Origin of the sequence: Streptacidiphilus neutrinimicus, from assembly GCF_000787815.1 — a bacterium.
In the GTDB taxonomy this organism is placed as follows: Bacteria; Actinomycetota; Actinomycetes; order Streptomycetales; family Streptomycetaceae; genus Streptacidiphilus; species Streptacidiphilus neutrinimicus.
Map to the genome: position 1 here is coordinate 1 of NZ_BBPO01000035.1, position 56,843 is coordinate 56,843.

51 protein-coding genes (1 of these 51 running past the window's edge) are annotated in these 56,843 nt (G+C 72.7%); 21 read left to right on the forward strand and 30 right to left on the reverse strand.

Features of this window, described 5'->3' with window-relative positions; translation table 11 throughout:
* Positions 1-313: 313 nt before the first annotated feature.
* Both TR48_RS21835 and TR48_RS21840 read left to right on the forward strand, forming a co-directional pair.
* Positions 314-2,800, forward strand: coding sequence for a carbohydrate-binding module family 20 domain-containing protein (locus tag TR48_RS21835; protein ID WP_042369995.1), 2,487 nt, complete (start codon positions 314-316; stop codon positions 2,798-2,800).
* 130 nt (positions 2,801-2,930) lie between these two features.
* Positions 2,931-3,803 carry a phosphatase PAP2 family protein gene (locus TR48_RS21840; RefSeq protein WP_084729642.1) on the forward strand — a complete coding sequence of 291 codons (873 nt, stop codon included), beginning with the start codon at positions 2,931-2,933 and terminating at the stop codon, positions 3,801-3,803.
* Between the two features lie 224 nt (positions 3,804-4,027).
* Here the strand turns inward: TR48_RS21840 and TR48_RS21845 are convergent, their stop codons facing one another.
* The 4 genes from TR48_RS21845 to TR48_RS39105 form a co-directional block, all read right to left on the reverse strand.
* Entirely contained in the window at positions 4,028-7,087 is a 3,060-nt protein-coding gene (locus TR48_RS21845; protein WP_042369999.1) for a bifunctional [glutamine synthetase] adenylyltransferase/[glutamine synthetase]-adenylyl-L-tyrosine phosphorylase, read from the reverse strand.
* 554 nt (positions 7,088-7,641) lie between these two features.
* On the reverse strand, positions 7,642-9,003 hold the full coding sequence (gene glnA2, locus TR48_RS21850) for a gamma-glutamylpolyamine synthetase GlnA2 (protein WP_042370001.1): 1,362 nt from the start codon (positions 9,001-9,003) through the stop codon (positions 7,642-7,644).
* A gap of 162 nt (positions 9,004-9,165) precedes the next feature.
* Entirely contained in the window at positions 9,166-10,098 is a 933-nt protein-coding gene (locus TR48_RS39100; protein ID WP_052442872.1) for a C40 family peptidase, read from the reverse strand.
* A gap of 69 nt (positions 10,099-10,167) precedes the next feature.
* A complete protein-coding gene (locus tag TR48_RS39105; RefSeq protein WP_161789882.1) occupies positions 10,168-11,637 on the reverse strand; it encodes an SPFH domain-containing protein in 1,470 nt (489 codons plus the stop codon).
* A gap of 188 nt (positions 11,638-11,825) precedes the next feature.
* Here TR48_RS39105 and TR48_RS21865 point away from each other — a divergent pair, with 188 nt between their 5' ends.
* A complete protein-coding gene (locus TR48_RS21865) occupies positions 11,826-13,583 on the forward strand; it encodes an NAD+ synthase (RefSeq protein WP_042370003.1) in 1,758 nt (585 codons plus the stop codon).
* Positions 13,584-13,616: 33 nt separating this feature from the next.
* On the opposite strand, the gene TR48_RS21870 is transcribed toward TR48_RS21865, so the two are convergent.
* From TR48_RS21870 to TR48_RS21880, 3 genes are all read right to left on the reverse strand, one after another.
* On the reverse strand, positions 13,617-14,591 hold the full coding sequence (locus tag TR48_RS21870) for an endonuclease/exonuclease/phosphatase family protein (protein WP_042370005.1): 975 nt from the start codon (positions 14,589-14,591) through the stop codon (positions 13,617-13,619).
* An 81-nt stretch (positions 14,592-14,672) separates the two neighbouring features.
* On the reverse strand, positions 14,673-15,473 hold the full coding sequence (locus TR48_RS21875) for a TetR/AcrR family transcriptional regulator (RefSeq protein ID WP_052442874.1): 801 nt from the start codon (positions 15,471-15,473) through the stop codon (positions 14,673-14,675).
* Between the two features lie 14 nt (positions 15,474-15,487).
* Positions 15,488-17,146 carry an MFS transporter gene (locus TR48_RS21880; protein ID WP_042370007.1) on the reverse strand — a complete coding sequence of 553 codons (1,659 nt, stop codon included), beginning with the start codon at positions 17,144-17,146 and terminating at the stop codon, positions 15,488-15,490.
* Between the two features lie 200 nt (positions 17,147-17,346).
* On the opposite strand from TR48_RS21880, the gene panB reads away from it, so the two are divergent.
* Positions 17,347-18,234, forward strand: a complete 888-nt coding sequence (panB, locus tag TR48_RS21885; RefSeq protein ID WP_042370009.1) for a 3-methyl-2-oxobutanoate hydroxymethyltransferase — start codon at positions 17,347-17,349, stop codon at positions 18,232-18,234.
* A 374-nt stretch (positions 18,235-18,608) separates the two neighbouring features.
* Entirely contained in the window at positions 18,609-19,424 is an 816-nt protein-coding gene (locus tag TR48_RS21890) for a site-2 protease family protein (RefSeq protein ID WP_052442875.1), read from the forward strand.
* A gap of 51 nt (positions 19,425-19,475) precedes the next feature.
* Here the strand turns inward: TR48_RS21890 and TR48_RS44445 are convergent, their stop codons facing one another.
* Both TR48_RS44445 and npdG read right to left on the reverse strand, forming a co-directional pair.
* Entirely contained in the window at positions 19,476-19,652 is a 177-nt protein-coding gene (locus tag TR48_RS44445; RefSeq protein ID WP_170183550.1) for a hypothetical protein, read from the reverse strand.
* 116 nt (positions 19,653-19,768) lie between these two features.
* Entirely contained in the window at positions 19,769-20,485 is a 717-nt protein-coding gene (gene npdG / locus TR48_RS21895; RefSeq protein ID WP_042370011.1) for an NADPH-dependent F420 reductase, read from the reverse strand.
* Between the two features lie 47 nt (positions 20,486-20,532).
* Between npdG and TR48_RS21900 the strand changes: the two genes are divergently transcribed.
* Together TR48_RS21900 and TR48_RS21905 are read left to right on the forward strand one after the other, a co-directional pair.
* Positions 20,533-21,132, forward strand: a complete 600-nt coding sequence (locus TR48_RS21900; RefSeq protein WP_042370092.1) for a hypothetical protein — start codon at positions 20,533-20,535, stop codon at positions 21,130-21,132.
* Between the two features lie 211 nt (positions 21,133-21,343).
* Complete coding sequence (locus TR48_RS21905; protein WP_042370013.1) at positions 21,344-22,426, forward strand: terpene synthase family protein; 1,083 nt, start codon at positions 21,344-21,346, stop codon at positions 22,424-22,426.
* A 19-nt stretch (positions 22,427-22,445) separates the two neighbouring features.
* Here the strand turns inward: TR48_RS21905 and TR48_RS21910 are convergent, their stop codons facing one another.
* From TR48_RS21910 to TR48_RS21935, 6 genes are all read right to left on the reverse strand, one after another.
* A complete protein-coding gene (locus TR48_RS21910) occupies positions 22,446-23,075 on the reverse strand; it encodes a hypothetical protein (RefSeq protein ID WP_052442876.1) in 630 nt (209 codons plus the stop codon).
* Positions 23,072-24,406 carry a DUF58 domain-containing protein gene (locus TR48_RS21915; RefSeq protein ID WP_042370015.1) on the reverse strand — a complete coding sequence of 445 codons (1,335 nt, stop codon included), beginning with the start codon at positions 24,404-24,406 and terminating at the stop codon, positions 23,072-23,074. Before TR48_RS21915 ends, TR48_RS21910 begins: the two co-directional genes overlap by 4 nt.
* Positions 24,403-25,464, reverse strand: coding sequence for an AAA family ATPase (locus TR48_RS21920; RefSeq protein WP_042370016.1), 1,062 nt, complete (start codon positions 25,462-25,464; stop codon positions 24,403-24,405). The genes TR48_RS21915 and TR48_RS21920 overlap by 4 nt, the downstream gene beginning before the upstream one ends.
* A gap of 56 nt (positions 25,465-25,520) precedes the next feature.
* On the reverse strand, positions 25,521-26,420 hold the full coding sequence (locus TR48_RS39110) for a hypothetical protein (RefSeq protein WP_052442877.1): 900 nt from the start codon (positions 26,418-26,420) through the stop codon (positions 25,521-25,523).
* On the reverse strand, positions 26,420-27,412 hold the full coding sequence (locus TR48_RS39115; RefSeq protein ID WP_052442878.1) for a DUF4129 domain-containing protein: 993 nt from the start codon (positions 27,410-27,412) through the stop codon (positions 26,420-26,422). The genes TR48_RS39110 and TR48_RS39115 overlap by 1 nt, the downstream gene beginning before the upstream one ends.
* A 181-nt stretch (positions 27,413-27,593) precedes the next feature.
* Positions 27,594-27,785, reverse strand: coding sequence for a hypothetical protein (locus TR48_RS21935; RefSeq protein WP_042370017.1), 192 nt, complete (start codon positions 27,783-27,785; stop codon positions 27,594-27,596).
* A gap of 53 nt (positions 27,786-27,838) precedes the next feature.
* On the opposite strand from TR48_RS21935, the gene map reads away from it, so the two are divergent.
* Complete coding sequence (gene map / locus TR48_RS21940) at positions 27,839-28,687, forward strand: type I methionyl aminopeptidase (protein WP_439654488.1); 849 nt, start codon at positions 27,839-27,841, stop codon at positions 28,685-28,687.
* Between the two features lie 103 nt (positions 28,688-28,790).
* Here map and TR48_RS21945 read toward each other — a convergent pair whose 3' ends face one another.
* The 5 genes from TR48_RS21945 to lysA all read right to left on the reverse strand — a co-directional run bounded on the left by TR48_RS21945 (position 28,791) and on the right by lysA (position 33,991).
* A complete protein-coding gene (locus tag TR48_RS21945; protein WP_042370019.1) occupies positions 28,791-29,507 on the reverse strand; it encodes a bifunctional DNA primase/polymerase in 717 nt (238 codons plus the stop codon).
* Between the two features lie 199 nt (positions 29,508-29,706).
* Entirely contained in the window at positions 29,707-30,315 is a 609-nt protein-coding gene (locus tag TR48_RS21950) for a hypothetical protein (RefSeq protein ID WP_369405600.1), read from the reverse strand.
* A gap of 182 nt (positions 30,316-30,497) precedes the next feature.
* Entirely contained in the window at positions 30,498-31,010 is a 513-nt protein-coding gene (locus TR48_RS21955) for a response regulator transcription factor (protein ID WP_236652263.1), read from the reverse strand.
* Between the two features lie 120 nt (positions 31,011-31,130).
* Positions 31,131-32,606: an amino acid permease gene (locus TR48_RS21960; protein ID WP_042370020.1), complete on the reverse strand. Its 1,476-nt coding sequence runs from the start codon at positions 32,604-32,606 to the stop codon at positions 31,131-31,133.
* 80 nt (positions 32,607-32,686) lie between these two features.
* Positions 32,687-33,991 (reverse strand): diaminopimelate decarboxylase, encoded by a 1,305-nt coding sequence (gene lysA, locus TR48_RS21965; protein WP_042370021.1) that lies wholly within the window; start codon positions 33,989-33,991, stop codon positions 32,687-32,689.
* A gap of 125 nt (positions 33,992-34,116) precedes the next feature.
* On the opposite strand from lysA, the gene TR48_RS21970 reads away from it, so the two are divergent.
* Together TR48_RS21970 and TR48_RS21975 are read left to right on the forward strand one after the other, a co-directional pair.
* Complete coding sequence (locus tag TR48_RS21970; protein WP_152628100.1) at positions 34,117-35,340, forward strand: PucR family transcriptional regulator; 1,224 nt, start codon at positions 34,117-34,119, stop codon at positions 35,338-35,340.
* A 96-nt stretch (positions 35,341-35,436) separates the two neighbouring features.
* Positions 35,437-36,996 carry a phytoene desaturase family protein gene (locus TR48_RS21975; protein ID WP_042370024.1) on the forward strand — a complete coding sequence of 520 codons (1,560 nt, stop codon included), beginning with the start codon at positions 35,437-35,439 and terminating at the stop codon, positions 36,994-36,996.
* 178 nt (positions 36,997-37,174) lie between these two features.
* Here the strand turns inward: TR48_RS21975 and TR48_RS21980 are convergent, their stop codons facing one another.
* On the reverse strand, positions 37,175-37,858 hold the full coding sequence (locus TR48_RS21980; RefSeq protein ID WP_236652264.1) for a TetR/AcrR family transcriptional regulator: 684 nt from the start codon (positions 37,856-37,858) through the stop codon (positions 37,175-37,177).
* A 169-nt stretch (positions 37,859-38,027) separates the two neighbouring features.
* Here TR48_RS21980 and TR48_RS21985 point away from each other — a divergent pair, with 169 nt between their 5' ends.
* From TR48_RS21985 to TR48_RS21995, 3 genes are all read left to right on the forward strand, one after another.
* The gene (locus TR48_RS21985; protein WP_042370025.1) at positions 38,028-39,446 is read left to right on the forward strand and encodes an aldehyde dehydrogenase family protein; all 1,419 of its coding nucleotides are present in this window, start codon (positions 38,028-38,030) and stop codon (positions 39,444-39,446) included.
* Between the two features lie 181 nt (positions 39,447-39,627).
* The gene (locus TR48_RS21990; RefSeq protein WP_042370026.1) at positions 39,628-40,716 is read left to right on the forward strand and encodes a Zn-dependent alcohol dehydrogenase; all 1,089 of its coding nucleotides are present in this window, start codon (positions 39,628-39,630) and stop codon (positions 40,714-40,716) included.
* A 90-nt stretch (positions 40,717-40,806) separates the two neighbouring features.
* Positions 40,807-42,420, forward strand: a complete 1,614-nt coding sequence (locus TR48_RS21995) for a peptide chain release factor 3 (RefSeq protein ID WP_042370027.1) — start codon at positions 40,807-40,809, stop codon at positions 42,418-42,420.
* 7 nt (positions 42,421-42,427) lie between these two features.
* Here the strand turns inward: TR48_RS21995 and TR48_RS22000 are convergent, their stop codons facing one another.
* From TR48_RS22000 to TR48_RS22015, 4 genes are all read right to left on the reverse strand, one after another.
* The gene (locus TR48_RS22000; RefSeq protein ID WP_042370028.1) at positions 42,428-43,351 is read right to left on the reverse strand and encodes an RNA polymerase sigma-70 factor; all 924 of its coding nucleotides are present in this window, start codon (positions 43,349-43,351) and stop codon (positions 42,428-42,430) included.
* Between the two features lie 46 nt (positions 43,352-43,397).
* Positions 43,398-43,874 (reverse strand): carboxymuconolactone decarboxylase family protein, encoded by a 477-nt coding sequence (locus TR48_RS22005; protein WP_042370030.1) that lies wholly within the window; start codon positions 43,872-43,874, stop codon positions 43,398-43,400.
* Between the two features lie 152 nt (positions 43,875-44,026).
* Positions 44,027-45,283, reverse strand: a complete 1,257-nt coding sequence (locus tag TR48_RS22010) for a flavin-containing monooxygenase (protein WP_042370031.1) — start codon at positions 45,281-45,283, stop codon at positions 44,027-44,029.
* A 102-nt stretch (positions 45,284-45,385) separates the two neighbouring features.
* Positions 45,386-46,306: a LysR family transcriptional regulator gene (locus TR48_RS22015; RefSeq protein ID WP_042370032.1), complete on the reverse strand. Its 921-nt coding sequence runs from the start codon at positions 46,304-46,306 to the stop codon at positions 45,386-45,388.
* A 161-nt stretch (positions 46,307-46,467) separates the two neighbouring features.
* On the opposite strand from TR48_RS22015, the gene TR48_RS22020 reads away from it, so the two are divergent.
* From TR48_RS22020 to TR48_RS22030, 3 genes are read left to right on the forward strand one after another with little or no spacing between them, the layout of a single operon-like run.
* A complete protein-coding gene (locus TR48_RS22020) occupies positions 46,468-46,941 on the forward strand; it encodes a RidA family protein (protein ID WP_042370034.1) in 474 nt (157 codons plus the stop codon).
* Entirely contained in the window at positions 46,938-47,615 is a 678-nt protein-coding gene (locus tag TR48_RS22025; RefSeq protein WP_042370036.1) for a DUF1028 domain-containing protein, read from the forward strand. Before TR48_RS22020 ends, TR48_RS22025 begins: the two co-directional genes overlap by 4 nt.
* The gene (locus TR48_RS22030; protein WP_084729645.1) at positions 47,612-48,919 is read left to right on the forward strand and encodes an amidohydrolase; all 1,308 of its coding nucleotides are present in this window, start codon (positions 47,612-47,614) and stop codon (positions 48,917-48,919) included. Before TR48_RS22025 ends, TR48_RS22030 begins: the two co-directional genes overlap by 4 nt.
* Here TR48_RS22030 and TR48_RS22035 read toward each other — a convergent pair.
* The gene (locus tag TR48_RS22035) at positions 48,897-49,502 is read right to left on the reverse strand and encodes a TetR/AcrR family transcriptional regulator (RefSeq protein WP_042370037.1); all 606 of its coding nucleotides are present in this window, start codon (positions 49,500-49,502) and stop codon (positions 48,897-48,899) included. The two genes, TR48_RS22030 and TR48_RS22035, sit on opposite strands and share 23 nt — an antisense overlap.
* Before the next feature lie 127 nt (positions 49,503-49,629).
* Here TR48_RS22035 and TR48_RS22040 point away from each other — a divergent pair, with 127 nt between their 5' ends.
* The 4 genes from TR48_RS22040 to TR48_RS22055 all read left to right on the forward strand — a co-directional run bounded on the left by TR48_RS22040 (position 49,630) and on the right by TR48_RS22055 (position 55,105).
* A complete protein-coding gene (locus tag TR48_RS22040; RefSeq protein ID WP_042370038.1) occupies positions 49,630-51,141 on the forward strand; it encodes an aldehyde dehydrogenase in 1,512 nt (503 codons plus the stop codon).
* A gap of 29 nt (positions 51,142-51,170) precedes the next feature.
* Positions 51,171-52,541: an aminotransferase family protein gene (locus tag TR48_RS22045; protein ID WP_052442879.1), complete on the forward strand. Its 1,371-nt coding sequence runs from the start codon at positions 51,171-51,173 to the stop codon at positions 52,539-52,541.
* 38 nt (positions 52,542-52,579) lie between these two features.
* On the forward strand, positions 52,580-54,076 hold the full coding sequence (locus tag TR48_RS22050) for an APC family permease (protein WP_236652265.1): 1,497 nt from the start codon (positions 52,580-52,582) through the stop codon (positions 54,074-54,076).
* Between the two features lie 144 nt (positions 54,077-54,220).
* Positions 54,221-55,105 (forward strand): hypothetical protein, encoded by an 885-nt coding sequence (locus tag TR48_RS22055; RefSeq protein ID WP_152628101.1) that lies wholly within the window; start codon positions 54,221-54,223, stop codon positions 55,103-55,105.
* Positions 55,106-55,117: 12 nt separating this feature from the next.
* Here the strand turns inward: TR48_RS22055 and TR48_RS22060 are convergent, their stop codons facing one another.
* Complete coding sequence (locus TR48_RS22060; protein WP_042370040.1) at positions 55,118-55,489, reverse strand: ArsC/Spx/MgsR family protein; 372 nt, start codon at positions 55,487-55,489, stop codon at positions 55,118-55,120.
* Positions 55,490-55,623: 134 nt separating this feature from the next.
* Here TR48_RS22060 and TR48_RS22065 point away from each other — a divergent pair, with 134 nt between their 5' ends.
* Complete coding sequence (locus TR48_RS22065; RefSeq protein ID WP_042370042.1) at positions 55,624-55,938, forward strand: putative quinol monooxygenase; 315 nt, start codon at positions 55,624-55,626, stop codon at positions 55,936-55,938.
* 122 nt (positions 55,939-56,060) lie between these two features.
* On the opposite strand, the gene TR48_RS22070 is transcribed toward TR48_RS22065, so the two are convergent.
* The 3 genes in view from TR48_RS22070 to TR48_RS22075 are tightly spaced (at most 40 nt apart) and all read right to left on the reverse strand, a layout consistent with a single transcriptional unit that may run on beyond the window.
* Positions 56,061-56,579, reverse strand: coding sequence for a SixA phosphatase family protein (locus TR48_RS22070; protein WP_042370043.1), 519 nt, complete (start codon positions 56,577-56,579; stop codon positions 56,061-56,063).
* Positions 56,580-56,619: 40 nt separating this feature from the next.
* Complete coding sequence (locus tag TR48_RS46380; protein WP_268873591.1) at positions 56,620-56,742, reverse strand: SGM_5486 family transporter-associated protein; 123 nt, start codon at positions 56,740-56,742, stop codon at positions 56,620-56,622.
* Positions 56,743-56,759: 17 nt separating this feature from the next.
* Positions 56,760-56,843, reverse strand: the 3' end of a protein-coding gene (locus TR48_RS22075; protein ID WP_042370045.1) for an MFS transporter. It continues 1,182 nt past the right edge of the window; 84 of the gene's 1,266 nt are visible here — the last part of the coding sequence; its start codon lies beyond the right edge, outside the window — the gene reads right to left on this strand; the stop codon is at positions 56,760-56,762.

Sequence of the window (56,843 nt, forward strand, 5' to 3'; positions counted from 1 at the left end):
CGCCTGCGCGGGCGCGGCCGCGGCCGCCGGACCGGCCGCGACGGCGGCCGGGGTGAGCAACGCGGCGGTGACGAGCAGGCTCTTCCATCGTGATCGCTCGGGTCTGATGGCCACGCGTGTCCCTCCTGGGGGCGGCTCGTCGGTGAGGCGAGCCAGAACTTACTGGCGACCGCAAACTGCCGCAAGATGTTTCAGCAAGATGCTGAAAATGTTTCCACAGATGCCTTGACGCTCAGGATTTGAAAGGCGCACAGTCTCTCGTCGGCACCATCTCCGCACCACCACCCCACCCAACTCCTTTACGGAGACGCAGATGCCGAGAGAAACCGGCCGATGGCGCGCCCTGCTCGCGTCCGGCGCCCTGCTCGCCGCCGGCACCCTCGTACCCCTCACGCTGACCGCCGGCACGGCTCATGCCAGCGCTCCCGACGGCGGTGACGTGATCGCCAACCTGTTCATGTGGAACTGGCCCTCGGTGGCCTCGGAGTGCACGAACGTCCTCGGGCCCAAGGGCTACGGCGCGGTCCAGGTGGCCCCGCCCCAGGACTCGATCCGCCTCTCCGGCTCCCACCCGTGGTGGGAGATCTACCAGCCGGTCGGCTACGACCTGAACAGCCGCATGGGCACCGAGGCGCAGTTCCAGGCGATGGTGACGGCCTGCCACAACGCGGGAGTCAAGGTCTACGTGGACGCAGTGATCAACCACATGTCCGGCACCGACCAGACCAGCACCGACTCCTACGGCGGCGACAGCTTCAACGTCTCCTCCCGCAGCTACGGCGAGGTCCCGTACACCTCGGCCGACTTCCACACCTCACCCGCCGACTGCCCGAACGCGGACCTGTCGATCCAGGACTGGAACAGCCAGACCCAGGTCCAGGAGTGCGACCTGGAGAACCTGGCCGACCTGCACACCGAGACCGACGACGTCCGGTCGAAGATCGCGGGCTACCTCGACAAGCTGATCGGCTACGGCGTCGACGGCTTCCGCGTCGACTCGGCCAAGCACATCAACCAGTCCGACATGGCCAACATCGAGTCGCGGCTGAACAACACGCAGTGGGGGCAGCGCCCCTACGTGCTCCAGGAGGTCTACCCCGGCGGCAGCGGCAACCTCGCGCCCTCGGCCTTCGAGAGCAACGGCAGCGTCATCGGCTTCGACTACGCCGACAACCTGAAGAACCAGTTCACCGGCAGCATCGCCAACCTCAGGACCTTCGGCCAGTCCTGGGGCCTGGAGCCGGGCGCCGCCGACGGCGCGATGGTGGCCAACCACGACACCGAGCGCAACGGCAGTACCCTCAGCTACAAGAACGGCGCCACCTTCACCCTGGCCAACGAGTTCATGCTCGCCTGGGGCTACGGCGTCCAGCCCTCGGTCTACTCCGGCTTCACCTGGAACAGCACCGACGACTCGCCGCCCGCCGACGGCAGCGGCTACGTCACCGCCACCGACTGCTCGAACGGGTGGTATTGCACCGACCGGATCCAGGGCGTCGCGAACATGGTCGGCTGGCACAACGCGGCCCAGGGCGCCGCGGTGGCCAACTGGTACGACGACGGCTCCAACCTGATCGCCTTCTCACGCGGCGACAAGGCGTGGATCACCCTCAACAACGAGAACGCCACGCAGACCCGGACCTTCCAGACCGGCCTGCCGGCGGGCGCCTACTGCGACGTCATCCACGGGAACTACACCGCCGCAACGGGCGCCTGCTCCGGTCCGACCGTCGCCGTGGACGCCAGTGGCGACGCGACTGTCTCGGTCGCGGCCAAGGACGCGGTCGCGCTCTACGCGATCTCGTCCTCGACGTCCACCGGCACGCCGACCCCGACGGCCTCCGCCTCGGCTTCGGCGTCCGCGTCTCCCACGGCCTCCCCCTCGGCCACCGCCACCGCCACCGCGCCGGCCGGGACCGTCGCGGAGACCTTCACCGTCAGCGGCGCTCCGAGCAGCGCCCCGATGTACCTGGTGGGCTCCATCGCCGGCCTGGGCGGCTGGGCGCCCGCCTCGGCGCTGCCGATGACGCAGTCCGGCTCGACCTGGACCGTCACGGCGGTCCTGCCGCAGTCCACGGCGATCCAGTACAAGTACGTCGAGAGGGACTCCTCGGGGAACGTCACGTGGGAGCCTGGCGCCAACCACGCCGCCACCACCGGCGCGGGCGCCACCGCGGCGCTGACGGACAGCTACAACGGCTCCGTCGCGGCCGTCGGCGAGACCTTCGACGCAAACGCGAGCACCTGGTACGGCCAGAACGTCTACGTGGTGGGCTCGCTCCCCGCCCTCGGCGACTGGAACACCGCGAACGCCGTGCCGCTCTCCTCGGCCGCATACCCGGTCTGGTCCGCCACGGTCTCCCTGCCGGCCGACACCGCGTTCCAGTACAAGTACATCAAGAAGGACCCCGACGGAACGGTGGAGTGGGAGTCGAGCGGCAACCGCAACGCCACCACGGGCACGAGCGGCGCCACACTCACCGACACCTGGAACACCCCGGCGACCAGCCCCGTGGGAGTGAGTTTCGACGAGACCAGGACGACCGTCACGGGTCAGCACGTCTATGTCGTCGGCAGCGTCGGCGCGCTCGGCTTCTGGGACCCGACCAAGGCGGTCCCGCTCTCCTCCGCGAATTACCCCGTTTGGTCTACGACCCTGAGCATCTCCCCGAACACGAACTTCCAGTACAAGTACATCGTGATCGACTCCGCCGGGAACGTCACCTGGGAGTCCGGTGCCAACCGGACCTACACGACCGGTTCCTCCGGCGCGGTCACCCTCGACGACAGCTGGAAATAACGCAACGTGACCGGCGCGGGAGCCGTCGCCCCGAGGGGCGACGGCTCCCGGTATTTGGTCCACTAAGACCTGAGGGGTATTTCGGTCGACGAATCCCCGACCAGAGGGTGATCAGGAGACCCCAGGCCGCATGGCAGACTACTCACCCATGGGGAAGGCAACAGGAGCACGCACCAGCAACAGGAGGCCCGTGGGCAACCTGCTCTGGTCGGTGCGCGGCCACTTCCATTCACCGGGCCGCCCCCGCCTCTGGATCGAGCTGCTGCTGATCGCCGTGAGCTACTGGATCTACTCCATGGTCCGCAACGCGGTCCCGGAGATGGAGGCCCGCGCGCAGCGGAATGCCCACGACATCTGGTCACTCGAACAGATGCTTCACATCGATGTGGAGCGTTCCATCAACCACGGCCTCGACTCCGTCACATGGTTGATCACGGGCCTGGACTACGACTACGCGACCCTCCACTTCATCGTCACAATCGCGGTTCTGGTGTGGTTGTTCCGGGCCCATTCCGGGCGCTATGCGGCCGCCCGTCTCTCACTTTTCGTGACCACCGGCTTCGCGCTGTTCGGCTACTACTTCTATCCGCTCGCGCCACCCCGCCTGATGACCGACGGCGGATTCGTCGACACCGTCGAGAAGCACCACACCTGGGGCTCGATGGCCTCCGGCGACATGGCCCACGTCTCGAACCAGTTCGCGGCGATGCCGTCCATGCACATCGGCTGGTCCCTCTGGTGCGGCGTCACCATCTTCTTCCTGGCGAAGCGCACGTGGGTGCGGGCGCTCGGCGTCATCTACCCGCTGACGACGCTGATCGTCATCGTGGGGACGGCGAACCACTTCTTCATGGACGCGATCGCGGGCGCGTGCTGCACGTTCATCGGCCTCGGCACCTCCCGCCTGGTCTACCGCCGCTGGCCCTACAGCTTCCCGAAGGCCGCCCCCGCGCCCGTCCCCCAACCCGAATCCGAGCCCCAGCCGGTCGGCGCGACGCGCTGAGCTGGGCAACCACGCCCGGTTGCACTATCCAGGGGCGCGGGGCTCTGGATGTACGGCGCCGCCGCGTGGGCGCGACAGGGTCCGATTCGCTCTCCCACACGATTGCACCCGTCCAGGGGCGCGAGGAACTGCGCGAGGAACCACTCGCGTGGGGATGTCCCCGCGCGTTCGGGGCTCTACCTGGGTGGGTGGCTTGTCACGCAGTTTCTCGCGGCCCTGACGGGCTACTCGCCGTAGACGACGAGCTCCATCACCTCGCGGGCGCGCCGGGCCGTCCTGCGGTAGTCGTCGACCATCTCGCCCGCGTGGCCCTCGGCGTAGCCGAGGTAGCGGGCGACGCCCGCCAGCTCCCGCGGCTCCGCGGGGAAGCTGTCGCCCGCGCGACCCCGCACCAGCATGACCGCGTTGCGCACCCGCGTCGCCTGCACCCACGCGGCGGCGAGCGCATCCGCCGCGTCCGCGTCCAGCAGCTCCGCCCCGACCGCCGCGCGCAGCGCCCGCAGCGTGCGCGTCGTACGCAGCTCCGGGACCGTGTGACCGTGCTGCAGTTGCAGCAGCTGCACCGTCCACTCCACGTCGGCGAGCCCGCCGCGCCCCAGCTTCGTGTGGGTGGTCGGATCCGCGCCGCGCGGCATCCGCTCGGCCTCCACCCGCGCCTTGATCCTGCGGATCTCCCGCCGCTCGTCGGCGTCCAGCCCCTTCGCCGGGTACCGCAGCGGGTCGATCAGGGCGACGAACTCCTGTCCCAGCCCGGTGTCGCCGGCGACCGGCTTGGCCCGCAGCAGGGCCTGGCTCTCCCAGGTGTGCGACCACCGTCGGTAGTAGGCCGCATAGGAGGCGATGGTGCGCACCAGCGGCCCCTGGCGGCCCTCCGGCCGCAGATCCGCGTCGATCTGCAGCGGCGGCTCCGTCGAAGGCAGCTGCAGCAACCGGCGGAGCTCCTCGAAGACCTGACGGGCGGCGTTGCTCGCCTTCGACTCGTCGGCGTCCGGCAGCGGGTCGTGGACGAACATGACGTCGGCGTCCGAGCCGTAGCCGAGCTCGTCGCCGCCGAAGCGGCCCATGGCGATGACGGCGAGGCGCGTCGGCAGGGGCTCGCCCGCGGCCGCCTCCGCCGCGGCGACGCACGCCGCCAGCGCGCCCGCGAGGGTGGCGCGGTTGAGGCCGGTCAGGGCCAGCCCGGCCGCCTCGACGGACTCGGCCGGGGCGTCCCCCAGACGGCCCAGCACGTCGGCCGCCGCGGTGCGGAAGAGCTCCCGGCGGCGTACCGAGCGGGCCGCCGCGACCGCGGCGGGCGCGTCGTCGGCGCGGCCCACCGCGGAGGCGACCTCGCGGTCCAGCATCTGCGGGGAGCGCGGGTCCAGGCCGTCGGAGTCGCCGAGCAGCGCGACCGCCTCCGGCGCGCGCAGCAGCAGGTCCTGGGCGAGGCGGCCGGACGAGAGGATCCGGGCCAGGTTCTCGGCCGCGGCGCCCTCGTCGCGCAGCAGCCGCAGGTACCAGGGGGTGGAGCCGAGGCTGTCGGAGACCTTGCGGAAGCCGAGCAGGCCCGCGTCGGGGTCGGCGGACTCCGCGAACCAGCCGAGCATCACCGGCAGCAGCGTCCGCTGCAGCGCGGCGCGGCGGCTGACGCCGGTGGCGAGCGCCTGCAGGTGCCGGAACGCGTCGACGGGCGCCCGGTAGCCGAGCGCGGCCAGGCGCGCCTGCGCGGCCTCCGCGCTGAGCGCGTTGCCGTCCAGGCGGGAGGTGAGGCCGACCTCGTCCAGGTCCAGATGGGCGACGGCGTCCAACAGCGGACGGTAGAAGAGCTTCTCGTGCAGGCGCCGCACCTCGCGCCCGTGGCGCTTCCACTCGGCGAGCAGCTCGGCGACCGGGTCGGCGCGCAGCCCGAGGGAACGGCCGAGGCGGCGCAGGTCCTGCTCGCCGGTCGGCACCAGGTGGGTGCGGCGCAGTTGGAACAGCTGGATGCGGTGTTCGAGGGTGCGCAGGAACCGGTAGGCGCTGTCGAGGGCGGCGGCGTCGGCGCGGCCGACGTACCCGCCGGCGGAGAGGTCGGCGAGAGCGGTGAGCGTGGTCGCGCTGCGCAGCGTTCCGTCGGTGCGTCCGTGGACGAGCTGTAGCAGCTGCACCGAGAACTCGACGTCGCGCAGCCCGCCGGGGCCGAGCTTGAGCTCGCGCTCGACCTCGCCGACCGGGATCGCCTCGACGACGCGGCGGCGCATCTGCTGCACGTCCTGCACGAAGTTCTCACGCTGGGAGGCCTGCCAGACCATCGGCGTGACAGCGTCGAGGTACTCCCGCCCGAGCTCGGCGTCGCCCGCGACAGGGCGGGCCTTGAGCAGGGCCTGGAACTCCCACGTCTTGGCCCAGCGCTGGTAGTAGGCGAGGTGGCTGGCGAGGGTGCGGACCAGCGGCCCGTTCTTGCCCTCCGGGCGCAGGTTCGCGTCGACCTGCCAGATCGTGCCCTCCCGGGTGCTGTCCGAGCAGAGCCGCATCATGCGCGAGGCCAGCCGGGTGGCGGCCTTCAGGGCCGCGTCGGAGTCGCCCGGCTCGTGGTCCGCGGTGTCGCGGGGCTCGGCGACGAAGACGACGTCCACGTCGGAGACGTAGTTGAGCTCCCGCCCGCCGCACTTGCCCATCGCGATCACGGCGAGCCGGCAGGCACGGGCGGCGTCCGGGTCCTCCTCGGCCGCGATGTCGAGGGCCGCCTGCAGCGTCGCCCCGGCGAGGTCGGCCAGCTCGGCGGCGGTCTGCCCGAGGTCGGCGGTGCCGGTGAGGTCCCGGGCGGCGATGCTGAGCAGCAGGCGACGGTAGCCGGTGCGCAGCGCGTCCGCGCGCGGGATGCCGGGCTGCTCCTCCCAGATGTGCTGGTAGAGCCGCCGAATGAACTCCTCCGGCCCAGGGTGGATGTCGTGCAGCTCGAAGGTGACCAGCTCGTGCCAGTCGTGAGGGTGCCGGGCGAGGTGCTCCCCCAGCGCGGCGCTGGCGCCGAGGACGCCGAGGAGGCGGTCGCGCAGCGGCTTGGCGGTGGTGAGCGTGTCGAGCAGGGCGTGCCGCTCGGCCTCGTCGCCGCAGGCCTCGACGAGCCCGGCGAGGCCCTTCAGCGCCTGGTCGGGATCGGCGGTGGCCGCGAGGGCGTCCAGCAGCACGCTGTCGGCGGCGTGCGCCGCCAGCGCCGGCTCGGCGAGCCGCGCCGCGGCGGTCTCGGGGTCGGTGAAGCCGCGCCGCACCAGCCTTCCGACCGGGCTGCTCCGCCGCGACCCGCCGCGCTCCGTCTCCAACGCCACTCGCCTCCGCGCCGCCGCAGTCCGCACCCTCGAGGATCTCCCGCACACGATCCTCCCCGACCCTACGTCCTTCGAACACCCGAACCGCGCCGGAGAAGGACGTGAACTGCACCGCGGGCGTCTCCCGTCGTGGCCGCAGGACTACGAGGAGCGTCGCCAGCGGCCCGAGCACCAGTTCTTCGACCGCCCGGCGGCTGACGTCGCGTCCGCACTCGCGCCGTTCCCTGCCCTCCGCGACGGCATCACGTTCCTGCTCCCCACGCCCTCGACCGCAGCGGCGCCGACCTCGCCATCGCCTCCCGCGCGCGAGGTCACCCTCGTCTACGCCGGGTACAGCGGGCTGCTGCGTCCTCGCCCCGTCCCTCCGCGGCCTCGAACTCTGCGCCGCTCCCGACCTGGTGTCGCTGCTGGCCGGGCCGTTCATCTGAGTTCCGGGTTCACGGCCCGCGGACGGCCCGGAGGTCGCGTGCAGGCCGAAACGGGCGGGTGCCCGGCGGACAACATCCGCCGGGCACCCGCCCGTTGTACGGTCGTTCGAGGTTCTTGACGTGCCGTTACAGCACCGGGAGGCCGCGCCGCAGTTCGAACGGGGTGACCTCGGAGCGGTACTCCTCCCACTCCTGGCGCTTGTTGCGCAGGAAGAAGTCGAAGACGTGCTCGCCCAGGGTCTCGCGGACGAGTTCGCTGCGTTCCATCAGGTCGATGGCCTCGCCGAGGTTCTGCGGGAGGGGCTCGATGCCGAGGGCGCGGCGCTCCAGGGAGGTGAGGGCCCAGACGTCGTCGTCCGCGCCCGGAGGGAGTTCGTAGCCCTCGGCGATGCCCTTGAGGCCTGCGGCGAGGATGACGGAGTAGGCCAGGTAGGGGTTGCAGCCGGTGTCGAGGCTGCGGACCTCCACGCGGGTGGAGCCCTGCTTGCCCGGCTTGTACATGGGGACCCGGATGAGGGCCGAGCGGTTGTTGTGGCCCCAGCAGATGTAGGAGGGGGCCTCGCCGCCCGCGCCCGCGGCGCGCTGGCTGCCGCCCCAGATGCGCTTGTAGGAGTTGACCCACTGGTTGGTGATCGCGGAGGTCTCCGCCGCGTGGCGGAGGATGCCGGCGATGAAGGAGCGGCCGATCTTGGAGAGCTGGTACTCCGCGCCCGCCTCGTGGAAGACGTTGCGGTCGCCCTCGAAGAGGGACAGGTGGGTGTGCATGCCCGAGCCCGGGTGCTGGGAGAAGGGCTTCGGCATGAACGTCGCGTGGACGCCCTGCTCGAGCGCGACCTCCTTCATGACCAGGCGGAAGGTCATGATGTTGTCGGCCGTGGAGAGCGCGTCGGCGTAGCGCAGGTCGATCTCCTGCTGGCCCGGGGCGCCCTCGTGGTGGCTGAACTCCACCGAGATGCCCATGGACTCCAGCATGGTGATGGCCTGGCGGCGGAAGTCGTGACCGACGCCGCGCGGGGTGTGGTCGAAGTAGCCCGACTGGTCCGCCGGCAGCGGCGGGGTGCCGTCGCCCGGGAGATTGTTGAGAAGGAAGAACTCGATCTCGGGGTGGGTGTAGAAGGTGAACCCGAGGCTGGAGGCCTTCTCCAGGGTGCGCTTGAGCACGTAGCGCGGGTCGGCGAAGGACGGGGAGCCGTCCGGCATGAGGATGTCGCAGAACATGCGGGCCGTGCCCGGGGCCTCCGAGCGCCACGGCAGTATCTGGAACGTGCCCGGGTCCGGCTTGGCCAGCATGTCGGACTCGTAGACGCGGGCGAAGCCCTCGATCGCGGAGCCGTCGAACCCGATGCCCTCCTCGAAGGCCTGGTCGAGCTCGGCCGGTGCAACCGCGACGGACTTGAGGAATCCGAGGACGTCGGTGAACCAGAGCCGGACGAAACGGATGTCTCGCTCTTCGAGAGTGCGGAGCACGAACTCCTGCTGCTTGCCCATGGCTACAGTCTCACCTCTGCGGTTTACGGATGCGTTAAGCGCGGAAGCCCGAAGCGCACGCGTCGCCCGCCAGGCCCACTGTTCGCATCATCGCAGATAAGTGCAGATTGTGGGCCTGCCGGGATGATCAGCTGACGAACGCCGCTCGCCCGGCGGAATCGCTCAGGAGACGCGGCCGAAGAAGTCCGGGTAGTAGCCGCTGGAAAGGACGGAGATCCGCACGTCCGCGCCTCGGTGCGGGGCCTCGATGTAGCGGCCGCCGCCCAGGTAGATCGCCACGTGGTGGATGCCGCTGGAGCGGCTGCTGGAGGACCAGAAGATGAGGTCGCCGCGGCGCAGCCGGCCGGGCGCGACGGGGGTGGTCGCCCGGTACTGGTCGGCGGCGACGCGCGGAAGCTTGATCCCGGCGCGGAAGAAGGCCTGCTGGACCAGGCCCGAGCAGTCGTAGCCGTAGGGGCCGTCGCCGCCCCAGACGTACGGCTTGCCGAGCTGCGCCTCGGCGAAGCCGATCGCCGCCTCGATGCCTGCCGTGACCGGTCCCGGCGTGGGTCCCGGCGTCGGCACCGGGCTCGGGTTCGGGGACGGGGACGGGTCGGGGTTCGGATCGCCCGGGCCGGGCCCCGGAACCGGGTGCCCGTGGCCCGCGTACTTCAGGTAGATCGCATAGTGCGTCGTCCAGCGCCACTCGCCGTTCTTGCGGAACCAGTACCGCTCGCCGTCCCAGCCCTGGCGTATGCCGCCGGTCGCGCTCGCTCCGCCGCTGTCGCCCCCGCTCCCGACGTGGCGCAGGTAGACGGCGTAGTGGGTGGTCCACCGCCACTCGCCCTCGGCGCGGAACCAGTAACGGTGTCCGTCCCAGCCCGCGTGCGCGAGCGCCGGTTCGGCGCTCGCTGCGGGCGCGGCTATCAGGGCCGCGCTTCCCCCGACCGCGAGCATCGCGGTGGTCGCGGCGGCGCGGAACAGCGGGCGGCCGGGGGCGCGCCGCTCACGGGCGGCGCCGCCCGGTGACGCGGCCTCAGTCGTACGGCGGCGGTCGCCGCAGTAGGCACAGGCGCAGACGGCTGTGTCCAGGTCGAGCTCGGCGAAGGCGGTCATGGCGCACGGACTCCGTTTCTCGTTCCTCGGCGGCGGTTCGCGGTGGTTCGGAGGATGCGGCGGCAGGCGTCACGGAAGGTCTGCGACGGGCTCCGGACGCGGCGCGGGGGGCGCGGACCCCGCGGATGCCGCGGACGGCGCGGACGGCGCGGAAGGCGCGGACGGCGTCGCCGGGGAGCCGCCGGGCGCGGCCGGGGACGGTTCCGCGACGCGCGAGCGGCCGTCCGGCAGCAGGCGGCTACGGGAGGAGAGGGCGGTCGCCGAGCGGAGCAGGACGGGGTGCCGACCCGCCTCGTCCGCGCGTCCGGCGCCCGGGACCGCGGTCGCGGAGCCGGGAGCCGGACGGTCGGCGACCACGTGAGCGGGCGCGGGCCCGGAGCCGGGAGCCGGACGGTCGGCGACCACGGGAGCGGGCGCGGGGGCCGGACGGTCGGCGACCACGGGAGCGGGCGCGGGCGCAGAGCCGGGAGCGGGGGTGCGGGCCGGATCGGAGACCGGGGAAGAACCGGCGCCCGCGTCGACCCTGCCGGTCCCGTCCCCTGCCGTTCCGGCGGTCTCCGCCGCCCGGGCGCCCGCCCCGTGGCCCGGCACCGGCACGGACAGGAAGGCCGTCACGAGGTCCCGCGTCAGCGCGGCGCGGAAGGTGTCGTCGAGCGCGATCCCCTGGGAGCACTCGAGTCGGCGCAGCGTCAGCGTCGCGGTCTCGACGGCGTCGCCGACGACGACCTCGCGGGTGCCCGCGTCCAGTTCGGCGAGCCTGCGGCGGCGCATGCTGTCGGCGAAGTCGGCGCGGTAGCCGAGGCCGACGGCCTGGACGGAGTAGACGGCGACGCCGACCGGGGCCATCTCCGCACCGAGCAGGCGGGTCAGCTCGCCGCCCAGCCACTGCCCGTCGCGCAGGGAGGGGCCGGGGCTGGCGAAGCTGTCGCAGGGCAGCGTCGAGGCCGTCCGGGCGAAGACCGACTCCGCACTCAGGGCCAGATGACGGCCATGGTCGTCGACGGAGAAGCGGGCCCGGGCGGTGTCCCTGACCTGCCAGACGATGATCAGCTCGGCGGTGATCGGGGAGCCCTCGCGGTCGGTCGCGAAGATCGGCTCGCTGCGCCAGTGGCGGATCCGCACGTCGATCGGACGGCGCTTCAGCAGCGGGTTCACCCAGAGCAGCCCGGTGCGGCGCACCGTGCCGCGGTAGCCACCCCACCGGCTCAGCACCCGGGCCGTGCCCAGCGGGTTCGCCATCAGGCCGGAGACGGCGACCACCACGACCGCGCCGCAGAGCGCCAGCAGCGCCACGGCCGGGTGCTCCGGGACGACCGGGCCGGTGCCGTGCAGGGTCCGGCCGCCGGGGACCCAGGGCGGCAGCCCGGCGACACGCCGGGCCTGCACCAGCAGGGCGAGGACGACGGCGGCGAGGGCCACGAGCAGAGCCGCCCAGCCGGGCAGCGCGGCGCGGGCCGGACGTTCCCTCAGATCCGCGTCGGAGCGGGGCGGTCGGCGCACCGCCCAAGGAGCGGTGTCCTGTCGCTCGGTCTGGTCCACGAGGTCCATCCCCTCTTGCGGGCTCTTTCGGGAGTTCGTACGTACTCGCACCCTCGCCCAGGAGCTCGAAAGTACCTTTATTTCGGACATACCGTCAATACATCTATATTCAGGTCATATCAGAGCATCTATCTCATCAGCCAACGGGTCACCGCACATCTCGTCGGAGAGACGATTACTCTGTGGGTATGCCAAGCCTGCGCCTCGCGTTGAACCAGATCGACAGCGTCGTCGGCGACATCGACGGCAACGCCGAGCTGATCGTCAGCTGGACCCGTCACGCCGTGGAGCAAGGCGCCCATCTGGTCGCTTTCCCCGAGCTCGCGCTCAACGGCTATCCCATCGAGGACCTGGCGCTGCGCCCGTCCTTCATCGAGGCGTCGCGCTCGGCGCTGGTCGCCCTGGCGACGCGGCTTAAGGCGGAGGGCCTGGGCGCGGTCCCGGTCGTCGTCGGCTATCTCGGCAAGTCCCTCCAGGACACCCCGCGGCTCGGCCTGCCCGCCGGCTCCCCGCAGAACTGCGCCGCCGTGCTCCACCAGGGTGAGGTCGTCACCCGGATGGCCAAGCACCACCTGCCCAACTACGGCACCTTCGACGAGTTCCGCTACTTCGTCCCCGGCGACACCCTCCCCGTCGTCCGCCTGCACGGCGTCGACGTCGCGCTGGCCATCTGCGAGGACATCTGGCAGGACGGCGGCCGGGTCCAGGCCGCGCGCCAGGCCGACGCCGGGCTGCTGCTGGTGATCAACGCCTCCCCCTACGAGGCGCGACGCGGCGAGGAGCGCCTGGCCCTGGTCCGCAGGCGCGCCGCCGAGGCCGGCTGCACGCTCGCCTACGTCAACCTGATCGGCGGCCAGGACGAGCTCGTCTTCGACGGCCAGTCCGTCGTCGTCGAGACCGACGGCACGGTGCTGGCGCGCGCCCCGCAGTTCGAGGAGGGGTGCCTGCTGATCGACCTCGACCTGCCCGCCGCCACCGCGGCGGTGGACGGCGCGACGCGGATCGTCGCCGACGGCCTGGAGATCAGGCGCTCCGTGCTGTCCGAGGAGCCGCTTCCCGCTCCCGAGGCGCCGGTCGTGCCCGGCGAGGCCGCGCCCCTGGCCGAGCTGGAGGAGGTCTACGCCGCACTGATCTGCGGCGTCCGCGCCTACGTGCGCAAGAACGGCTTCAAGTCGGTGCTGATCGGCCTCTCCGGCGGCATCGACTCCGCGCTCGTCGCCGCGATCGCCGTGGACGCGATCGGCGCCGAGAACGTCTACGGCGTCTCCATGCCGAGCGCGTACTCCTCCGAGCACTCCCGGGACGACGCCGCGGAGCTGGCCCGCCGGACGGGCCTGAACTTCCGCACGGTCTCCATCGCGCCGATGTTCGACGCCTACATGGCTTCGCTGGGCCTCACCGGCCTCGCGGAGGAGAACCTCCAGTCGCGCCTGCGCGGCACGCTGCTGATGGCCCTCTCCAACCAGGAGGGCCACATCGTCCTCGCCCCCGGCAACAAGAGCGAGCTGGCGGTCGGCTACTCCACCCTCTACGGCGACTCGGTCGGCGCGTTCGGCCCGATCAAGGACGTCTACAAGACGCTGATCTTCCGGCTCGCCCGGTGGCGCAACGAGATCGCCCGTGAGCGCGGCGAGACGCCGCCGATCCCGGAGAACACCATCTCCAAGCCCCCGTCCGCGGAGCTGCGCCCCGGCCAGGTCGACACGGACTCCCTGCCGGACTACGACACCCTGGACGCGATCCTGACGGCGTACGTGGAACGGGATCTGGGCCGCGCGCAGATCGTCGCCGAGGGCTACGACCCGCCGCTGGTCGAGCGGGTGATCCGGCTCGTGGACACGGCGGAGTACAAGCGCCGGCAGTACCCGCCGGGCACGAAGATCAGCGTCAGGAACTTCGGCAGGGACCGCCGCCAGCCCATCACCAACCGCTGGCGCGAGCACTAGGCAGTCGAGGCAGCTGCAGCTACCTCAGGGTTCTCACAGCTCGAAGTGCGCGCCGATCGGCCGGTGGTCGCTGCCCGTCTGCGGGAGGGTCCACGCTGCCGTCGGGGTGATGCCGCGGGACATGATCTGGTCGATCCGGGCCGAGGGGAACGACGAGGGCCAGGAGAAGCCGAAGCCCGCGCCCGCGCTGCCCTGCGCGGAGCGCAGCTGCATGGTGATGGGGGCCAGCGCGCGGTCGTTCATCGTGCCGTTCATGTCGCCCAGCAGCAACACCCGCGTGAGCGACTCGTGGCTTATCGCCTCGCCCAGCGCCTCCGCACTGCGGTTGCGCTGGTTGGCGGTGAAGCCGCCGTCGAAGTGGACGCGGACGGACGGCATGTGGGCGACGTAGACCGCCAGCTCCCCCTGCGGGGCGTGGACGGTCGCCCGCAGCGCCCGGGTCCAGCCGATCTTGATGTCGACGGGACCGGTGTCGGTCAGCGGGTACTTGGACCAGAGGCCGACCGTGCCCTCGACGACGTGGTAGCGGTAGGTGCCGTCCAGCACCTGGCTGATCGTCGGAAGCGCGGGCCCGGTGATCTCCTCCAGGGAGATGACGTCCGGATCGGCCTGCATCAGCGTCCGCGTCGTGCTCGCGACGGACGTGTTGTTCGCGTCGATGTTGTGCTGGACGGCGGTGAAGTCGTAGGAGCCGCCGCTCTTGTCGGGCAGCAGCGGGGCGAAGAGGACCGACCAGATCACCACGGGCACCAGCAGAGCGACCAGCGCTGTCGCGGAGCGGCGCAGCAGCGCGAGGACCAGCAGGACCGGGACGGCCAGGCCGAACCACGGCAGGAAGGTCTCGATCAGGCTGCCGAAGTTCCCGAAGTCGTCCGGGATCTGCCGGTGGAAGGCGAGGACGCAGGCGAGCAGCAGTGCGAGCACGGCCAGGACCCAGCCGCGACGCCATGTGGAACGGCCCTTGCCGTCCCGGCCGCGCCAGTGGTTCCCCCGAAAACCGCGAAGCATGTGCCGTTCCTCACCTTTGCCCGGATCGGTCCCGTTTGCCGGGACTCAGCCTATGGGTGAGGAGACGCGCCCCAGCAGACCTCAGGTTCCGTCGGCGTTGTCGTGAACCGGGTGAGTGTTCGATGAGACCTCGGGCTTGGTCGCGGGCTTGATCGCGACGCCCTCCAGCACCGCGTCGACGATCGTGGCCGCCAGCGTCGGGTCGTCGATGGAGGCGTCCGGGTGCAGCACGGCGCGGGACAGCATCGGGCCGACGACCAGCTCACCGAGCAGGTCCGGGTCGATGTCGTCGCGCAGCTCGCCCCGCAGCTGGGCCGCGTGGACCAGCTCGCGCAGCGCCCTGCGGCGGGGCTCGATGACCGTCTCGTGGTACCGGCCGTAGAGGTCGGGGATGGCCCGGATCTCCGCGCCGATCATGGCGAGATCGCTGCCGGAGCGGCGGTTCACGGCGTTGAGCCGGATGCTGTCGACGGCCGCGATGAGCGTCTCGCGCAGCGTGGGGAGCTCGCAGATCGGGTCGATCTTGGACTCCAGCTGCGTCAGCAGGTGCAGCAGCAGGGCGTCCTTGTCGGACCAGCGGCGGTAGATCGTCGCCTTGCCGACGCCCGCCTCGGCGGCGATCGCCTCGACGGTGAGGCTGGCCAGGCTGGAACCCTTGGCCAGCAGGCGGAGCATGCCCTCGACGATCGAGGTCTCGACCGCCTCGCTGCGCGGCCGACCACGCTTGGCCGGCACCGGCACCGGCACCGGCGCAGGCACCGGTCGCGCGGCCGCGTCGGGGGCGGAGGGTGGGGCGGCGGGACGCCGGCGGCCGAGCTCGCGACCGATCAAGTCCTCGAACTCACTGTCCACGGCTTCGGCCTTGCCCGCGCTGCTGCTCACCGCCCCATCCTCCCTCACTCGGCTTGAGCCCCGGTAGCGTCCGCGGCCGCCTGGGCCTTTGCCTCGGAGCCCGCAGGCTCGGAGGTGTCCGTGCCCGCCGCGCGCGGCGCCATCGCGCCGCCGTAGGACGCGGCCTTGCCGGGCAGGAAGGCCACCGCGACGATCAGGCCGAGCACCGCCGCGACCGCCGCACCGAGCGCCGTGACGTGCATGGCGTGGACGAACGCGTCCTTGGCCGGGTCGACCAGGGCGGAGGCGTGGAGCTGCGGCTTCTCGGCGATGCCGAGCGTGCCCTCGATCGACTCGCCCGCCGGACCGCGCAGCGCGGGCGGCAGGGTGCTCAGGTGCCCGCTGATGCCGTTGCGGTACGAGGTCGACAGCAGCGCACCGAGCACCGCGACGCCGAGCGAGCCGCCCACCTGGCGGAAGGTGTTGTTGACGGCGGAACCCGAGCCCGCCTTCTCCCGGGGCAGGCTGGACATGATGGTGACCGACGCGGGCGGCATCACCAGCGCCATACCCGCGCCCTGCACGAAGGCGACGACCTCGAGCACCCATATGCCCGTCGTGCGGCCCAGCGTCATGAAGCCGACGAAGGCCGCCGCGATCAGGAACATGCCGAGCGCGACGGTGATCCGCACGCCGAAGCGGTCCACGACGAACCGGGCCCGCGGCGAGAAGATCAGCTGGGCGATGGCCAGCGGAAGCAGCAGCAGGCCGGCCTGGAGCGGGCTGTAGCCGCGCACGCTCTGGATGTAGAAGACGCCGAAGAAGGTGACGCCCATCAGCGCGAAGAAGGCCAGGCCGATGGCGACGACCGAGGCGGAGAAGTGCCGGTTGCGGAACCAGGAGATGGTGAGCACCGGGTGCGCGGCGCGCTTCTGGTACAGCACGAAGGCCACCAGCACCAGCACACCGCCGACGATGGGCGCCCAGCTCTCGGTGGCGCCGAAGTCGGCGTCCTGGCCGCCCTTGATGATGCCGTAGATCAGCGCGACCAGGCCGACCATCGAGAGCAGCACGCCCAGCGGGTCGAGCTTGCCGGGCTTCGGGTCGCGCGAGTCCGGCACCAGCCAGACCATGCCGATCAGGGCGGCGACCACGATGGGCACGTTGACCAGGAAGACCGAGCCCCACCAGAAGTGGGCCAGCAGCAGACCGCCCGCGATCGGGCCGATGGCGATGGCCAGACCGACCGCCCCGGACCAGATGCCAATGGCCTTCGGGTGCTCCTCGCGCTCGAAGACGTTCATGATGATGGCCAGCGTGGCCGGCAGCACGAAGGCGCCGCCGAAGCCCATGACGGCACGGAAGGCGATCAGCTCAGCCGGGCTGCTCGCCATCGAGCAGAGCAGCGAGCCCGCGCCGAAGATGACCATGCCGAAGAGCAGCACCTTCTTGCGGCCGAGCCGGTCGCCGAGAAGCCCGGCGGTGAACAGCAGGCCGACGAAGACCAGGGTGTACGAGTTGATCGCCCATTCCAGCTGGCTCTGGGTGGCGCCGATGCCGATGGGCTTCGGCGAGGCGATCGTCTTCATCGCGACATTCAGGATGGAGTTGTCCAGCACCACAACGAGGAGGCTGAAAACCAGGACGGTGAGGATCGCCCAACGGCGCTTGTGTATCGCCTCGGGCACCCGCGGCGGGGCAACGGCAGGGGCAGTCGTCGTCATGGAGGTAGCGTAGCCCATTTTCGATACGAGAACGTCTCGTATCGTAAATGAGACCGGGAGGCTGCGGGGCTGGAGGAGTGACGCGCGCGACTCCGCCGCGCCGCGCGCTCCCCTTTCCCTCTCTCGCGCGGGCGTGCCAGCATGGACGTGATCCGGGGACGCCGTACGGCGCCACGAGACCACGACACAGGAGACACGTCATGCAGAACGGTTCGCTTCCGCCTGCCCAGAAGAGCGCCCAGTCCCTGAAGAAAGACAGCACCCCCTCCCTCTACGGCGGCGTCACCTCGCGCCGCGTGACCGTGCGCGACCTGGCCGCCGCCAAGGCCCGTGGCGAGCGCTGGGCGATGCTGACCGCCTACGACGCGATGACCGCCGGCGTCTTCGACGAGGCCGGCATCCCGGTGCTGCTCGTCGGCGACTCGATGGGCAACTGCCACCTCGGCTACGACACGACCGTGCCGGTCACCATGGACGAGATCGCGATGCTGTCCGCCGCGGTCGTCCGCGGCACCCAGCGCGCGCTGGTCGTCGCCGACCTGCCGTTCGGCAGCTACCAGGAGTCCCCCGCGCAGGCGCTGCGCAACTCCGTACGGCTGATGAAGGAGGCCGGCGTCCATGCGGTGAAGCTGGAGGGCGGCGAGCGCTCCGCGCCGGCCATCGAGATGCTGGTGCAGGCCGGCGTCCCGGTCATGGCCCACCTGGGCCTGACCCCGCAGTCCGTGCACGCGCTCGGCGGCTACCCGGTCCAGGGCCGGGGCGACGAGGCGGCGCACCAGCTGCTGCGCGACGCGAAGACCGTCCAGTCCGCGGGCGCGTTCTCCGTGGTCCTGGAGGCGGTGCCGGCGGAGCTGGCCACCCAGGTCACCCACGAGCTGCACATCCCGACCGTCGGCATCGGCGCGGGCGTCGGCTGCGACGCCCAGGTGCTGGTGTGGACGGACATGGCCGGCATGACGAGCGGCCGGGTGCCGAAGTTCGTCAAGAAGTACGCCGACCTCCGCACCGAGCTGGGCCGCGCGGCGACGGAGTACATGGACGAGGTCCGCGGCGGCTCCTTCCCCGCCGAGGAGCACAGCTTCCACTGACGGAACATCCGGGGATCTTGAGGACCAACCCGTAGGTCACCACCGCTGTGCAGGTGCGCGGCCTGGCCGGGCACCACGGCGGGACCAAGGCCCTCGGCGGCGTCGACCTCGACGTCGCCGAGGCCACCGTCATGGGCGCGCTCGCCGAGGACGAGTGTGCTGCCGGGGATCCTCGTGATCAGGAACCGGATCCCCCCGGGGGCCGAGGCCCTCCTCGCCGCAGACCGCCCCGGAACCGGGCCGCGACCCCGCGCGTTGAGCCCAGCGGGGCGGAGGGTTTCGCGCCGGGCTTGGCGTGGACGGCGACGGCACGACATCATCGGCAGGCACTTCCGCCCGCCCGCCGCCGCCCCCCGACCGGAGCTCCGTCACCCATGAGCGTGTTCTCCTCATCCCACTCGCACTCGGACCGCCGGATCAGCACCGTCTTCTGGGTCCTGCTCGCGGTCTTCGCCACCACCGGCTGGGCGCTGTGGGTCGGCTGGGGCAATGCCAGGCTCGGCGTCTTCCTCTTCGTCTGCGCGGGCTGGCTGATCTCGCTGTGCCTGCACGAGTTCGGCCACGCACGGGCGGCGCTGCACGGCGGCGACATCACCGTCGGCGCCAAGGGCTACCTGACGCTGAACCCGCTGAAGTACACGCACCCGGTGTACAGCTTCCTGATGCCGCTGATCTTCATCATCCTCGGCGGCATCGCCCTGCCGGGCGGCGCGGTCTTCATCGAGCGCGGGCGCATCCGCAGCAAGGCGAAGAACGCCCTCGTCTCGGCCGCGGGCCCCGCGATCAACGCGGTGTTCGCCCTGGTCGTGCTCATCGTCCTGGCCGCCGGGGCACCGGCGTTCGACGGCACGACCGCGGTGCCGCACCTGGAGTTCTACTCGGCGCTCGGCTACCTGGCGCTGCTCCAGGTGATGGCGACCCTGCTGAACCTGATCCCGATGCCCGGCCTGGACGGCTACGGCATCATCGAGCCCTGGCTCTCCTACGAGACCCGCCGCTCGCTCGCGAACATCGCGCCCTACGGCATGATGATCGTCTTCCTGCTGCTGTGGAACCGCACCATCAACGGCTGGTTCTTCAACAACCTGGTCGACCCGATCCTGGGCTGGTTCGGGGCCGACTGGTACGCCGCCTACGGCAACAACCTGTTCCACTTCTTCAGCCTGGGCTTCCCCGGCTTCGGCAGCTGAGGCCTGGCAGACCGGGATCAGCCGCCGATGCCGGAGGCCGATCCCGGAGGGTCAGGCGTCGGCGGCCGCGAGGCGGGCGCGGCGCCAGTGGACCCAGCCGACGTTGCTGGCCACGCCCGCGAGGAGGACGAAGGCCAGGCCCAGCCAGAACTGCGCCAGGACCGACACCACCGCGGCGACGACGGCCAGGACGGCGAGGGTGAAGGCGAACAGCGCGAAGCGGGGCATCGGGGATCTCCCACGGACGGAAGCGGACGGGCCGGACAAGGATCCATTCTCCCTCTCCGGCCCCGGTGCTCCCGACGCGGGGTCCGCCGCGTCCCCGGCCCCGACGCGGGACAGGCTCAGACGTCCGTGATGCGCAGGCCCGCGTGGGCCTTGTAGCGGCGGTTGACCGAGATCAGGTTCGCGACCAGCGACTCGACCTGGTGGGCGTTGCGCAGCCGGCCCGCGAAGACGCCACGCATGCCCGGGATGCGGTTGGCGAGCGCCTGGACGGTGTCCGTCGCGGCGCGCTCCTCGCCCAGGACCAGGACGTCGATGTCGATCTCCTCGACCTCGCGGTCCTCCAACAGCACCGCCGAGAGGTGGTGGAACGCGGCCGTGACCCGCGACTCCGGCAGCAGCGCCGCGGCCTGCTGCGCCGCGCTGCCCTCCTCGGGCTTGAGCGCGTAGGCGCCCTGCTTGTCGAAGCCGAGTGGGTTGACGCAGTCGACGACGATCTTGCCCGCCAGCTCCGTACGCAGCGCGGCCAGCAGCTCGCCGTGGCCCTCCCAGGGGACGGCGACGATGACGACGTCCGCGCGCGCGGCGGTGCTCGCGTTGTCCGCGCCCTCCACGCCGTGGCCCAGCTCGGCCGCGGCCGCCGCGGCCCGCTCGGCGCTGCGCGAGCCGATGATCACCTGCTGGCCGGACTTGGCCAGCCGGTAGGCCAGGCCGCGGCCCTGCGGGCCGGTGCCGCCCAGCACGCCCACCACCAGGCCGGAGACGTCGGGCAGGTCGAAGGGCGTCCGGGCGGGCGTGGCGCCGGCACCGGCCGACGCTGCATCAGGGGTACTCATGACCCGATCCTCCCATTCCGCCGTCCGCGTGGGGCAGCATGGCGTGCATGGATGCGGTGAGGGTCACAATGCTGCGGGAACTGCTCGCGGACACCCCGTGGATCGGCCGCACCCGCGGCTTCGCGGGGACGCTGCGGGAGACGGCGCGCCCGGGCGGTCTGCTGCTGGTGGGCACGGAGGCCGATGAGCCCTGGCATCTGGCGGCGCACCTCTCCGACGGGGCCGCCTACGCGGACCTGCCGGAGCTCTCCCCGGTCCTGGTCCGGCACCACGTCCCGCCGGGCGCGCCCGCGCATCTCGCCGTACCACTCGCGCGCCTGGAGGAGGCGCGGCGCGGCGAGACGGTCTTCGTCGTCGCCCCGGACGCGGCGGGCGAAGGTCTGCTGGAACGCGTGCACGACGCGCGCCGGGTCGGCGCGACGGTGCTCGCGCTGGAGGCGGCCGACCCCGAGCTGCGCGGTCTGGCACACGAGGCGCTGACGGTCGCCCCGGATCCGGGCGCGCCCTCCTTCGAACTGGTCCAGCACCTCGTCAGCGCGGCGGCGGGCGAACCCGCGACCCCCCGCCGTCGCGGCACCGCCCTCCGCGGCCGGCTGTCCCGCCTGATCGACCACCTGACCTCCCCGGCACCGCCGTTGGGTTGGTGACCGCGCAGCCGCACGCCGGTGTGGGCTCCACTCCGGGCGGAGCTGCGCGCACCTCTGTCCCACCTCGGATGAGCGTGTCTCATCTCGGATGAGCGCGCGGGGCGCCTGGCCCTCGGCGGGGTCGCGTACGCCGGGTGGCGGAGTCCGGCGTGCCGTCAGGGCGGGGGCGTCGTTGGCTGAGCGTAGTGGACGGACGTGCGGGAGGTACGGGATGAGTCGGGCCGCCACGAGCCCGCGGCAACGGGACGGGCAGGCCGTGGTCCTGGACCTTGCACTGCCGCACGGCAGGCTGCGGGCGGCGTGGACGCATCCGGAGGCGGACACGATCCGCACCGCGCACGACGCGTGGTTCCGCGAGGCGCTCACGGGTCTGCGTCTGCCCGGCGCGGAGCGGCTGTTCGGGGAGTGCGAGGGCGTCAGCCTGATGTGCGCGGTGCTGCCGCAGGCGGACGGGGAGCGGCTGGTCGGGATCTGCGTGGCCGCGTCCGCGCTGTTCCTGCTGGACGACGTCGCGGACGACGAGGCGGGTGAGCGGGCCAGGGCCGCGGACTATCTGGCCGTGCTGCGCGGCGAGGGGCCGGTCCCGGCGGGCTCCGCGCCGCTCGGGCTGCTGGCCCGGACGCTGACGCGGGTGCGCGAGGGCGTGCCGGACCGGCTCTGGGCGCGGTTCGTGGCGGGGTTCTCCGAGGTGATCGCGGCCGGAGCGGGCAAGGAGCGGACCGCGCGCGAGGCGCTGCGCAACTACGACGCCTACCTCGCCGCCCGTTACGCCGACTCCGCGTTCGACCTGGTCGGCGTCGCCGTAGAGCACGGCCTGGGGCTGGACATGACGGACACGCAGAAAGCCGCCGCCCCGGGCCTCTGGACGGAACTGCACCGGGCCTGCTTCGTGCACACGATCCTGGTCAACGACCTGCTCTCGTTCCGCAAGGAGTACTTCGCGGGCGAGCCGATGAACGCGCTGGCCGTGCTGCGCGACGCCGAAGGCCACAGCTTGCAGCAGGCCGCCGACACGGTCTGCGCCCGCATCGCCGCGGCTGAGGAGAACTTCCTCGCTGCGGCCTCCGGCCTGCGCCGCGACGCCGACGACCCCGCCCTGGAGCGGTACCTGACGGCGTGGGAGCTGATGCTCGTCGGCAACCTCAGCTGGTCGCTGGGCTGTTCGCGCTACCACGGGGCGGTGCAATCACCGTCGGCCGGATCCACGACGGCTGCGACGGCCGCAATGGCCGCGACGCCCAGGACGTTCCCGACGCGGATGACCCTGCACCGGGACCGCACCGTCTTCGACTAGAGGAGGCCCTCGAGCAGGCTCAAACCCGGCGGCGGCGTACGGACAGCGTCACGCCCACGCCCACCGCAAGCACCAGCGCCGCCGCGGTGGCCCGCGCCCAGGAGTCCGACGTGGCGACGGAGACCACCGCGCCGACCAGCACCAGACCTTGGGCCGCCACCGCGGCCACCAGCAGCGGCCAGTCCCGCAGTTGGGCCGCGCCGGGCGGGCCGGCCGCAGCCGCGTCGACGAAGAGCAGGTAGGCCAGGAGCAGCGCCGCGTCGCAGAACATCATCCAGGTCGGCGGCGATCCGATCGCCACCACCACCACGAAGCCCACCGCCAGTACGGTGTTGCGGTGCCGGGAGAGCTTGGACGCCCAGCGGGGATCGCCGGTGACGGGCCGCGCCACGACCGGCGGCGCGGCGAACCAGGCGATCAGCACCATGACCGCGAGCAGGATCAGCCGGACGATGGAGGAGACCAGCAGGTAGCCCGCGTGCGCCAGGCCCGCTGGGTCGGCGGCGGCCAGGGCCAGCGCCGCGCCCAGGCCGCGCCCGGCCCACAGCTCGGACTCCCGCCGCGCGACCTCGGGGTGGACGGGCGTGGCGTCGTCGTCGGACGGCGACAGGACGGGTTGTGCGGCCATGTCGGCGGTGGCGTCGCTCATCGCAGCCTCCCTTGGATCCGGGTGCGCAACAGCGGCGCGAAGGTGAGGTCGAGGGTGCCGCCCTCCCACGGGACGACCGGGATGCCCTTCTCGGCCAGGCTGAAGCGCAGCGCCTCGCGGTCCAGCCGCCACAGCCGCAGCGCCAACTCCTCGGTGTACTCGGCCTTGCTGATCCGCGGGTCGCCGATGGGGATCTCCACGACCACCACCGGGTTGCCGCGCTCGGCGAGGCCGCCCAGCACGCCCATCATCCGGTTGTCCGCCAGCGGGGTGACCGCGTGGACCAGCGCGCCGTGCGGCAGCGCGGGCGGGGGCAGCCGGTTCAGGTCGGGCGTCTGGTAGGCGAGATCGCGCCGGACGTCGAGGACCATCTGCACCAGCCGGTAGAAGTACTGCTCGCCCTGGCCGGGCTGGAGCCAGTGCAGCCGTCCGCCGACGGAGACCACGCCGACCCGGTCGTGGCTGCTCAGGTACGCGCGGACGATCCCGGCGGCCACGCGCAGCGACTCGTCCAGGCTGGAGCCGCCGGTGGCCGGATCGCGAAGGTCGGCGAAGGCGTCGAGGAGCACGACCACGTCGGCGGCGCGCTCGGAGGCGAACTGCTGGAGCTGGATGGCGCCGCGGCGGGTCGTGGCGGGCCAGTTGATCCGGCGCTGCCGCTCGCCCCAGACGAACGGGCGGGTGCCGACGACCTCGACGCCCTCGCCCTGCTGGCGCGAGGTGTGCTCGCCGAGGTTGCCGGGCAGCCGCACCGGAACCGGTGTGAGCCCGCCGTCGGCGGGGTTCGGGAAGACCTCGATCTCCCCCAGCTCCACGCGCAGCGTGCGGCGCAGCAGACCGCCGCGGTCGTGCACGTCCACGTCCGCGGTGCCCAGCGTCCAGCGGCCCCAACGCCGGGCCACGAAGCCGAAGGTGAGCTGGTTTCCCGCCGACTCGACCGAGACGAGCTCGCATCCGGCACCGACCACCACACCGGGGTCGAGCCAGTCAGCCGATCCCGCGAAGGCGACGCGGAACCGGACCGTGACCGGCTCGCCCTCGAAGACACGCAGGCTGGACCGCTGGACCCGGCCGTCCGCCGGCACCGGCTCCCCGACGACCCGGTGCAGGCTCAGGGCCGCGAACAGCAGCAGGCACAGCGGCCCGACCGCCAGCGCGAGCAGCCACGCCTGGGCCGTGAGCAGCGCGAGCACCACCGCGGCGACGGAGACCGAGAGCAGCCGGACGGCCCGCTCGGTCAGCCGGACGCCCGGCTCCGGCGCGCCGGGGATCTCCTCGTGCTCGGTGCCCTGCGCCTGGCCGCCGAGGACCCGGTCCAGCGAGTGGATCATGCGCCGACCGGGTTCGCGGGGTTCGGGACGGCGGCGTTCGGGACAGCCGACGCGGAGTCCTGCGGCCGCCCCTGCGCGGGCACCGGAGTGGTCTGCGGCGTGGGCACGCTCTGGACCAGCCCCGCGATCACGTCGTCCGCGGAGATCCGACGCACCCACAGCTCCGGCTTGAGCGTGACGCGGTGCGCGAGCGCGGGCAGCGCGACGGCCTTGACGTCCTCCGGGATGACGTAGTCGCGACCCGCCATCACGGCCCGCGCGCGGGCCAGTTGCACCAGCGCGAGGCCGCCGCGCGGCGAGGCGCCGACCTGGATCTGCGCGTGCCGCCGGGTCGCGTCGACCAGGGCGACGATGTAGTCGACCAGGTCGTCGTTGACCTCGACGCGCTCCAGCGCGTCGCGCATGGCCACCACCTCGCCGGGGTTGCTGAGGGTGTTCAGCACCGCCTCCGGCGTGTCGCGGTCCAGGCGGCGACGCAGCATCGCCGCCTCCTCGGCGACCGGCAGGTAGCCCATCCGCACCCGCAGCAGGAAGCGGTCCAGCTGCGCCTCGGGCAGCGCGTAGGTGCCCTCGTACTCGATCGGGTTGTTGGTGGCGATGACCACGAACGGCTTCGGCAGCGGACGGGTGACGCCGTCGGTGGAGACCTGGGCCTCGGCCATCGCCTCCAGCAGCGCCGCCTGCGTCTTCGGCGGCGTGCGGTTGATCTCGTCCGCCAGCAGCAGGTGGGCGAAGACCGGGCCGGGGCGGAAGACCATCTCGCCGGTGCGCTGGTCGTAGAAGGGCGCGCCGGTGACGTCCGAGGGCAGCAGGTCGGGGGTGAACTGGATGCGGCGGAAGTCCAGGCCCAGCACGGTCGAGAAGGACCGCGCCAGCAGCGTCTTGCCGAGGCCCGGCAGATCCTCGATCAGCACGTGGCCGCCGGCCAGGACGCCGAGCATGACCAGCTCCAGCGCGGCGCGCTTGCCGACGACGGCGCGCTCGATCTCGTCCAGCACCGCATGGGCGCGCGTCCCCGCCTGCTGCGGGGTCAACTGGTCCGTCACGGTCGCGGTCACGGTGCTCCTCGATGGCGATGCAGAGACGTCTCTGCTGTCACTACTGCTTCTGCCGGTCACAGGGTCTCCAGGCGCTCCACGAGCAGCTCCAGCAGCGCGGGAGGCAGTGGCCTGGGGTCGGGGACGTTGCGGTGGCCCGCCAGCCGGGCCGCGCGGATCGCGGCCGGGGTGCGCGGGCGGAACGGGTCGAGCCACGGCCACAGCTGCGGCCCGAGGATCGCCGCGGCCTGCTCGGGCTGCATCCGCAGCGAGACGCCGTGACGTTCCGCCAGCCGCACTTCGTACAGGCGCAGCAGCAGCGGGTACAGGTGCAGGGCGTAGCCCTCGGGGGTGCGGGCGGCGTCGGAGAGCGCGGCGTCCCAGTAGCGCAGCGTCGGTTCGCGGGTCCCGACGAGCCGGCTGCGACGCCGGAACCCGCTGTCCATCACGCCCGCGCCGGCGACCCACCGGGCCGCCCAGACGCCGGACGCGACGAGCGCGACAGCCCCGACGGAGAGCCCCGCGGCGCCGCCGACGGCCCACAGCGCGACAAGACAGACGATCCCGAAGCCCGCGAACGTGACCAGCGCGAGCCGGTCGGGGCCGAGCCTCGGCTCACGCTCGGGGGACGCCGCCGGCCCCCGGAGCGGCCCGCCCGCGGGCGGCCGCCCGTGGTCGTAGCCAGGGAAAGCGGAACGAAACGCCCCCGGCTCCTGCCGCTGCCGGCCCGGCGCCCAGATGTTGGCCTGCGGCTGAGCCGAAGACTGCGGCCAGGCCTGCGCTGGGGGTCGAGACCCAGCCTGCGCCTGGGGCTGCGTCGGGGGTTGAGACCAGGCCGGGGCCTGGGCCCGCGCGGACGGCTGCGCCCCAACCGGGGCCTGGGCCTGGGCCGGCGGCTGCGCTGCGGCCGGGGTCTGCGCCTGCGGCGCTGGGTTGAGGCGGGGTCGGGGGTTCTGGGGGTTCGGCTGGACGGGCATCAGATCTCCAGTTCCTCGCGGGCGCCGAAGCGGGCCGCCGAGGCGGCCGTGGCGGCGGCGAGGTGGGCGCCGATGGACTCCAAGGCGGCGCGCGCCTGGTCGCGTTGGTGCTCGCCCATCGGGTGGGTGGAGTAGCGCGCCTCGCCGAAGAGGTCGGTGAGGGTCTGCGCGGCGTGGCCCTGGACCAGGCCCGCGTCGGCCGCGCGCTGGAGCAGGTCGGTCGGGGTGTCCGCCTTGCGGCGGCTGACGCCGCCGTCGGCGAGGGACTTCTCCATCGCCGCGTAGCAGGCGATGATCGCCGTGCGCGGGTCCGGGTCGTCGGCGAGGGCCTCCCGCCCCGCCTGCACGGCGCCGGCCAGGGCCTCTCCCGTGCCGTCCTCGTCCAGGCCGCCGTCGACCGCGCCCTCCGCGGCCCCGCCGACCCGCCGCCGGGCGACAAGCCAGCGGGAGAGCACCACGACCAGCACGACGACGAGCGCGACTCCGAGGAGGACCAGGAACCCGATCAGCAGGTCCTGGAAGTCGATCGGGCTGCTACTGCTGTTCGAGTTCGGCTGGTCGACCGATCCGGCGGACGGCAACGCCGTGGGCGTCCGGCCCGCGCCGGTCGCGCGGTCCACCGCGACGCCCTGGTTGGGCTGCGGCATCGAGAACTGGACGCTGCGCGTGCCCAGGATCGTCACGCCGATGACGGTAGCCAGGGTCATGAGGATGAAGCCGGGCAGGACGAGCGAGGCGATCCGCGACTGGGTGGGCGTTCCGCCCGCGGCCAGCCGGTCCTGACGCCGCCGCACCTGGACGGCGAGCGTCCAGCCCACGACGACGACCCCGAGCGCGAGCAGCGCCCACATGCCCTTCGCCGGCCCGTCACCGGCCAGGGCGGTCCCTCGCGCGGCGTTCATCGCGACGGCGGCCATCCCCAGCACGACCGCGGCCCCGAGGGCCGCGGCGAGCCGCGCACCCAGGCGCGGATTGTCGTTGCCACGTGCCACCGGTGTCCCCCACAGTGCGAGTTGCTTCGGGACACCCTGCCACAGCCCTCCGCACCGCGTCAGGCGCCTGCCCGCCTTGTCGCACTTCGTACACGGTTTCAGGGACCTCGCCGCGGCCCCGCGCGTCGACCCCGCACGTCACAGGCGCACGTCGGCAGCACGCGGGGCCGCGGGCGCGCGGTCACTCCCAGCGGGGGTCGTGGTCCCACTCGTCGTTGCGGGCCGCGACGCGCTCGAGCGCGTGGGAGGCGGCTTCGGCGGTCGGGTACGGGCCGAGCCTGTTGCGGGCCGGGCACTCCGGGCCCTCCTCGACCTTCTTGTGCTTGAGACAGTAGAACCACTCACCGGGCTTGCCCGGCTCCTGCTTGGCCATCGTCGCTCCTTCGGTCCGTACCGAGGGTCTACCCGCTGATTAGGATGGCCACCATGGCACCCCTCGTCCCTGGAACGCTCTCCCCCACCCGCAGCGTGCCGGCGCACATCCCGCGCCCGGAGTACGTGGGCCGCAAGGCCCCCCGGCCCTACGACGGGCCGGAGGTGCAGACCGCCGAGACGATCGAGAAGATGCGGATCGCGGGCCGGATCGCCGCGCAGGCGATGGACGCCGCCGCCGCGGCGATCGAGCCGGGGGTGACCACGGACGAACTCGACCGCATCGCGCACACGTACATGTGCGACCACGACGCCTACCCGTCCGACCTCGGCTACCGGGGTTTCCCGAAGTCCATCTGCACCTCCGTCAACGAGGTGATCTGCCACGGGATCCCGGACTCGACCGTGCTGCAGGACGGCGACATCGTCAACCTGGACGTCACCGCCTTCATCCACGGTGTGCACGGCGACCTGAACGCCACCTACCTCGTCGGGAACGTGGACGAGGAGTCCAAGCTCCTGGTGGAGCGCACCCGCGAGGCGACCCGGCGCGGCATCGCCGCGGTCAAGCCCGGTCGCCAGATCAACGTGATCGGGCGGGTGATCGAGTCCTACGCCAAGCGCTTCGGCTACGGCGTCGTGCGGGACTTCACCGGCCACGGCATCAACACCGCGTTCCACTCGGGCCTGATCATCCCCCACTACGACAGCGAGTTCGCCACCACGGTGATGCAGCCGGGGATGACCTTCACCATCGAGCCGATGCTGACGCTCGGCGACTACCACCACGACATGTGGGCGGACGGCTGGACGGTGGTGACCAAGGACCGCAAGCGCACCGCGCAGTTCGAGCACACGCTCGTGGTCACCGAGGACGGCGCGGAGATCCTCACCCTGCCGTGACGGCCTGACCGGCCGGCGGCCAGCGGGTGGTGGGTAGCGGGTAGCGGGCAGCGGGCAGCGGGCAGCGGGCAGCGGGCAGCGGGCAGCGGGCAGCGGGTGGTGGCTAGCGGATCAGCCACTGCTCGCCGAGCGCCGGCGCGCCGACCTCGGCGCAGGCGTCGGTGAGCACGTCCAGCAGCCGCAGCGGGTCCGGGAGGGGATGCTCGGGACCGCGGACCCAGGTGACCTCGGCGCCCTCGGCGAGGCGGGCCGGCGGCAGCAGCACGTAGCTGCCGCGGGTGTGCCAGCGCAGGCCGGGGTGCTCGTCCGCGTCCTCGTCGGGGTGGGAGTCGAGCTCGGAGGTCCACCACTCGTCCTCGTCGAGCGGGGAGCGGGTCGTGGTGAAGAAGAACCAGCGTTCCTCGCCGAGGGCGGCGACCGGACCGGCCACGACCCCGGACTCGGCGAGGCGCTCCAATGCGAGACGACCGGCCTCCGCCGGGACGTCGAGGACGTCGTGGACGCGGCCGGTCGGGGTGATCGCGTTGGCGTCCGGGTCCCGGGAGAGCCAGCGGGTGATCTGGTCGAAGTCGGTGGTGGCCTGGGACTGCCAGGCGAAGGAGAGCGGGTGCTGCGCGGGGGCCGGACAGCCGACCCGGTCGCAGGAACAGCGGAAGTCGACCGGGTGCGCCGCGGGCGCCAGGGGGAACCCCGCGCGGGCCGCGTCCAGCAGGACGCGCAGGCGTCGGGCGCGCTCCGCGGCGACGTCGGTCTCGTCGACACGACCGCCCAGCCGGAGCCACCTGCGCCACCAGGCGCCGACCTTGCCCGCCGAATCCACTGGTGCCCCTTCCTGCCCGCTCCCGGGGTCACCGGGACGCGTACAGAGCAGGATACGGCCGCGCGGCATGTGGTGTGCGCCAGGGGTGACTTCCGGGGTGATTCAGTGGCGTTCCCGTGACATCCAGGCGACGCGCCGTGCTAAGCGGTGACGGGCGGGAAGGCCACCGGAACGGGGGCGCCCCGGAGCCGGAGCGGCCTCAGCTGTTGACCATCTGGGTCAGCTGGCTCGCGCTGGGGACCTGGTCGGTGACGGGAGCCCCTGCGGAGGCGCCCGCATTCTTGATGTTGTCGGTCACACTGCTGAACTGGTTGAAGTCCGCGTCCGAGGCGCTGCCGTTCCGGATCTTGCTGGGCAGGTTCTTCAGACCGTCCACCGCGTTCGACAGCGCGGTCGTGGCCTTGGACAGCGTCGGGTCGCCCTTCGCGTCGTTGAGCGCCGCCTTGGCGCGGTTGTAGGTGAAGGCCGCCGCCAGGGCGCCCTTGATCAGGCCGGCGGTGCGGCCCTTGGCGCCCTTCTTGAAGGTGCCGGCCTTGAACGGCTTGTAGATCCACTGGTAGGTCGCGCCCGCGGCCAGACCGGCGTTGAGCACGAACCTGGTCTTGGCCAGCTTGATCCGGTCCGCGCTGCCGGTCGGGCTCACCGCGGCCGCGGCCGCGGCCGCCGCCGCGCCGGTGACGTTGGCGCTCGCACTGCTCGACTTGTTGGACGAGCAGGCGGGCAGCACGAGCAGGACGCCCGCCATGGTGGCGGCGACGACGGACGTGCGGATGCGGGCGCCGAGCGGGATCGGGCGGGCCAAGGACACGGAAGCCTCCGGGCGGATCGGACATGTCAGTTGCGTCATGAACTTCGTCTCAGTCGCCCACGCTCACACGCACCCGTCCGGCGGGCGACCGCGCACACGCCGAAAGGGTGGGCAACCACCCGAAGGGCCGAGTTCCTTGGAATCTCAGGCGCAGTCCCGGCCCAGGCCGGATCGCGAGCCGGTCAGGCGCCCAGGTAGCGGAGCACGGCCAGCACCCGGCGGTGGTCTGCTGCGGAGACGGGGAGGTCCAGCTTGAGGATGTTGGCGACGTGCTTCTCCACCGCCCGCTCGGTGACCACGAGCTGCGCGGCGATCGCCGCGTTGGAGCGGCCCTCCGCCATCAGGGCCAGCACCTGGCCCTCACGCGGGCTGAGCGCGTCCACGGTGCCGCGAGCCGGGCTCGCCCCGACCAGCTGGGTGACCACCTCGGGGTCGAGCGCGGTCCCGCCGGCCGCGACCCGCTCCAACGCGTCGACGAAATCTTGGGTGTCCAGCACCCGCTCCTTCAGCAGGTAGCCGACGCCCGCCGAGCCTCCGGCCAGCAGGCGGGAGGCGTACTGCGGGCGGCGCGTCACGGCGACGCGGACGGTGGTCGGCAACGGCGCCCGCGCGGCGAGCGTCGTGAGCGCGGCCTCCAGCCCGGAGTCGAGGGCGGGCGGATGGATGCCGGCGACGAGCTCACACAGCTCCTGCACGATCTCCCACGGGTGGGGCCAGCACGAACGTCAGCGATGGGGGCGCGGGGAACTGCGCGAGAAGCCGCCCACGCGGCGGCGCCGCACATCGGCAGAGCCCCGCGCCCCTGGGTGGTGCAGCTATTCGGCGAGCACGGGCTCCGGCTGATCCGTCTCCGCCGCCTGGCGGCCCAGGCGGGAGTGCTTGCGGCTGTAGCCGAAGTAGACGCCCAGGGCCAGCACCAGCCAGCATGCGAACAGCACGAAGGTGTCCGCCGGCAGGTTCCAGATCAGGTAGGCGCAGAAGACCACCGACAGGGCCGGGACCACCGGGTAGCCCGGGACCTTGAAGCCGCGCTTCAGTCCGGGCTCGCGCACGCGCAGGACCACGACGCCGACCGAGACGACCGCGAAGGCGACCAGCGTGCCCATGGAGGTGAGGTTGGCCAGCCAGTCCAGCGGGACGAACGCGGCGAGCAGGGCGATGAACCCGCCGACGATCAGGGTGTTGCCCACGGGCACGCCGCTGCGCGGGCTCACCTTGCGGAAGACCGCCGGGAGCATGCCGTCGCGGCCCATGGAGTACAGAATGCGGGTCTGGCCGTAGATGACGACCAGGGTGACGCTGACGATGGAGATGACCGCGCCCGCGGAGAGGATCGCCCCGGGCCAGGTCTCGCCGGTGACGCGCTGGAGGATCGCGGACAGGCCCGCGTCCTGGCCGTTGAAGAGGGTCCACTTCTGCGCCCCGACGCCGACGAAGGCGACGACGCAGTAGAAGGCGGTGACAACCAGCAGCGCGCCGATGACGGCTCGCGGCAGCGTCTTCTGCGGGTTCTTGACCTCCTCGCCCGCGGTGGAGACCGCGTCGAGGCCGATGAAGGAGAAGAAGACCGAGGAGGCGGCCGCGCTGATGCCGGCGAAGCCCATCGGGGCGAAGGGGTGCAGGTTGGCGCTGTGGAAGCCGGTGACGCCGATGACGACGAAGAGCGTCAGCACGGCCAGCTTGATCAGCACCATGATGGTGTTGACCAGCGCGGACTCCTTGCTGCCGCGCATCAGCACCAGGCAGCACAGGACGACCAGGACCACGCCCGGCAGGTTGACGTAGCCGCCGTCGCCCGGCGGGGCCGAGATCACGGCGGGCATGGTGAAGCCGAAGAGGCGCTGGGTCAGGTCGTTGAGGTACTGGCCCCAGCTGACCGCGATGGCCGCGCCCGAGACGGCGTACTCCAGTAGCAGGCAGGAGCCGACGATCCAGGCCGCCAGCTCGCCGAGCGTCGCGTAGGCGTAGGAGTAGGACGAGCCGGAGACCGGCACGGCCGAGGTGAGCTCGGCGTAGCAGAGCGCGGTCAGCGCGGCCGTGACGGCGCCGATCACGAAGGAGAGGATCACCGCGGGCCCGGCCTCGGGGACGGCCGTGCTGAGGGTGAAGAAGATGCCCGTCCCGATGGTGGCTCCGACGCCGATCATCGTGAGCTGGAAGGTGCCCACGGTCCGGCGCAGCCCGCCGCCCTCATGGCCCTCGCCCTCGCCGTGGGCGGAGTCGGCCAGGAAGGCCGACACGGGCTTGCGGCGCAGCAGCTGCTGGCGGAGTCTCACATCGTTCGGGGGCATGCGGGTGCCTTTCGCTGTTCAGGGCAGGTTGACCTCCCGCTCCGGACGTGAGGTACGGGGCGGGGAAGAACGGGGTGCCGTTACGGCAGGTCGCGGCGCATCAGGTCGGCGTAGGTCTCGCGCCGCACCACGGCGCGGTGCTCGCCGTCGCGGACGAAGACCACCGGGGGGCGGCGCGCGCCGTTGTAGTTGTTGCTGAGCGCGTAGGTGTAGGCGCCGGTGACCGGCACGGCGATCAGGTCGCCGACGCGCGGGTCCTCCAGCGGGACGGAGGCGCTGAGGGTGTCGCCGGACTCGCAGTGGCGGCCGACCAGGCGGCAGAGCTCGCCCCCGCCGGTCGGGCGGGTGGCCACGGCGGCCTCGAAGCGCTGCTGGTAGAGGGAGACCTCGAGGTTGTCGCCCATGCCGCCGTCGACGGCGACGAAGGTGTGGCCTCCGCCGCGCTTGACGGAGACGACGCGGTAGAGCGAGACGCCCGACTCGGCGACCATCGATCGGCCCGGCTCGATCAGGATCCGGGCATCCGCCGGCAGCAGGCGCTTGGCGACGTCGGTCACGGCGTCGAGGTACGCCTCCACCGTGGGCGGGTGGTCGGTGTAGGTGTACCGGGAGCCGAGGCCGCCGCCCAGGTCGTAGACGGCGAACTCGCCGAGCTCGGCGACGGCCTCGACGGCCTGCGCGAAGGGCTCGAGATCGAGGATCTGCGAGCCGACGTGAACGTGGACGCCGTCCAGCCGCAGCCGGTCGCTGCCGCGCAGGCGGGCGATGGCCTCGCGGGCCTGCGGCAGGAGCAGGCCGAACTTGGAGCCGTTCTGGCCGGTGGAGATCGCCTCGTGGGTGTCGGGGCGGATGTCGGGGGTGACCCGGACCAGCACGCCCTGCTCGCCACCGGTCACGCCGAGAATCTTCTCGAGCTTGTCGATGTCGTCGAAGTTGTCGACGACGATCGTCCCGGCGCCGGTCTCGACGGCGAGGCGCAGCTCCTCCTCGGTCTTGGCGTTGCCGTGCACGACCAGACCGGCCGGGTCCGCGCCCGCGGCGAGGGCGAGGGTCAGCTCGCCGCCGCCGGCGACGTCGATGCCGAGGCCCTCCTCGGCGAGCAGCCGGTAGACGGCGGTGCAGGGGAAGGCCTTGGAGGCGAAGGTGGCGCGGGAGTTCGGCCAGCGCGCGGCCAGGCCGTCGGCGTAGCGGCGGGCGCGGGCGCGGATCGAGGCCTCGTCGACGATCAGAGCGGGAGTGCCGTAGGTCTCGGCGAGCTCGGCGACCGGGACGCCGCCGAGCACCAGCGCGCCCGCCGCGTCCAGGGCGGTCCCGGGCGGGAACAGCCCGACAACTCCGGCGGAGCCGGCTGAGTCGACCGTCTCGGCTGCCTGCGTCGCCGCCATCAGCGCTCCCTTTTCCTCGTGTTCGACCCCGTTGACACCGCTCTCCGACCCTCCCTCCGAAGTGCTCCCTTATGTTCAATCTCTTGTCACGTTCAGTCATTGGCGATTTCGCCTAAGATCGCATTATGAAGATGGCGAATCTGCCGACCCATAGTGGGACAAGCGAGGAGTTGTACGCACTCGCCGACGCCATCGGGGCGGTGACCGGCGGAGCCGTGGCGATCGAGGACCTGGACCACCGGATCCTCGCCTACTCGACCCTGCCCGACCAGCGGATCGACGAGCACCGACGCCAGGGCATCCTGGAGCGCCGCGTCCCGCACCAGCCCGAGCAGCTGGCGCAGTACCGCGAGGTGCTCGCCGCAGCAGGCGTGGTCCGGCTGCCGGTGCTGGCCGAGGCCGAGCTGCCGCGCGCCGCCGTCGCCATCCGGGCGGGCCAGCGCCCGCTCGGCACGATCTGGGCCATCGAGGGCGAGCGGCCCATCGACGACGCGGGCGAGCGGGCGATGCTCGACGGCGCGCGGCTGGCCGCCCTGCACATGCTGCGCCGCCGCAGCGCCGCCGAGCTGGACCTGCAGGCCCGCGAGGACGCGCTGCGCGCGGCGCTGCGCGGCCGCCGGACCGCGCGCGAGGTCCGCTTCGAGCTCGGCCTGCCCGGCCAGCGCCCGCTCGCGCTGCTCGGCTTCGCGCCCGCGGCCGCGCCGACGGGTGCGGACGCGCCCGCCGACGACCTGCTGGTCCGCCTCGCCGCCGCGTCGACACGGCACTGGCCGGCCGTCCACGCGGAGGCCTCCGTCGCCACCGTCGGCCGCACCGTCTACGTGCTGCTGCCGCTGGACGACGCGCCCGCCGCGCTGGCGACCGCGCGCCGCCTCGGCGAGCAGGCGGCGGCGGTGCTGGACCGCAGCCTGGAGACGCCGCTGCGCGCCGCCTGCTCCCGGATCGCCGCCGGTCCCGAGGAGCTGCCCGAGCTTCGCGCCGAGGTCGACGACATCCTCCGCGTCACCACCGCCGACCCGGACGCGCCCGGCTTCGCGACGCTGCGCGAGACCCACGCCCGCGTCCTGCTCGCGCACGTCGGCGACGAGCTGGCCCGCCGTCCGCGGCTGCGCCACCCCGGCATCGAGGCGATGCTGGAGCACGACCGCACCAAGGGCACCGCGTTCGGCGCGTCCGTCGCGGCGTGGCTCGACGCGGTCGGCAACATCGGCGAGGCGGCGGCCCGGCTGACCATCCACCCCAACACCCTCAAGTACCGCCTGCGGCGGGCAGGCGAGCTGTTCGGCATCGACTTGGACCACCCGGACGACCGGCTCTCCTGCTGGCTCCAGCTGCGCATGGCCCGCTGACGGCCCAGGACGGGCCCCGTCGACGGCCGCGACGGCCGCGACGGCCCGCTGAACGCGTCCTTCCGCCACGCGTGCGGTGCTGGTAGGACGGTGCGCATGAACTCTGCTGCCTATGACGCCGTCGTCGTGGGCGGCGGCCACAACGGGCTGGTCGCCGCCGCCTACCTGGCTCGCGCCGGGCGGCGCGTCGCCGTGCTGGAACGCCAGGACCACACCGGCGGCGCGGCGGTCTCCGCGCAGGCCTTCGCGGGCGTGGACGCGCGGCTGTCGCGCTACTCGTACCTGGTCAGCCTGCTGCCGAAGAAGATCGTCTCGGACCTGGGCCTGCGGTTGGAGCTGCGTCGCAGGCGCTACTCCTCCTACACGCCCTACGGCGACGGCCGCGGTCTGCTCGTCGACAACGGGGACGACACGGCCACGGCCGCCGGGTTCCGCGCGCTGACCGGCGGCGACCGCGAGTTCGCGGCCTGGCAGGAGTTCTACGGGCGCACCCGCGCGGTCGCCGAGGCCGTCTTCCCCACCCTCACCGAGCCGCTGCCCGAGCGCGCGCAGCTGCGCAAGATCGTCGCGGACGCGGCGGGCGAGCAGACCTGGGAGGCGCTCTTCGAGCGGCCGATCGGCGAGGCTGTGGAGTCCGCATTCGCGGACGACGTGGTGCGCGGCATCGTGCTCACCGACGCCCTGATCGGCACCTTCGCCCACGCCCACGACCCGTCGCTGCGGCAGAACGCCTGCTTCCTCTACCACGTGATCGGCAACGGGACCGGCGACTGGGACGTCCCGGTCGGCGGCATGGGCGCGGTGTCCGGCGCACTGGAGCGGGCCGCGCGGGACGCGGGGGCCGAGGTCCTGACGGGCTGCGAGGTGACCTCCGTCCAGGCGGACGGCGTCTCGGCCGAGGTGGCCTTCACCGACGCGACGGGCGCCGAGCGCGTCGTCGGCGCCCGCTGGGTGCTGTGCAACGCGTCGCCGCGCGAACTCGCCCGCCTGGTGGGGGACGCCTCCGCGGCAGAGCCGGTGGAGGGGGCGCAGCTGAAGGTCAACATGCTGCTGACCCGCCTGCCCCGGCTGCGCGACCGCTCCGTCGACCCGCGCGCCGCCTTCGCGGGGACCTTCCACATCGCGGAGGGCTACGGCGAGTTGGAGACGGCCTACCGGCAGGCGGCGGCAGGGCGGTTGCCGAGCCCCGCTCCCTCGGAGATCTACTGCCACTCGCTGACCGACCCGAGCATCCTCTCCCCCGAGCTGCGGCAGCGCGGCTACCAGACGCTCACCCTCTTCGGCCTGCACCAGCCCGCACGCCTCTTCCCCTCCCACGACCGGGAGTCGGCGCTGCGGGCCGTCCTTGCCGCGTTGGACGCGGTGCTGGACGAGCCCGTGACGGACTGTCTGGCACGGGACGGTCAGGGAGAGTTGTGCGTCGAGGCGCGCACCCCGTCGGACCTGGAAGCCGACCTGGGCCTCCCGGGCGGCAACATCTTCCACCGCCCGCTGGTCTTCCCCTACGCGGAGGCGGCCGACCCGTCCGCCGGCCGTTGGGGCGTCGGCACGCCCTACGCCCCGAACCTCCTGCTCTGCGGCGCGGGCGCGCCGCGCGGCGGCGGCGTCAGCGGCATCCCCGGACACAACGCCGCGATGGCGGCGCTGGGTTCGTAGCACCCAGCGCCGCCAGGCTCAGGGCTGGTGGACGTCGGCGGCGGTGATCACGCCGCCCGACACGGTGGAGGTGCCGCTGTAGTTCTGCACGGAGCCGTCGGTCTGGGTGGAGGCGGCGCGCCAACAAGGGGGCCGGTATCAGGATGTTGTTCGTCCAAGCCCGGGGGCCGGACGGGCCTCAGCCGCCGTAGCGGGCGCCGCGCAGGCGGGGCTCCAGGCCGATCCAGATGACCGACATGAGGCGGCGGGCCGACTCCTCCGGCGGCTCGGGGCTGGCGTCGAGGACCCAGCCCGCCAGGGCGTCGGCCGCGCCGGTGATGATCGCGGCCATGGCCGCGGCCTCGCCGCGGTCCGGGCGTCCGTCGCCCGAGCGCGGGCCGGGGACGTCGTCGCGGGCGGCCTCGCGGACGGCACGCCGCAGCAGCGCGGTAACCGCGCTGCTGACCTCGGCCCGCGCCGCGGCGACCTCGGCGACGACCGGCTCGCCCTGCGCCCGCGCCTGCTGGTAGAGGACGATCCAGCTGTCCCGGTGCTCGGCGACGAACGCGAAGAACGCGGTCAGCCCGCGGAACAGTTGCTCGCCGGGGTCCATCGACGGGTCCGCCGCCTCCGCGAAGCGGGCGATCAGGCGGTCGGCCTCGCGGCGGATGCACGCCGCGAACAGCTCCTCCTTCGAACCGAGGTAGAGGTAGAGCATCGGCTTGGAGACCTCGCACTCCTCGGCGATCTCGTCCATCGACGCCGCGTGGTAGCCGGACCGCGAGAAGACCTTCACCGCCGCGTCCAGCATCTGCTGTTCACGCTGTGCCCTCGGCACGCGCTTCGCCTTCACAGGGGCCTCGTCCCGGGCTTCCGATCGCACGCCCCCGAGTCTATGTGCTCCACGCCAGGAGCGACGCCACAGGTCATGCACTCCTGATGACGCCACGCCACGTGACCTGTGGCACTCGGAAGGGGCCTTGCGCGCGGGCCCGGCCACGCCTTGACTAGCACTGCTAAGTTTTCGTCGCGCGCGGCCCGGAGGGACCAAGGTGGAGACCTACACCGACCAGTACATCGGCGGCGGCTGGCGTCCCTCGCTCGGCGAGGGGACGATCACCGTCCTCAACCCCGCCACCGAGGAGGCCCTCGCCGCCGTCGCCGCGGGCGACGCCGCCGACGTGGAGTCCGCCGTCGCCGCGGCCCGCGCCGCGCAGCGCGCGTGGGGCGCGAGCAGCAAGGAGACCCGGCTCGCCCACCTGACGGCGATCCGCGACGGCCTGGCCGCGCACCAGGAGGAGATCGCCGCCACGGTCACCGCCGAGCTCGGCGCGCCGATCGGCTTCTCCACCGCCGTCCACGCGGCGCTGCCGCTCGCGGTGGCCTCGGGCTACGTCGAGCTGCTGGCCGGCTTCGAGTTCACCGAGCGCGTCGGCAACTCCACCGTCTACCGCGAGCCCGCCGGCGTCGTCGGCGCGATCACGCCGTGGAACTACCCGCTGCACCAGATCGTCGCCAAGGTCGTCCCCGCCCTGGCGGCCGGCTGCACCGTCGTGCTCAAGCCCGCGGAGGACACCCCGCTGGTGGCGCGCCTGTTCGCGCGGATCGTCCACGAGGCCGGCCTGCCGGCGGGCGTCTTCAACCTCGTGACCGGCATCGGCTCGGTCGCGGGCGCCGCGCTGGCCGCGCACCCTGACGTGGAGCTGGTCTCCTTCACCGGCTCGACCGCCGTCGGCCGCGCGATCGGCGAGCAGGCCGGGCGCGGCATCAAGCGCGTCGCGCTGGAGCTGGGCGGCAAGTCCGCCAACGTCGTCCTGCCGGGGGCGGACCTGGCCCGCGCGGTCAACGTCAACGTCGGCAACGTCTTCGCCAACTCCGGCCAGACGTGCAGCGCCTGGACCCGCCTGCTGGTGCACCAGGACCAGTACGAGGAGGCCGTCGCGATCGCGGCCAAGGCCGCGGCGAAGTACGTCCCCGGCGACCCGACCCGCCCCGAGACCCGCCTGGGCCCCGTCGTCAACGCCAAGCAGCGGGACCGTGTCCGCGGCTACATCCGGGCCGGCCTCGACGCGGGCGCCCGCCTGGTCGCGGGCGGCGTCGACGCCCCCGAGGGCGCGGAGCGCGGCTTCTTCGTCCGCCCGACGGTCCTGGCCGACGTGACGCCGGACATGACCGTGGCCCAGGAGGAGATCTTCGGCCCGGTCCTGTGCGTGCTGGCGTACCGCGACGAGGACCACGCGGTGGAGCTCGCCAACGGCACGGACTACGGCCTGGCCGGCGGCGTCTGGGCCGCGGACGAGGCGACTGCCGTCGCGTTCGCCCGCCGCATGGACACCGGCCAGGTGGACATCAACGGCGGCCGCTTCAACCCGCTGGCGCCGTTCGGCGGCTACAAGGGCTCCGGCGTCGGCCGCGAGCTCGGCCGCCACGGCCTCGAGGAGTTCCTCCGGACCAAGTCGCTGCAGTTCTAGACCTGCAGGTGCATCTCCTCAGGGGCGCGAGGCTCTGCCGACATGCGGCTCCGCCGCGTGGGCGCGACACGGCACCCGCCCATGGAGAACACCGAACGCGCCGGGCCATCCGCGCAGGGTGGTTGCCCGCGCAGTTCCTCGCGCCCCCAAGGGTTCCCCTCCATAGAAAGGCTCTCCCCTCGTGACGACGACGGTTCGTGCCGCGCTGCTCTCCTCCGTGGGCGCTCAGCTGGAGCTCACCGAGATCACCCTCCCCGACCCCGGCCCCGGACAGGTGCGGGTGAAGCTCGCCGCCGCGGGGGTGTGCCACTCCGACCTGTCGCTCTCGACGGGCGTGCTCCGCGCGGCGACGCCCGTCGTCCTCGGCCATGAGGGCGCAGGGACGGTCGTCGCCGTCGGGGAGGGGGTGACCAAGGTCGCCCCCGGCGACTCCGTCGTGCTGAACTGGGCGCCGGCCTGCGGGCACTGCCACCTGTGCGAGCTCGGCGAGCCGTGGCTGTGCGAGAACTCCTACGCCGCCTCCGTCGAGACGTACGCCGCGCTGGGGGACGGCACCGGCGTCTACCCGGGCCTCGGTGTCGCCGCCTTCGCCGAGGAGACGGTCGTCTCCGAGCGCGCCGTGATCCCGCTGCCGCAGGGCGTCCCGCTGGACGCCGCCGCGCTGCTCGGCTGCGCGGTGCTGACCGGCTACGGCGCGGTCCACAACTCCGCGCGGGTGCGGGAGGGCGAGTCCGCGGTCGTCTTCGGGCTGGGCGGTGTGGGCCTGGCCGTGCTGCAGGGGCTGCGGATCGCCGGCGCGGGGCCGGTCGTCGCGGTGGACGTCACGCCGGAGAAGGAGGAGCTGGCGCGCCGCCACGGCGCGACGGACTTCGTCCTGGCCGACGAGCAGACGGCCAAGACCGTCCGCAAGCTGACCGGCGGGCACGGCGCCGACCACGCCTTCGAGTGCGTGGGCCGCTCCGCCACCATCCGCGCCGCCTGGAACTCCACCCGCCGCGGCGGTCGCGCCACCGTGGTCGGCATCGGCTCCAAGGACGACCAGGTCTCCTTCAACGCCCTGGAGATCTTCCACTTCGCCCGGACCCTGACCGCCTGCGTCTACGGCGACGGTGTCCCGGAGCGCGACCTCCCGATCCTCGCCGACCACGTCCGCGCGGGCCGCCTCGACCTCGACGCCCTCATCACGGACCGGATCACCCTCGACGACATCCCGGCCGCCTTCGACCGCATGCGCGAGGGCAAGGGCGGCCGCTCCTTGATCACCTTCTAGGTCGCCCGCTCCGGCCCGGTAGAGTGGTGCGGTTGCCCGCAACGAACGCTGCGCCACAAGACCGACTGTGCGAAGGACCTGAGGAACGACGTGAGCACCGACTCCCCCGCCACCGCTGCCCAGGTTCTGCAGGAGGCCTCGCGCCGCCGCACCTTCGCCGTCATCTCGCACCCCGACGCCGGTAAGTCGACGCTGACCGAGGCGCTCGCGCTGCACGCGCAGGCGATCACCTCGGCCGGCGCCGTGCACGGCAAGGGCGGGCGCAAGGGCGTCACGTCCGACTGGATGGAGCTGGAGCGGGACCGAGGGATCTCGGTGACCTCCGCCGCGCTGCAGTTCGGGCACCGCGACCACGTGATGAACCTGGTCGACACCCCCGGTCACGCCGACTTCTCCGAGGACACCTACCGTGTCCTGTCCGCGGTCGACTGCGCGATCATGCTGGTGGACGCGGCCAAGGGCCTGGAGGAGCAGACCCGCAAGCTGTTCTCCGTCTGCCGCCACCGCGGCGTGCCGGTGATCACGTTCATCAACAAGTGGGACCGCCGTGGTCGCGAGGCGCTGGAGCTGCTGGACGACATCCAGAACATCCTGGAGATCACGCCCGTCCCGCAGGTCTGGCCGGTCGGCAACGCGGGCAACTTCCGCGGCCTGGTCGAGGCGGCGGACACCGAGCAGTTCCTGAAGTACACCCGCGTCCCCGGCGGCACCCACGAGGCCGAGGAGGAGCGGATGGACGCCGCCGCGGCCGAGGCCGTCGAGGGCGAGCTGTGGCCGACCGCGCTGGAGGAGCTGGAGCTCGCGCTCGACTCCGGGCCGGGCTGGGACCCGCAGGCCTTCCGCGAGGGCAAGATCACCCCGGTTTTCTTCGGCTCCGCGCTCACCAACATCGGTGTCCGGCTGCTGCTCGACGCCGTCGTGGACCTGGCCCCGTCCCCCGACGCCCGCGAGATGGCGAACGGCGACCACCGCCCGGTGGAGGAGGACTTCTCCGGCGTGGTGTTCAAGATCCAGGCCAACATGGACCCGGCCCACCGCGACCGCATCGCGTTCATCCGCGTCTGCTCCGGCGTCTTCGAGCGCGGCATGAACGTCACCCGCGCGGCCTCCGGCCGCTCGCTGGCGACCAAGTACGCGCACACCGTCTTCGGCGCCGAGCGCACCGTCGCGGACATCTGCTACCCCGGCGACGTGGTCGGCCTGATCAACGCGACCGCGCTGCGCGTCGGCGACACGCTCTACGTGGGCAAGAAGGCCGAGTTCCCGCCGCTGCCGGCGTTCGCCCCCGAGCACTTCGCGGTGGCGCGGCCCAAGGACATCAGCCGCAGCAAGCAGTTCCGCAAGGGCATCTCGCAGCTGGACGAGGAAGGCGTGGTCCAGGTCCTCACCTCGGACCGCCGCGGTGACCAGGCCCCGGTGCTGGCCGCGGTCGGCCCGATGCAGTTCGACGTCGTGCTGCACCGCATGGAGCACGAGTTCTCCTCGCCGATCGTGCTGGAACGCCTGCCCTACTCGCTCGCTCGCGTCACCGACGCGGCCGGGGCGGAGGTGCTGAACCGCTCCCGCCTGGTCACCGGCGAGCCGCTGACCCGCCGCAGCGACAACGCGATGCTCGCGCTGTTCGGCGACAAGTGGCAGCTCAACAGCTTCGTCCGGGGCAACCCGGACGTGAAGCTGGAGACGCTGATCGCGACCGCGGACTGACGCTCCCTCACCTCGCCTGGCGGCGGGCCTCCTTGAACGCGCGGGAGACCTCCCAGGCATCGGCGACCGGGCCCACGTGGCCCAGCTTGTCGGGGTTGAGCACGAGGCGGACGGCCTGGATCTCCCCGTCCAGGACGTCGAGTTCCAGGGTGTGCAGCACCTTGCCGTCGCGGTCGCGGACGATCGCGCCCGGCTGGCCGTTGATCGCGTGGGGCTCGATCGTGAGCCCGAGGCGGACCAGGGCGGGGAAGACGGCGGCGAGCAGCCGGGCCACCTTGTCCGCGCCCGCGATCGCCCTCGCCAGCTGCGGGGCCTTGCCGCCGCCGTCGCCGACCATGGAGACGTCGGCGGCGAGCAGGTGCCGCAGGCCGTCGACGTCGCCCTCGCGCAGTGCGTCGAAGAACCGTGCGGCGAGCTCCTCGCGCTCCTTGCGGTCGGCCTCGAACCGGGGCCGACCGGCGTTCATGTGGCGCCTGGCCCGCACCACGAGCTGGCGGCAGGCCTCCTCGGAGCGTCCGACGGCCGAGGCGATCTCCGCGAAGCCGAAGTCGAAGACCTCGCGCAGCACGAAGACCGCGCGCTCCAGCGGGCTCAGCCGCTCCAGCAGCAACAGCGCCGCCGTGGACACGGAGTCGGCCAACTCGGCCGAGCGGGCCGGGTCCTGGTAGGGGTCGGCGAGCAGCGGCTCGGGGAACCACGGCCCGAGGTACTCCTCCCGCTGGACCCGGGCCGAGCGCAGCACGTCGATCGAGATCCGGGTGACCACGGCGGAGAGGAAGGACTTGGTCGACCTCGGCTCGGTGTCGGTGGCCTCGAAGCGCAGCCAGGTCTCCTGGACCGCGTCCTCGGCCTCGCTGACGCTGCCCAGGACCCGGTACGCGATGGAGAACAGCAGCGGGCGCAGCTCCGCGAAGTCCTCGACCTTGCTCATCGTGCGATCCTTCCCCGTCCCCCGGTGGCCAACCGATCCGCCCGCGTCAGTGCAGCTGTCCGGCGGCGTAGTCGCCGGCGCAGGGCTGGCGGGTGATGATGTTCATCCGGTTCACCATGTTCATGAACCCGATGTGGATCACCAGCGCGGTGAGCTGGTCGCCGTCGTAATGCCGGGCGGCGTTCTCCCACACCGCGTCGCTGACCCCCTCCGCCGCGTCCGCCACCCGGGTCCCCTCCTCTGCGAGCGCGAGCGCGGCCCGCTCGGCCTCGGTGAACACGGTGGCCTCGCGCCACCCCGCCACCAGCGCGAGCCGCACGGGGCTCTCGCCCGCCGCGAGCGCCTCCTTGGCGTGCATGTCCAGGCAGACCGCGCACCCGTTGATCTGGCTCACCCGCGTCGACACCAGCTCCTGGGTGCTCACGGGCAGCCCCGCCTCCCTGATCGCCTTGCCCGCGGCCATGAAGTGCTTGAGCGCCTTGCCGGAGACGGGAGCGGCGAAGAAGTCGAGTCGCGCGTCCATGGTGTGTTCCTCCGTCGTCGTGAGTGCTGACACCCCCGAGACGAACGGACCCGCCCGCCCGTGACACGGGTGGATGTGACCCGCGTCACGACGGATCCCCGGGTCCGGCCAGGTCCGCACCCCGGAGGGCCGACGGATCGCGACGGCTCGGCTCAGTCCCCGCCGTGGGCGAGGTAGGCGCGCTGGGTGGCGATGTGGTCGGCGATGTGGCGGGCGTCGTGCCAGACGCCCCAGATGAAACTGGAGCCGCGGCGGGACTGCCAGGGGAGGCCGAGGAAGTAGACGCCCGGCTCGGCGGAGACGCCGCGGCGCTGGTGCGGACGGCCGCTCGGGTCGAAGGCGTCGACCTCGAGCCAGCCGAAGTCGGTGGCGTAGCCCGTCGCCCAGACGATCGAGGTGACGCCGGCCTCGGCCAGGTCGAGTTCCCGGCGCGGGTGCGCCACGCAGTCCGGTTCGGGGCCGAGGACGTGCGCCTGCGGCTCCTGCGGCAGGTCGAGGCCGTTGCGCTCGACGTACGCGTCGGCCGCGCGCAGGAGCGCGAGGTACTTGGCGTCGCCGGCTGCGATGTTGGCGGCGAGGTCGGGCGCGAAGCGCAGAACGCCGTCGGCGCAGGAGGCGGTCAGGCCGAGCAGTTCGATGCCGTCGGCGGCCAGTTCGCGGAAGTCCACGGTGTGACCCCCGCGGGCGCCGCTGACAGCGATGGTGACGTGTTCCGCGCCCTGCGGCGGCGTCTCCGCGTCCCACAGCCCGAGCACGCCGAGCCACCAGCAGAAGTCACGCCCGCGGTACTGGCGCGGCGGCCGGTCGTGCGGGCCCACGGAGAGGAACACCCGGCGGCCGGACCGGCGCAGCTCGTCGGCGATCTGCACGCCCGAGGAGCCCGCGCCGACCACGAGCACCGCGCCCTCCGGCAGTTGGCCGGGGTTGCGGTAGGCGTGGGAGTGGATCTGCACGGGCACCGCGCCGTCCGGCACGATCGGCGGGATCAGCGGCCGCTGGAACGGGCCGGTCGCCGCCACGACGAAGCGCGCGTCGATCGGGCCCTGCGACGTCTCGACCCGGAAGCCGGGCCGGCCCGTGTGCCTGCGCACGGAGGTCACCTCGACGCCGCACCGGACCGGTGCGCCGATCTTCTGCGCGTACGCGACGAAGTAGTCCGCGACCTGCTCCTTGGAGGCGAAGGCGTCGGGGGCGACGCCCTCGAACTCCAGCCCGGGGAACCGGTCGTGCCACGCGGGCCCGTTGGCGACCAGGGAGTCCCACCGCGCCGTGCGCCACCGCTCGGCGATCCGGTCCCGCTCCAGGACGAGGTGCGGGATGCCATGGGCGCCCAGATGCTCGCTCATCGCCACGCCCGCCTGGCCCGCCCCGACGACGACCACGTCGACTTCGGTCACTTCACTCGGCATTGCACCCTCCACTGCGGCGGTTGTCCGTCGGTGAAATCGTCAGGCGCTGCCTTGAGTTCTGTCTAATAGAAGTTTTCGTTGCGAGTGATCTGATTTAGTGATTCATCGACGGGCGGGCGCGGCCAGCAGCTCGTGGGCGAGCTGCGCGACGGCCGCCGCCCGCCCGGTCTGGCGTACGCCGTCCATCCGGGCGAGGACCAGATCCAGCGGTGGGTGCTCGTTCGTGAGCGCGAGGACGGCCACCTTGGCGCCGCTGTAGGTGTCGTCGGTCGCGGGGCGCTGGTGCAGCACCGAGAAGCCGTGGCCGAGTGCCACGAGCGAGCGGACCGCCTCGTAGTTGTGCGAGCGGTGGCGGACCACGGGCGTGATGCCGGTCGCGGTGACGAGCGACCAGAAGTAGTCACGGCTGTGCGGCAGGTCGAGCAGGACGAACGGTTCGTCGGCCAGCTCGGCCAGGTCGACGGCGCCGCGACCGGCCAGCGGGTGGTCGGCCGCGACGAGCGCGTGGACCGGCAGGGAGGCGACGGTGTCGCGCGCGACGCCGGGCCCGAGGCCGAGGTCGTAGGTGAGGGCGAAGTCGATCCGGCCGGTGCGCAGCGCCCGGTCGAGCTCGTCCGCCTCGCCCTCGACGACGTCGATCCGGAGCCCGGGGTGGCGGTCCGCCGCCGCGACCAGCAGCCCCGGCAGGACGAAGGGGGCCAGGGTGACGAAGCAACCGAGCCGGACCGGCCCGCTCAGCCCGCCCTCGACGCCGCGCGCCTCGGCGGCCACGTCGAGCGCGTGCGTGAGGAGCTCGCGCGCCTGCAGCAGCAGCCGGTCCCCGGCGGGGGTGGTGACCAGGCCCTTGCCCTTGCGGCGGATGAACAGCTGGACGCCGAGCTCGTGCTCCAGGTTCGAGACCGCGGTGGACACCGCCGACTGTGCGATCAGCAGCCGCTCGGCGGCCGCCGTCATGCTGCCGGCCTCGGCGGCCACGACGAAGTACCGCAGCTGCGCCAGCGTGAATCCGACCGCTTCCGTCATGCCTCCGCACCCTCCGCATTCGCATGCATCTGATTCTCAGATGACCCAACACTAAAAGATCTGCTTTACCGGCGATAGAGCCGCTCGCATAGTGGTGCTGCGGCCCCACCGGCCCAACCACGACGCCCACAAGCCCCACAAGCCCCGGGAGAGGTTTGCTGATGGTGCATCACCGACTGCGGCGCTTCAACACCGCCGACACCTATCCCGAGCAGAACCTCGCCAACGACCTGGCCCAGGCCGTCGTCGCCGAGGGCACCGTCTACCTGCGCGGGCAGATCGGACAGGACCTGACAACCCGCGAGAGCGTCGGCGTCGGCGACGTCGAGGCCCAGGCGGAACGGGCGATGGCCAACATCGCCATGCTGCTGGAGGAGTCCGGGAGTTCACTGGACGAGATCGTGAAGGTGACGATCTACCTCACCGACGTGCGCTACCGCGAGACCGTCTACCGCGTCATGGGCCGCCGGCTCAAGGGCGTGCACTACGTCTCGACGGGCCTGGTCGTCTCCGCGCTGGCCCGGCCGGAGTGGCTGGTGGAGATCGACGCCACCGCCGTCATCCCCGCCTCGCGCCGGGCCGAGGCGGCCGGGATCCGGCATGCAAAGGCGGCCGAGCGAGGGGAACTGCTGTGACCTTCTCCCTTACGGCGCGGTGCACCCGGACCGGGCAGGTCGGGGCGGCCATCGCCTCCTCCAGCCCCGCCGTGGCCGCACGCTGCGCGTACGTGCGCGCCGGCGTCGGCGCGGCGTGCACGCAGAACGTGACCGATCCGCGGCTCGGGCCGTGGCTGCTGGACCTGCTGGCGGCCGGCGCGGGCGCGGCGGACGCGGTCGCGCACACCGTGGCCACCGAACCCCTGGTCGCCTGGCGGCAGTTGACGGCAGTCGGGGTGAGCGGCGCGCCCGCCGCGTACTCGGGCGAGCACGCGCTCGGCGCGCACGCGCAGGTCGTCGGCGCGGACTGCGTCGCGGCCGGGAACCTGCTCGCGCACCCGGACGTGCCGCAGGCGATGGTCGACGCGTTCACGGCGCGCCCCGAACGGCCGCTCGCGCATCGGCTGTTGGACGGGCTGGCGGCGGCCCTCGCGGCAGGCGGCGAGGCGGGGCCGGTCCACTCGGCCGGACTCCTGCTCGCGGACGCGGCGCCCTGGCCGGTCACGGACCTCCGGGTGGACTGGACGGAGGGCGATCCGGTCGCGGAACTGGCTGCCCTGTGGCAGCTGTGGGAGCCGCAGCAGGACTCCTACCTCCAGCGAGCGCTCGCACCCGACCTGGCCCCCAGCTACGGCGTCCCGGGGGACCTGTGAGCACCCCGGCCGCCGGCGGCGAGTCGGACGGCCGCGCTCCAGGCGCGGAATCGAGGGCGGAATCGAGGGCGGCAGCCACGCGCTTCGCTTCGGCGCCCGGAGGAACGGTCGGCCCACGGAGCGAGAGCACCGCTCTCGCGCAGGCGCCCGGGGTCGCGCGGACGGCGCTCCGCGACACGATCGGTGCTCTCGCGGGCCCGCTGACCGGGCTCTCGCGGCGCCTGCACGCCCATCCCGAGACCGCCTGGGAGGAAGAGAAGGCCGCGCGCTGGACCGCCTCGCTCCTCGACGACCTCGGCTACGCCGTGACCCCCGGCGTCTGCGACCTGCCCACCGCGTTCTCCGCCCGGATCGGCAGCGGCCCACTGCACGTCGCGCTCTGCGCCGAGTACGACGCGCTGCCCGGCCTCGGCCACGCCTGCGGCCACAATCTCATCGCCGCCTCCGCCGTCGGTGCGGCCGCCGGGCTGGCCCGGGTCGCCGACGACCTCGGGCTCACCGTGACCGTCCTCGGCACCCCGGCCGAGGAGGGCGGCGGCGGGAAGATCCTGATGCTGGAGCGCGGCGCCTTCGACGGCGTCGACGTGGCGATGATGGTCCACCCCGGTCCCGTCGACGTCGCCGAGGCCGAGCCCTTCGCCGTCGCCCATCTGGGCGTCCGCTACACCGGACGGGCCGCGCACGCCGCCGCCTACCCCGAGCGCGGACGCAACGCCGCGGACGCGTTCACCGTCGCCCAGGTCGGCATCGGCCTGCTGCGGCAGCAGCTCCCGGCCGGCACCCGGGTGCACGGCCTGGTGACCCGCGGCGGCGAGGCGCCGAACGCCATCCCGGAACGGACGGAGGGGCGCTGGTACGTGCGCGCCGCCGACCTGGAGGAGCTGGAGCGGGTCCAATCCCGGGTCGAGGCCTGCTTCCGGGCCGGGGCGCTGGCCGCCGGCTGCGCCTTGGAGATCGAGCCGGAGAGCCCGCCGTACTCGGAGTTCCGGGGTGACCCGGAGCTGCTGGCCCGCTACCGCCGCAACGCCGAGGGCATCGGCCGCCGCTTCGCCGCGCCCGGCGATCCGGCCGCCCGGATGAACCGGGCGTCGACGGACATGGGCAACGTCTCGCGCGTCGTGCGCGCGCTGCACCCCTACATCGGCGTCGACTCGCTGCCGGCCGTCAACCACCAGCGCGAGTTCGCCGCCGCCTGCGCGACCCCGGCCGCCGACGCTGCCCTGCTGGACGGCGCGCTGGCCCTCGCGCTGACGGCGGCCGACCTGGCCGCGTCCGACGGCGCTACAGCTCGGCGCACCCCGTGACAGCCCGCGCGTGCGCGGTCAGCAGGCCGAGCGCGGTGACCCGGTCCACGACCGGGTTGCGCGCGACGATGTGCAGGCCGTAGCCGTCCTCCAGGGCGACGAGGTTCCGCGCGGCGTCGGCGACGGGTGTGGCGAGCGTGAACACGCCTGCCACGGCGCCGACTTCGAGCAGCGTCGCGTAGAGCGCGACCTCGCGGGCGAAGAGCGAGCCCATCAGCGCGGCGTGCCCGGCACTGCGGTCGGCGAGGCCGTGCAGCTCGAAGAGCAACCGGTGCACCGGGTCACCCGGGCCCTCCGGCAGGCCGGAGGCTAGCGCGGCGCGCAGCCGGGCGGCCGGGCCCCCGCCGGGGTCCTCGGCCTTGGCCTGTCGCTGCGTCAGATAGCGCTCGACGGCGTCCTGATGGACGGCCAGCACGAGGTCGTCCAGCTCCGGGTAGTAGTACAGGACCGACCCCGCCGAGACGCCGGCCTCGGCGGCGATGTCCTTGATGCGCAGGCCGGCCATGCCCCGGTCCGCGATCGCCCGTCCGGCGGCGTCGATCAGCGCGTCGCGGCGGGCCCCTTGGTTCTTCGGTCGTGCCATGCCACGCATTCTCTGACACGTGCATCAAAAAATCCACGACAATCGCGCTCCGGTCATTGACGCGGGCTTCACCCATTGTTTGAATCTCGCATCAAAGAACTCGCGAGGACACCAGAGGACCCCCTCCATGAGTGACTCCACCCCCACCCCCACCCACGCCGACTGGCAGCGCCGGGCCGCCGCTCTCACCGCACAGACCCGCGCCTTCGTCGGCGGCGACCAGCGCGACGCCCGCTCCGGCGCGACCTTCACCGACACCGACCCGGCCACCGGCAAGGCGCTCGCCGAGATCGCCGCCTGCGACGCGGCGGACGTGGACGTCGCCGTCCGCTCGGCCCGCGCCGCCTTCGCCGACGGCCGCTGGTCCGGCCTCGCGCCGGAGGCGCGCAAGAAGCGCCTGCTGCGCCTGGCCGAGCTGATCGAGCGGCACGGACCCGAGCTCGCCCTGTACGACTCGCTCGACGTGGGCAAGCCCGTCGCCGAGGCGCTGGCCGTCGACGTGCCCGGCGCGGCCGGTTGCTTCGCCTGGCACGCCGAGGCCGCCGACAAGCTCTACGACGAGGTCGCCCCGGCCGCACCCGGCAACCTGGCGCTGGTCCGCCGCGTCCCGCTCGGCATCGTCGGCGCGGTCGTGCCGTGGAACTTCCCGCTCGACCTGGCTTCCTGGAAGCTCGCCCCCGCCCTCGCGGCCGGCAACAGCGTCGTCCTGAAGCCCGCCGAGCAGTCGCCGCAGTCGGCACTGCTGCTCGCCCGACTGGCGGTCGAGGCGGGCATCCCGGACGGCGTGCTGAACGTCGTCCCGGGCCTCGGCGAGACCGCCGGGCGCGCACTCGGCCTGCACCCGGACGTCGACGTGCTGGCGTTCACCGGCTCCACCACGGTCGGGCGGCTCTTCCTCTCCTACGCCGCGCAGTCGAACGGCAAGCAGGTCTGGCTGGAGGCGGGCGGCAAGAGCCCCAATCTCGTCTTCCCCGACGCCGATCTGGACGCCGCCGCCGAGCGCGCCGCCTTCGGCTTCTGCTTCAACGCCGGCCAGGTCTGCTCCGCCAACACCCGGCTGCTCGTCCACGCCGACATCGCCGAGGAGTTCACCGCCCGCGTCGCCGAGCACGCCGCCGCCTACGTGCCCGGCGACCCGCTCGACCCGGCCACCCGCCTCGGCCCGCTGGTCGACGAGGCCCAGGCGCGGCGCCTGCTCACCGCCGTCGACGCGGCCCGCGCGCAGGGCGGCCGCGTCGTCCTCGGCGGCACCCGGCCGGACCGCGGTGACCTCGCCCTGGGCGCCTACCTGCACCCGACGATCGTCACCGGCCTGCCCGAGGACGCGCCGCTCGCCCGCGAGGAGCTGTTCGGGCCGGTGCTGACGGTCCTTCCGTTCCGGGACGAGGCGGACGCGGTGCGGATCGCCAACGACTCCCCCTACGGGCTGGCCGCGTCCGTCTGGACCCGCGACCTGGCCCGCGCCCACCGCGTCGCCGAGGCGCTCCACGCCGGGACCGTCTCGGTCAACACCGTCGACGCGCTGAGCCCGACCACGCCGTTCGGCGGCTTCAAGCAGTCCGGCTACGGACGGGACCTCTCCCTGCACTCCTTCGAGAAGTACACCGGCCTGAAGACGACCTGGGTCTCCTTCGGCTGAGTCGCCCCACCCTCGTGAAAGGCAGCACCATGAGCCGCACCCCCCTCACCCCCGAACAGCTGCGCGACGCGGACCGGGCCCGGATCATCCACCCCTACCTGCCCGGCTCCGTCTCCGAGCGCGTCGTGATGACCGAAGGCTCCGGCTGCCGCCTCACCGACGCGGACGGCCGCTCCTACCTCGACGCCACCGGCGGCCTCTGGCTGGCCCAGATCGGCCACGGCCGCGAGGAAGTGGCCCGCGCCGCGTTCGAGCAGATGCAGCAGCTGGAGTACTTCACCAGCTTCTGGGAGTTCTCCAACGAGCCCGCGATCCGGCTGGCCGGCAAGCTGACCGAGATCGCCCCCGAGGGCCTGGGCCATGTCTACTTCACCTCCGGCGGCTCGGAGGGCAACGAGGCCGCGATCAAGATGGCCCGCTACTACCACCACCGTCGCGGCGAGAGCTCCCGCACCTGGATCCTGGCGCGGAACAAGGCGTACCACGGGATCGGCTACGGCGGCGGCTCAGCGACCGGCTTCCCGGTCTACCACGAGGGCTTCGCCCCGATGATGCCGCACGTCTCGCACCTGACTCCGCCGTGGCCGTACCGCAGCGAGCTTTACGCCGGCGGGGCCGGAACACCCGAGGACCCCACCGACTTCCTCATCGCCGAGCTGGAGCAGCGGATCGCCGAGATCGGCCCGGGCAACATCGCCGCCATGATCGGCGAGCCGATCATGGGCGTGGGCGGCATGCTCGTCCCGCCGGCCGACTACTGGCCGCGGGTGCGGGAGGTGCTGGACCGCCACGGCATCCTGTTGATCCTCGACGAGGTCGTCACCGCCTACGGCCGCGTCGGAAAGTGGTTCGCCGCCCAGCACTTCGGCGTCCGGCCGGACATCGTCGTCACCGCCAAGGGCATCACCTCCGGCTACATCCCGCTGGGTGCGCTGCTGGTGGGCGACCACGTCGCCGAGGAGCTGCTCGCGGACCACGGCTTCCCGATGGGCTACACCTACAACGGCCACCCGGTCGCCGCCGCCGTCGCCCTGGCGAACCTGGAGATCATCGAGCGCGAGGGCCTGCTCGCCCGCGCCACCGAGATCGGCGGCTACCTGCACCGCGAGTTGGAGGCGCAGCTCGGCGACCTGCCCGTGGTCGGCGAGATCCGCTCGGTCGGCATGATGCTCGCGGTCGAGCTGGTCGCCGACCGGGCAACCCGCGAGCCGTTGCCGATGCTCCAGCCGCTGCTGCCCGACGTGATCCGCCGGGAGACCGGCGTCATCGTCCGCGACTGCGCGCACTCCCTGGTCCTGTCTCCGCCGCTGATCATGACGGAGACGGAGGCCAAGGAGACCGTCGCCGCCATGCGCCAGATCCTGGAGCGGGTGACCCCCACCGGCGAGATCCACGCCTGATCCGACTCCCCACTCCCCCACCCGTCCGAGGAGTTCCCGTGTCCACCACCCCCACATCGGACGCCCAGGCGGCCGCCACCGCCGAGGGAACCGACTCCGTCCCCCACCTGCACCGCAGCCTCGGCCGGGCCGACATCATGGCCCTCGGCGTCGCCGCGGTGATCTCGGCCGACGTGATCGGCCAGATCGCCACCGGCGGCGGCGAGGCCGTCACCTGGACCCTCGTCCTCGCGCTGTTCTTCCTCGTCCCCTACGCCCTGCTCTTCGCCGAGACCGGCGCCGCGTTCCCGCAGGAGGGCGGCCCCTACGTCTGGGTCAAGCTCGCCTACGGGCGCACGGCGTCGGCGCTGACCACGCTGCTGTACTGGGTCACCAACCCCGTCTGGCTGGGCGGTTCGCTCGTCTTCGCCGCCGCGCAGGCCTGGGACGGGCACGTGACCAAGCTGGGCAGCGGCACCCCCGCCGACTACACGTTCAAGCTGGTCTTCATCTGGATCTCCATCCTGTCCGCCGTCATCTCGCTGCGACGCGGCAAGTGGATCACCACCCTCGGCGCCCTCGCCAAGGTCGCGCTGATGCTCGTGATCACCACGAGCGCGCTGGTCTACGGCCTCCAGCACGGCTTCGCGGGCCTGCACAGCACCACCTTCTCCCCCACCGCCGGCGGCTTTCTCGCGCTGGTGCCGATCCTGCTCTTCGCCTACGTCGGCTTCGAGGCCCCGAACGCGGCGGGCGAGGAGATGCGCAACGCCAAGCGGGACGTGCCGATCTCCATCGGCGTCTCGGGCACGGTCGCGGCCTGCTGCTACCTGCTGCCGGTGCTGGCGATCCTGGCCGTCGTCCCGGCCCAGCAGATCACCGGCGTCGCCGGGTTCCTGGACGCGGCGTCCCTGGTCTTCGGCAGTTACGGCAGCGCGGGCGGAGCGCTGCTGACGGCCACGAGCGTGCTGTTCGTGCTGGTGCTGATGACCCAGGGCAGCGCCTGGATGATCGTCAGCGACCGGATGCAGGCCATGGCCGCGGCCGACGGCGGCTTCTTCAGCCGCGCCCTCGGCGCGTTCCACCCGCGACTGGGCACGCCGGTGCGGATGAACCTGCTCTCCGGCGTCACCGCGACCTCCTTCATGCTGGCGGCGACGCTGCTGGTGAACGGCAGCACGGCGGCGGTCTTCAAGGTCGTGCTCACCGTGGCCGTCACCACGCTGCTGCTGTCCTACCTGGTCGTCATCCCCGCGCTGGGCACGCTGCGCCGCCGCCACGCGGAGGTCCCGCGCCCATACCGGGTGCCGGGCGGCGCCTGGGGCTTCCGGATCAGCCTCGGGCTGGTCTACCTGTGGATCGTCCTGGGCTCCTGGGTCGCGCTCTTCCCCGGCGTGCTGGAGCGCCTGCTGGGCGTGCCGTACGACTTCACCGGCACGTGGGGCGTCTCGCGCTCGGTCTTCGAGGCCTTCACCCTCGGCACGGTCGCCGTGCTGCTCGCCGTCGGCGTCCTCGGCCGCCTCGTCGCCGCCCGGCTCGACCAGCCCCGGGGGTAGCCCGGCCGAGACCGTCGGAACCACGCCGTCTGGCCGCGGAGCAACCGTCACGCGGCCGGCTGCGTCAGGGCCGTTGAGCGGTCGTTCGGCGCGGCAGCCGGGCGGGCTCACGTTCCGATCACCGGCCCGACCCTGGGGGGAAACATGTCTTCGTCCGAACCGTCCGACAGAGTGCGGCAGTCCGGGAGCGGCAAGCGCCGTCGGCGCTCGGCGCTGGCGGCGCTCACCGCGACCGGCGGCTTCCTGGCGGCTTCGGCCGTGTTCGCGCCCGCCGCGCACGCCGGCCTCGACGCGCCCATGTCCACCTACTTCGACCAGCACTGCACCACCGTCGGCGGGGTTCCGACCGACGAGATCACGGTCAACGTGGAGAACCTGGGGCCGCAGAACGGCCTCACCTCGACCGGCGTGATCGTCGCGTACAGCACGGTCTCGGCCGGAAACGTCGTCAGCCACACCGGCAACTCCTGGCAGGGCTTCGACGCGAGCCGTCACAACGCCACGTTCACCTTCGCCGTCCCCGCCCCGAGCGCCGCCGACACCCTCAGCCTCAAGGTGACCGGCTTCTGGAGCTCCCCGACGGAGCCGTCGGACACCGACACCCTCACGGCGCCGGTGACGGGCTGCGGGACCGGCTCGTCGACGAACCCGAGCGCGTTCTCGGCCACCTCCTGGCCGTTCTCGTCGGCCTCGGCCACCGCGACCTGCGGCGTCCGCTACATCTACGTCCTGCACGGCGGCATCCTCCGCATCCCCTGGGAGACGGTCACCGTGCACGCCGGCCCGGACTACAAGAACCTCACGGGCGCCGCGTACGCGGGCATGCCCGCCTGGGTGGACTACTGGACCGACGGCGGCGGCACCGGCTACACCCAGGGCCAGACCGGCTCGTTCGACTCGACCGGCAACGCGACCCTCAGCTTCACCATCACCCCCGCCGCGGGAACCGAGCTGGACCTCATGGTGAGCTCGCGGACCAGCGACGGCCGCACCTACCCGCAGCACCTCTGGGCCCCCTCCTGCTCCTAGGGCCCGAGGCGGTCAGGACGTCGGCAGCACCTTGGCGAGCTGCTCCTCGGTGCGGCCGACGACCGTCGTGCCGTCGTCGGCGGTGATGATCGGACGCTGGATCAGCACCGGGTGCTCCGCCAGCGCGGCGATCCACCGCCCCCGCGCCGAGGCGTCACGCGGCCAGGCCTCGCGGTCCTTCATCCCGAGGTCCTCGGCCGCCTGCTCGTCGGTGCGGGTGATGTCCCAGGGCTCCAGGCCCAGCCGCTCCAGCACCGCCTCCAACTCGGCGACGCTCGGCGGCTCCTCGAGGTACCGGCGCACGGTGTACTCCGCACCCGCGGCGTCCAGCTCACCGATGGCGACCCGGCACTTCGAGCAGCGGGGGTTGATCCAGATCTCCATGCACGTCAGCCTACGCGCGCGCTCCACGGGGATTGCGCACGGTGATCGCCTCCACGTCGGGAACACAGCCGGAGTGGGCCTGGTTGGCCCCGACAGGAACGCAGGAGCCGGCCGCAACCGAAGGAGAACCGCCGATGTCCGTCGTCGTCACCGCCGTGGTGCACCCGAAGCCCGGCAAAGTGGAGGAGGCGCTGGCCGCCTACGCCCGGCACATCGACGCCGTGCACGCCGAGCCCGGGTGCGAGCTGTACGCGCTGCACACCGACGGCGCCTCGATCGTCGTGATAGAGAAGTGGGCCTCGCGGGCCGATCTCGACGCGCACGCGAAGGGCGAGGTGCTGGCGCGGCTCGGGCCGGAGCTGGACGCGTTGCGGGAGCGGCCCGCGGACGTCACCGTGCTGGAGCAGCGCCCGGCCGGGTCGGACGCGGCGGGCAAGGGTTCGCTGTAGCGAACGAAATGGTTCGCGCACTCACCTGTTCGGGTGAGCACGAGGGCGAGGCTGGAAACGCGGATCCCCCGGCTCCGCCGCCGGAGCCGGGGGATCCGGGCCGTATCGGCCCGGGGGTCGCGTCAGTCGACCGGCGCGTGGAAGGCGCGGAGGCGGCCGACGCCCGGCTCGAGGGTCTTCCACGGGCCGGGGACGTCGATCACGGCGACCCCGGCGGTCGGGAAGCCGGTGGCGCGCAGGCGGGTCAGGGAGTCGTCGTCGAACTCGCCGGAGAGGATCTCCGCCAGGCCCTGAACGCCGGGGTTGTGCCCGACGAGCAGGACCGTGTGCACGTCCTCGGGCAGCTCCTGGAGGACTTCGATGAGCAGGCCCGGAGCGGCCTCGTAGAGCCGGTCGTCGTAGACGGTGCGCGGGCGCTGCGGCAGCTCGTGGGCGAAGAGCTTCCAGGTCTCCCGGGTGCGCGTGGCCGTCGAGCAGAGGGCCAGGTCGGGCGTGATGCCCGCGACCGCCAGCCACTGGCCGGCGGTCGGGGCGTCCTTGCGGCCGCGGTCGGCCAGCGGCCGCTCGTGGTCGGGCACGGCAGGCCAGTCGGCCTTCGCGTGCCGGAGGACGATGATCGTGCGGGTCGTATCGACGCTCATGACTGCCAGCTTCCCAGAATCAGGACGAACCGGCAGGGGCTCACCCCATGTTGGACGCGATCGTCGCGATGATGCCGATGGCCACGAGGATCGCGCCGATCAGCGCGAACATCTGGAGCAGCTTCTTGTTGCCGCCGGTGGGGTTCGGTTCGAGAACTGGCATGACGACGAGTGTGCCACTCACACCTCGTCCTCGATCTGCCGGGGGCGCCCGGCGCGCAGGCCGAGCACGAGCTGGACGGCCATCAGCAACGCGAGCAGCGC

Coding starts and splice junctions, on each gene's coding strand:
- TR48_RS21835 (WP_042369995.1), top strand. CDS start 314: ATGCCGAGAGAAACCGGCCGATGGCGCGCCCTGCTCGCGTCCGGCGCC.
- TR48_RS21840 (WP_084729642.1), top strand. CDS start 2,931: ATGGCAGACTACTCACCCATGGGGAAGGCAACAGGAGCACGCACCAGC.
- glnA2 (WP_042370001.1), bottom strand. CDS start 9,003: ATGGGCAAGCAGCAGGAGTTCGTGCTCCGCACTCTCGAAGAGCGAGAC.
- TR48_RS39100 (WP_052442872.1), bottom strand. CDS start 10,098: ATGACCGCCTTCGCCGAGCTCGACCTGGACACAGCCGTCTGCGCCTGT.
- TR48_RS21865 (WP_042370003.1), top strand. CDS start 11,826: ATGCCAAGCCTGCGCCTCGCGTTGAACCAGATCGACAGCGTCGTCGGC.
- TR48_RS21870 (WP_042370005.1), bottom strand. CDS start 14,591: ATGCTTCGCGGTTTTCGGGGGAACCACTGGCGCGGCCGGGACGGCAAG.
- TR48_RS21880 (WP_042370007.1), bottom strand. CDS start 17,146: ATGACGACGACTGCCCCTGCCGTTGCCCCGCCGCGGGTGCCCGAGGCG.
- panB (WP_042370009.1), top strand. CDS start 17,347: ATGCAGAACGGTTCGCTTCCGCCTGCCCAGAAGAGCGCCCAGTCCCTG.
- TR48_RS21890 (WP_052442875.1), top strand. CDS start 18,609: ATGAGCGTGTTCTCCTCATCCCACTCGCACTCGGACCGCCGGATCAGC.
- TR48_RS44445 (WP_170183550.1), bottom strand. CDS start 19,652: ATGCCCCGCTTCGCGCTGTTCGCCTTCACCCTCGCCGTCCTGGCCGTC.
- npdG (WP_042370011.1), bottom strand. CDS start 20,485: ATGAGTACCCCTGATGCAGCGTCGGCCGGTGCCGGCGCCACGCCCGCC.
- TR48_RS21900 (WP_042370092.1), top strand. CDS start 20,533: ATGGATGCGGTGAGGGTCACAATGCTGCGGGAACTGCTCGCGGACACC.
- TR48_RS21905 (WP_042370013.1), top strand. CDS start 21,344: ATGAGTCGGGCCGCCACGAGCCCGCGGCAACGGGACGGGCAGGCCGTG.
- TR48_RS21910 (WP_052442876.1), bottom strand. CDS start 23,075: ATGAGCGACGCCACCGCCGACATGGCCGCACAACCCGTCCTGTCGCCG.
- TR48_RS21915 (WP_042370015.1), bottom strand. CDS start 24,406: ATGATCCACTCGCTGGACCGGGTCCTCGGCGGCCAGGCGCAGGGCACC.
- TR48_RS39110 (WP_052442877.1), bottom strand. CDS start 26,420: ATGCCCGTCCAGCCGAACCCCCAGAACCCCCGACCCCGCCTCAACCCA.
- TR48_RS21935 (WP_042370017.1), bottom strand. CDS start 27,785: ATGGCCAAGCAGGAGCCGGGCAAGCCCGGTGAGTGGTTCTACTGTCTC.
- map (WP_439654488.1), top strand. CDS start 27,839: ATGGCACCCCTCGTCCCTGGAACGCTCTCCCCCACCCGCAGCGTGCCG.
- TR48_RS21960 (WP_042370020.1), bottom strand. CDS start 32,606: ATGCCCCCGAACGATGTGAGACTCCGCCAGCAGCTGCTGCGCCGCAAG.
- lysA (WP_042370021.1), bottom strand. CDS start 33,991: ATGGCGGCGACGCAGGCAGCCGAGACGGTCGACTCAGCCGGCTCCGCC.
- TR48_RS21970 (WP_152628100.1), top strand. CDS start 34,117: ATGAAGATGGCGAATCTGCCGACCCATAGTGGGACAAGCGAGGAGTTG.
- TR48_RS21975 (WP_042370024.1), top strand. CDS start 35,437: ATGAACTCTGCTGCCTATGACGCCGTCGTCGTGGGCGGCGGCCACAAC.
- TR48_RS22000 (WP_042370028.1), bottom strand. CDS start 43,351: ATGAGCAAGGTCGAGGACTTCGCGGAGCTGCGCCCGCTGCTGTTCTCC.
- TR48_RS22005 (WP_042370030.1), bottom strand. CDS start 43,874: ATGGACGCGCGACTCGACTTCTTCGCCGCTCCCGTCTCCGGCAAGGCG.
- TR48_RS22010 (WP_042370031.1), bottom strand. CDS start 45,283: ATGCCGAGTGAAGTGACCGAAGTCGACGTGGTCGTCGTCGGGGCGGGC.
- TR48_RS22015 (WP_042370032.1), bottom strand. CDS start 46,306: ATGACGGAAGCGGTCGGATTCACGCTGGCGCAGCTGCGGTACTTCGTC.
- TR48_RS22020 (WP_042370034.1), top strand. CDS start 46,468: ATGGTGCATCACCGACTGCGGCGCTTCAACACCGCCGACACCTATCCC.
- TR48_RS22035 (WP_042370037.1), bottom strand. CDS start 49,502: ATGGCACGACCGAAGAACCAAGGGGCCCGCCGCGACGCGCTGATCGAC.
- TR48_RS22040 (WP_042370038.1), top strand. CDS start 49,630: ATGAGTGACTCCACCCCCACCCCCACCCACGCCGACTGGCAGCGCCGG.
- TR48_RS22045 (WP_052442879.1), top strand. CDS start 51,171: ATGAGCCGCACCCCCCTCACCCCCGAACAGCTGCGCGACGCGGACCGG.
- TR48_RS22055 (WP_152628101.1), top strand. CDS start 54,221: ATGTCTTCGTCCGAACCGTCCGACAGAGTGCGGCAGTCCGGGAGCGGC.
- TR48_RS22060 (WP_042370040.1), bottom strand. CDS start 55,489: ATGGAGATCTGGATCAACCCCCGCTGCTCGAAGTGCCGGGTCGCCATC.
- TR48_RS22065 (WP_042370042.1), top strand. CDS start 55,624: ATGTCCGTCGTCGTCACCGCCGTGGTGCACCCGAAGCCCGGCAAAGTG.
- TR48_RS22070 (WP_042370043.1), bottom strand. CDS start 56,579: ATGAGCGTCGATACGACCCGCACGATCATCGTCCTCCGGCACGCGAAG.
- TR48_RS46380 (WP_268873591.1), bottom strand. CDS start 56,742: ATGCCAGTTCTCGAACCGAACCCCACCGGCGGCAACAAGAAGCTGCTC.